Here is a 53,167-nt window from a genome sequence, read left to right as displayed (position 1 = left end):
CCCGTGCCGTCCTGTTGCCGCTCGGCCTCTACGCCGTGTCGATCCTCGTGGTCGGCTACTTCCTGCACGAGGCCGAGAGCGGAAGCCGCGGCCTCGAGGCCAAGCGGGCCCTGAAGATCCAGGCCTACGGCCTGCAGCAGGAGCTCGACGCCACCAAGGCCGACCGGGCCGAGTGGGAGCGTCGCGTGGCCCTGCTGCGCAGCGACCAGATCGACCGCGACCTCCTGGAGGAGCGGGCCCGGGTCGTGCTCGGCCGCGTCCACCCGAACGACGTCGTCATCATCAACCCCTGAGAACCGCGAACAGCCCGAAAGCCAGCGGCTTTCCGTCCCGAACCGCTCGATTTGCGCGCGCACCTGCCCTAGAAACGCTCCCATAAGGGTAGGAGCCGGGAGGGTGCCGATGGATGCCGCGAAAGAGGCCCGCCGCGGGAGCGACAAGACCCGCGAGAAGGCGGCCCCGCCGCCCTCGGCCTCGAACGTGCCGGCCTTCAGCCGGGACGAGGACCTTCACGCCTATCGCGAGATGCTGCTGATCCGCCGCTTCGAGGAGAAGGCCGGCCAGCTCTACGGCATGGGCCTGATCGGCGGCTTCTGCCATCTCTATATCGGCCAGGAGGCCGTGGTGATCGGGGTCCAGATGGCCTCGAAGGACGGCGACCAGGTCATCACCGGCTACCGCGACCACGGCCACATGCTGGCCTGCGGCATGGAGCCGAAGGGCGTGATGGCCGAGCTGACCGGCCGCCGGGGGGGCTATTCCCGCGGCAAGGGCGGCTCGATGCACATGTTCTCCCGCGAGAAGAACTTCTATGGCGGCCACGGCATCGTCGGCGCGCAAGTGTCGCTCGGCACCGGCATCGGCTTCGCCAACAAGTATCGCGGCGACGGCGCGGTCAGCCTCACCTACATGGGCGACGGCGCGGCCAACCAGGGCCAGGTCTACGAGAGCTTCAACATGGCGCAGCTGTGGAAGCTGCCCGTGGTCTACGTGATCGAGAACAACCGCTACGCCATGGGCACCTCGGTCTCGCGGGCCTCGGCCCAGACCGACTTCTCGAAGCGCGGCGTCTCCTTCGGCATCCCGGGCGAGCAGGTCGACGGCATGGACGTGCGCGCCGTGCGCGAGGCGGCGACCCGCGCCATCGCGCATGCCCGCGACGGCGAGGGCCCCTACATCCTCGAGATGCAGACCTACCGCTACCGCGGCCACTCGATGTCCGACCCGGCCAAGTACCGGACCAAGGACGAGGTCGCCCGGATGCGCGAGGAATCCGACCCGATCGAGCAGGTCCGCAAGCGCCTGCTCGGGCCCCACAAGGTGGCGGAGGACGAGATCAAGGCGGTCGACGCCAAGGTGCGAGAGATCGTGAACGAATCGGCGGACTTCGCCACCAGCGATCCCGAGCCGGATCCGTCCGAGCTCTGGACCGACATCCTGCTCTAGCGCCCCCTGCTCTGACGCCCCCGGCCGTCCGCGCCGCTCGCGGACGGCCTCGCCCCTTTCGGCCGGCGCCCGACCCGGCGCGCCCCACTCCCGGATCGACAGAGTACCCCATGGCGACCGACATCCTGATGCCCGCCCTCTCGCCCACGATGGAGCAGGGCAAGCTCGCGAAGTGGCTCAAGAAGGAGGGCGATCCGGTCAAGGCCGGCGACATCCTGGCGGAGATCGAGACCGACAAGGCGACCATGGAGGTCGAGGCGGTCGACGAGGGCGTACTCGCCAAGATCCTGGTCGCCGACGGTACCGACAACGTCGCGGTCAACACGCCGATCGCGGTGCTCGCCGAGGAGGGCGAGGATCCGAAGGGCGTGCAGGCCGGGGGCGCGAAGCCGAACGGCAAGGAGACCGGCGAGGCCCAGAAGGCCCCCGCCCCCGACATGCAGGCGGAGGGGCATACCGAGCGCCCTGCCCCGGCGGCCAAGACCGACGGCGACAAGCCGGTGGCGGCGCCCGCCTCGCCCGCGGTGATCACCAGTCGCAGCGACGACCGGGCGATGGCGGAGATCCCGGAGGGCACCGAGATGGTGACCCAGACCGTCCGCGAGGCCCTGCGCGACGCGATGGCCGAGGAGATGCGCCGGGACGGCAACGTCTTCGTGATGGGCGAGGAGGTCGCCGAGTACCAGGGCGCCTACAAGATCACGCAAGGGCTCTTGCAGGAATTCGGCGCGAAGCGCGTCGTCGACACCCCGATCACCGAGCATGGATTTGCCGGCGTCGGCGTCGGCGCGGCGTTCACGGGCCTGCGGCCGATCGTCGAGTTCATGACCTTCAACTTCGCCATGCAGGCGATCGACCAGATCATCAACTCGGCGGCCAAGACGCTCTACATGTCCGGCGGCCAGCTCGGCTGCCCGATCGTGTTCCGCGGCCCCAACGGCGCGGCGGCCCGGGTCGGCGCCCAGCACAGCCACGACTACGCCGCCTGGTACTCCAACGTGCCGGGCCTCAAGGTCGTGATGCCCTACACCGCCTCGGACGCGAAGGGCCTCTTGAAGAGCGCGATCCGCGACCCGAACCCGGTCGTCTTCCTCGAGAACGAGATCCTGTACGGCCAGTCCTTCCCGGTGCCGAAGCTCGACGACTTCACGGTGCCGATCGGCAAGGCCAAGGTCCATCGGGAAGGCAGGGACGTGACGATCGTCTCGTTCGGCATCGGCATGACCTACGCGCTCAAGGCCGCCCACGAACTCGCCGAGGCCGGGATCGAGGCCGAGGTGATCGACCTGCGCACCATCCGGCCGATGGATTCGGAGACGGTGGTCGCCTCGGTGAAGAAGACCGGCCGCTGTATCACCGTCGAGGAGGGTTTCCCGCAATCCGGCATCGGCGCCGAGATCGCCGCGCGCCTGATGGTCGATGCCTTCGACTATCTCGACGCCCCGGTCCTGCGCATCACCGGCAAGGACGTGCCGATGCCCTACGCGGCGAACCTGGAGAAGCTCGCCCTGCCGAACGTCGCCGAGGTGATCGAGGCGGCGAAGGCGGTCTGCTACCGGTGAGCCCCATGACCGACGACGAGCCCCGCTTCGAGGCCCTCGACGTTCCGCCCGACGCCCAGGAGCAGGGCGGCATCGAGGTGCTGCGCGCCGCCGTGGTCGACGGCGCGGTGAGCATCGCGCTGCGCCGCTCCTTCGACGACCCGGCGACCTGGGGGCGCTTGTTCATCGACCTCGCCCGCCAGGCTGCCGTGGTCTATGCCCGAGAGACCGAGATGTCCGAGGAAGAAGCCTTCGCGCGCATCCGCGCCGGGATGGAGGCCGAGAGCCTCGATCCCGAGAGCTTCAACTGAGGCTCCCCATGGCCGAGGCCGTGCCGCGTTGGGCCACCTATGCCGACCTCGAAGCGGTGCCGGACCACCTCGTGGCCGAGATCATCAATGGGGTGCTGGAGACGCATCCGCGTCCCCGGCCGCGGCACGGTGCGGCCGCTGTCGAGCTTGCCTCGGAACTCACCCCGCCGTTCCGGCGCGGTCGCGGCGGCCCAGGTGGCTGGATCTTCGTCATCGAGCCCGAACTGCATCTCGGGCCGCACGTGGTCGTGCCCGATCTCGCCGGCTGGCGCCGCGAGCGGCTGCCGGCCGAGCCGGAGACCGCCTACATCGAGACCCCGCCGGACTGGGTCTGCGAGATCCTGTCCCCCTCCACCGCCCGGCTCGATCGCGGGCCGAAGCGGCGGATCTACGCCGAGGCCGGCGTGAGTCATCTCTGGCTGCTGGACCCTACGGACGGCGTGCTCGAAGGCTTCGCCCTCACCGGCGGACGATGGCTGCTGCTCGTCACCGTGGAGCGCGGCGAGGCTGTCGCCCTGCCGCCCTTCGATGCCGTCTCCTTCCCCCTCGACGACCTGTTCCCCTTCGACGATCCGGCCGCCCCTCCTCCCGCCGAGACCTGAATCCATGCCGATCAACGTCCTGATGCCCGCCCTCTCGCCGACCATGGAGAAGGGCAACCTCGCCAAGTGGCTCAAGAAGGAGGGCGATACCGTCAAGTCGGGCGACGTGCTCGCCGAGATCGAGACCGACAAGGCCACCATGGAGGTCGAGGCGGTCGACGAGGGCGTGCTCGCCAAGATCGTGGTGCCGGAGGGCACCGCCGACGTGCCGGTGAACGACCTGATCGCCCTCATCGCCGAGGAGGGCGAGGATCCCAAGAGCGTCCAGGCCGGCGGCAACGGACAGGACAAGACGGCGAAGGCCGAGACGCCCCCGGCCGGCATGGCGGAGGGTGAAAAGCCCCGGGCGCCCGCCGGCAACGAGACGCCCGGCGGCGGCACGATGTCGTACGAGCGGGTCGACACCGCGCCGGAAGGCGCGCGACCGGCGGGCGGCACGGCGGCCGGACGGCAGGAGGGCGGGCGCCTGTTCGCCTCGCCGCTCGCCCGCCGCATCGCCAAGCAGGAGGGCCTCGACCTCGCCGCGGTACAGGGTTCGGGCCCGCACGGCCGGATCATCGAGCGCGACGTGCGCGCCGCCCTCGAAGGCGGGGCGGCCAGGCCCGCCCAGCCCGCCGCCAAGGAGGCCCCCGCCGCGAAGCCCGACCAGCCGCAAGCCCCCCAGCCGCCAGCCCCGAAGCCCGCCGCGGCCGCCGCTCCGCCCTCCGGCCTCACCGCCAAGCAGGTGATGGGGATGTTCGAGCCGGGCTCCTACGAGGAGGTCCCCCTCGACGGCATGCGCAAGACCATCGCCAAGCGGCTGGTCGAGTCGAAGCAGACCGTCCCGCACTTCTACCTCTCCCTCGACGTCGAGCTCGACGCGCTCTTGAGCTTGCGCGAGCAGGTCAATGCGGGAGCGACGAAGGACAAGGACGGCAAGCCGGCCTTCAAGCTCTCGGTCAACGACTTCGTCATCAAGGCTTTGGCGCTGGCGCTCCAGCGGGTGCCGGCGGCGAATTCCGTCTGGGCCGAGGACCGGATCCTGCGGTTCCGCCACTCCGATGTCGGCGTCGCGGTGGCGATCGACGGCGGGCTGTTCACCCCGGTGATCCGCAAGGCCGAGCAAAAAACCCTCTCGACCATCTCGGCCGAGATGAAGGACCTCGCCGCCCGCGCCCGGACGAAGAAGCTCAAGCCCGACGAGTACCAGGGCGGCACCACCGCGGTGTCGAATCTCGGCATGTTCGGCATCAAGTCGTTCGGCGCGGTCATCAACCCGCCCCACGGCACCATCCTGGCGGTCGGCGCCGGGGAGGCCCGGGTGGTGGCGAAGAACGGCGCCCCTGCGGTGGTCCAGGCCATGACCGTCACCCTCTCCTGCGACCACCGGGTGGTCGACGGGGCGCTCGGCGCCGAATTGCTCGCGGCCTTCAAGGGGTTGATCGAGAGCCCGATGGGCATGCTGGTCTGAGCATCGCCGCCCCGCCTTCCCCGGAGACCTGAATGTCCGACACCTACGACGTCCTCATCATCGGCGCCGGTCCCGGCGGCTACGTGGCGGCGATCCGGGCAGCCCAGCTCGGCTTCAAGACGGCGGTGGTGGACCGCGAGCATCTGGGCGGCATCTGCCTCAACTGGGGCTGCATCCCCACGAAGGCGCTGCTGCGCTCGGCCGAGATCTACCATTACATGCAGCACGCCAAGGATTACGGGCTGACGGCGGACAACGTCGGGTTCGACGTCTCCGCCATCGTCAAGCGCTCCCGCGGCGTCTCGGGCCGGCTCAACGGCGGCGTCGGCATGCTGCTGAAGAAGAACAAGGTCGACGTGATCTGGGGCGAGGCCGCGATCGAGGCGGCGCCCAAGGGCAACGAGGCCGGCCGGGTGGTGGTGCGGGAGACCAAGCGCGCCGAGGCCCCGAAGGGGGCCAAGGCCGCGGGCACCTACCAGGCCAAGCACATCGTCGTGGCGACCGGCGCCCGGCCGCGGGCGATTCCCGGCATCGAGCCGGACAGACGCCAGATCTGGACCTATTACGAGGCCATGGTCCCGGACAAGATGCCGAAGAGCCTGCTGGTGATGGGGTCAGGCGCGATCGGGATCGAGTTCGCCTCGTTCTACCGCACCATGGGGGCCGAGGTGACGGTGGTGGAGTTGCTGCCGCAGATCCTGCCGGTGGAGGACCACGAGATCGCCGCTCATGCCCGCAAGCGCTTCGAGAAGCAGGGCATCAAGATCCTCACCGGCGCCAAGGTGACCAAGGTCACGAAGGGCGACTCGGTGACGGCGACGGTCGAGACCGAAGGCGGAAAGACGCAGGAGATCACGGCCGAAATCCTGATCTCGGCGGTCGGCGTCGTCGGCAACATCGAGAATCTCGGGCTCGAGAAACTTGGCGTCACGATCGAGCGCGGCATCGTCGCCACCGACGGGCTCGGGCGCACCAGCGTGCCGGGAATCTACGCCATCGGCGACGTCGCCGGCCCGCCGATGCTCGCCCACAAGGCCGAGCACGAGGGCGTGATCTGCGTCGAGACCATCAAGGGCCTGCACGCCCACCCGATGGACAAGGGCAAGATCCCGGGCTGCACCTACTGCCAGCCGCAGATCGCCTCGGTCGGCCTGACCGAGGCCAAGGCCAGGGAGCAGGGCTTCGACGTGCGGGTCGGCCGCTTCCCCTTCGCGGGCAACGGCAAGGCGATCGCGCTCGGCGAGCCGGACGGCCTGGTGAAGACGATCTTCGACCGCAAGACCGGCCAGTTGCTCGGCGCCCACATGGTCGGAGCCGAGGTCACGGAGCTGATCCAGGGCTACGTCGTGGCGATGACTCTCGAGACCACCGAGGAAGAGCTGATGCACACGGTCTTCCCGCACCCAACCCTCAGCGAGATGATGCACGAGAGCGTGCTCGACGCGTATGGGCGGGTGATCCACGCCTGAAGGGCTGCCCTTCCGGTCACGCAACCCAGCTTTGCCGCGAACCGGAAGGCCCGGCTTGGTGTTGACGCTTCGGAAAGAGCCGGAGAGGTCGAATGTCGATGCCGTTGATCCGCGCCGTCACCCTGGCGGCAGCGGCGGGAGCCATTGTGAGTCTGGTGCCCGTCGAAGCGGGCGCCCAGGGAACCGAGCGGCAGCGTCTGGCCTGCATGACCGACGCCATGACACTGTGCTCGCGCGACGTGCCCGACACACGGCGCATCGAGCGCTGCCTGCGCCGCAACTACGATCGCATCAGCGCCCCATGCCAGGGGGAGCTGGACGCGGCGAGCGCCACAGCGAACCCTGATGCCGGAGGGCCCCGCTACGGCCGCTGAGCGCCGCGGGTCCCGCTCTCCCGCCCGTGCCGCCGTGATGGTCAGCGCGCAGGGCCCGCGCTAGGCTGGGCCCGCGCGAGACGCGCGGCGCCGGCGGCAACGACCGCCCGGCGACCCTGAACGGGAGGGACCACCATGGCGCAGACGGAGACCTGCTCGCGGCGCGTGCTGCTCGCCGGCATGACGGCTGGCATGACGGCTGGCTTGGCGAGACCGGCGCTCGCCGCCGGATCGGGCACGGCGCCGGCCGCGGATGACAGCGCGGCGGTCGCGAAACACCTTGAAGCCTTGCGGGTCGCGATCGTGGACGGCGATGCCAAGACGCTCGATGCCCTCACCCATCCGCAGCTCAGCTACGGCCATTCGAGCGGGCGCAAGATCGAGACCAAGGCACAGTTCATCGCCAGCCTCGCCGGCAAGACCAATTACAAGTCGCTGGCTTTCTCGGAGCAGTGGATCCAGGTCGTCGGCGACAACGCCATGGTGCGCCACGTCTGGGATGGTGCCGACATCCTGCCGAACGGCGAGACAGGGCGCTCCTATATCGCGGTGTTGCAGGTCTGGCTGAAGGATGGCGGCAACTGGCGGCTGCTCGCCCGGCAGAGCTGCCCGCTCAAGCCGGCCTGATCGCGAAGAGGATTTCAGGTCGGGGAACCGGGAACGACGGTCAAGCTCGGGCGTTCCCGCACGCCGCCGCGGATCCGCCGCCGTGGCGCAGCGGGAGCGTGAGCGGTGCGGTCCGACCGACAGGTGAGCACGATCAGGTTGGTCGCCGAGGCGGTGCGCCTCGCGAGCGGCCTCGCCGTCAAGGAGATCACGCTGTTCTCCGGCGAGGTCGACCGGATCGCCCGGGTCGTCTCCGCCTGGACGCTGTGGGGCGGCACGATCGTGCTTCTCGCCTGCGTCAGCGGCTTCCTGCTGCTGATGGCCCTCGTGAAGGGCCTCGGCTGGCTGATCGGCTCGGAAGCGGTCGCGGCGGTGATCGGCGCGGCGCCCTTCGCGGCCGCAGCGATCCTGCTCACGGTCTGGGGCCTGCGGAAGATGGATGTGAGGCGCTAAGCAGACTCGCGTAGGCAGGCCAACGCTTCATCCGCTTGGACTCTCGTTTTGACGCAGATTTTCGTCGCAAGACCGGCAACCACTTTTGCGGAATCTGCTTGGAGCGCTGCCCGATCGCGCCGCAATCGGCCGGCGCTCCAGGTCTTCGATCGTACCGCGTTTTCTCGTGGCGAACCGGTATCCACGTCATCCGAGAATGCCCGGAAGCGCCCGCTCGGGACGCCCCGTCCGGCCCTGTCGGCAGGACCCCACACCGCCATGCGAAGCGAGCATAGCCGTTGTGCGAAGCGGGACGGTTGCGTTGTGCGCCGCAACATGAGAAAACGTTTTCGCACCGCAGCGATGGCGTCGCGGCGGTGCAGCCCTCTTTGGGCGTTTCCTCCCTAGACTTCGGGCCGCCTCGCAAGGGCGGCCTTTTTTCTTGATGTGCACGCTCATAGCCGAGCGACGCCGCTATCCGCAAGCACAATCGTGCACTGCTTCGGCCCGCGCGACGCCGTCAGGCATTATCCTGCCGTCGGCTGTGATTGCGACAGGGGCGACCGTCCCTCCGAACCGACATGCCGGCATCGGACGGGAGCAGGACGGTCCCGGAGACCTCGGTCGATCCCGGGCGGCGACGAGCGATGATCGCGCCCTACCGCCCCAGATAGGCCGCCACGTTGCGCCGGATGCGCGCCAGCGGGGCTTCGCTCGTGTCCGGCAGGGCGAAGGGCTGGCCGGTGATCGTCTCGAAGGCGCTGACATAGGTGGCGGCGGTATGCAGCACCACGTCGGGCGGGATCTCCGGCACCGGATCGCGGTAGGGGTCGCAGCGCGCCGCGACCCAGTTGCGGACCACGTCCTTGTCGAAGCTCTCCGGCAAGGTGCCGGCCTCGAGATGCGCAGGGTAGCTCCCGGCGAACCAGTAGCGGCTGCTGTCGGGAGTGTGGATCTCGTCGGCGAGCACGATCCGCCCCTCGGGGTCGAGGCCGAACTCGTACTTGGTGTCGGCGAGGATCAGGCCGCGCTCCGCCGCCATCGCCTGGCCGCGGGCGAACAGCGCCAAAGCCGCCTCCGACAGGATGTGCCACTGCGCCTTCGTCAGCAGCCCCCGCTCCAGGATCTCGGCGGCCGAGAGCGGCGCGTCGTGGTCGCCGTGGCCGGCCTTGGTCGTGGGCGTGATGATCGGCTGCGGCAACGGCTCGTGCGGGCGCATCCCGTCCGGCAGGCGATGGCCGTACATCTCGCGCTGCCCGGCCCTGTAGAGGGTCAGGATCGAGGTGCCGGTACTGCCCGCGAGGTAGCCGCGCACCACGATCTCGACCGGCAGGATCGTGAGGCGCCGGCCCACCACCACGTTCGGGTCGGGATAGGCCAGCACGTGGTTGTCGCAGATGTCCCGCGTCGCCTCGAACCAGTAGCGGGCGGTCTGGGTCAGGACCTGGCCCTTGAGCGGGATCGCCGCCAGCTCCCGGTCGAAGGCGCTCAGGCGGTCGCTGGTGATCAGGATCCGCCGGCCGTCCGGAAGGTCGTAATTGTCCCGCACCTTGCCGCGGTAATGCCCCGGCAGTTCCGGCAGGGTCGCCTCCGGCAGGACGTAATCGGAAAAGGGCGCGAGCTCGGCCGCCTTCATGGTCGTGCTCCTCATCAGACGTCGAGATTGGCCACGTTCAGGGCGTTCTCCTGGATGAACTCCCGGCGCGGCTCGACCACGTCGCCCATCAGCTTGACGAACAGGTCGTCGGCGTCGGTCGTGTCCTTGACCTTCACCTGGAGCAGCGAGCGCACGTCGCGGTCGAGGGTCGTTTCCCAGAGCTGCTGGGCGGTCATCTCGCCGAGACCCTTGTAGCGCTGCAATTGCAACCCCTTGCGGCCGAGCGCCATCATGCCCTCGAACAACGCCACCGGGCCGTACAGCATGGTCTGGTCGCCCCGGCGCACCAGGGTGACGGGGGCGCCGTAGATCTCGCTCAAGGTTTCCGCCCGCTCGTCGAGGCGGCGCGCCTCCTGCGAGTGGATCAGCGCCTCGTCGAGCACCGCGACCTGGCGCACGCCGCGCAGCGTCCGCGACAGGACGTAGCCGCCGTCCTTCGCCTCGCCCTCCCAGCCCTGCTCGATCTCGTCGGCGATGGCGTTGAGGCGCCGGGCGATCTCGTCGGCCACCACCTCGGCCTCGGCCGGGTTGCCGGCGACCGAGGGGCGCAAGGCCCCGGCGATTGCCGCCTGCTCGACCACGACGCGGTCGTAGCGCGAATGCATCCCGTGCAGCACCTGGCGCACGCCGCGCGCCTCGTCGACCAGGGTCTTGAGCTGGGCGCCGCCGAACTCGGTGCCGGTGGCGAGCTTGAGCACCGCCCCGTCGACGCCGCCGTCGATCAGGTAATCCTCGAGCGCCCGGTCGTCCTTGAGGTAGATCGCGGTCTTGCCCTTCTGGGCTTTGTAGAGCGGCGGCTGGGCGATGTAGAGGTGGCCGCGGTCGATCAGTTCCGGCATCTGGCGGAAGAAGAACGTCAGCAGCAGGGTGCGGATATGCGAGCCGTCGACGTCCGCATCGGTCATGATGATGATGCGGTGGTAGCGCAGCTTGTCGGGGTTGAAGGCGTGGGCGCCGTCCCGGCCGATCCCGGTGCCGAGTGCGGTGATCAGCGTGCCGATCTCCTGGCTCGACAGCATCTTGTCGAGCCGCGCCCGCTCGACGTTGAGGATCTTTCCGCGCAGCGGCAGCACCGCCTGGAAGGTGCGGTCACGGCCCTGCTTGGCCGAGCCGCCGGCCGAATCGCCCTCGACCAGCAGGATCTCGCATTTCGACGGGTCGCGCTCCTGGCAATCGGCGAGCTTGCCGGGCAGCGAGGCGATGTCGAGGGCGCCCTTGCGGGTGGTGAGGTCGCGCGCCTTGCGCGCCGCCTCGCGCGCCGCGGCGGCGAGCGCCACCTTGGCGGCGATGATGCGCGCCTCGTTCGGATGCTCCTCGAGCCAGGTGCCGAGCGTCGCGTTCATCACGCCCTCGACCGCCGGGCGCACCTCCGAGGAGACGAGCTTGTCCTTGGTCTGCGAGGAGAATTTCGGGTCCGGCACCTTGACCGAGACCACCGCGGTCAGCCCCTCGCGGCAATCCTCGCCGGTCAGCGCGACCTTCTCCTTCTTGGTCACCCCGCTCGCCTCGGCGTAGCCGGTGATCTGGCGGGTGAGCGCCGCCCGGAAACCCGCCAGATGGGTGCCGCCGTCGCGCTGCGGGATGTTGTTGGTGAAGCACAGCACGTTCTCGTGGAACGTGTCGTTCCACCACAAGGCCACCTCGACGCCGATGCCGTCGCGCTCCTGGCGCAGGACGATCGGCGCCTCGATCTGCGCCTCCTTCGCCCGGTCGAGGTAGCGCACGAAGGCCTCGACGCCGCCCTCGTAGACGAGCTCGTCGCGCTTGTGCTCGGCGTGGCGGGCATCGGTCAGCACGATGCGCACGCCGGAATTGAGGAAGGCGAGCTCCCGCAGCCGCTTCTCCAGCGTCGCGTAGTCGAACTCGATCATCGTGAAGGTTTCGGGCGAGGGCAGGAACGTCACCTCGGTGCCGCGCCGGTCGCCGGCCGGGCCGACCACCGCGAGGGGCGCCACCGCATCGCCGTGGCGGAACTCCATCGCGTGCTCCTTGCCCGCGCGCCAGATGCGCAGGCGCAGCCAGGTCGAGAGCGCGTTCACCACCGAGACGCCGACGCCGTGCAGGCCGCCCGAGACCTTGTAGGAGTTCTGGTCGAACTTACCGCCGGCATGCAGCTGGGTCATGATGACCTCGGCCGCCGAAACGCCCTCCTCGGTGTGGATATCCGTCGGGATGCCGCGGCCGTTGTCGGAGACCGTGCAGGAGCCGTCCGCGTTGAGGGTGACGGTGACGAGGGTCGCGTGGCCGGCCAGAGCCTCGTCGATGGCGTTGTCGACGACCTCGTACACCATGTGGTGCAGGCCCGAGCCGTCGTCGGTGTCGCCGATATACATGCCCGGACGCTTGCGCACCGCATCCAGGCCCTTGAGGACCTTGATCGAGTCGGCGCCGTAGGTGTCGGGGGTCAGATCGCGGGCGGGTTCGGCCATGTCGGTTCCTGGTGCGGGCGGGCGCGCGTCGCGGGGTGGCGCGGCCGGCGCCGGCGCCGGTTCTCGATCCGGCGCCGTCTGGGTCTCGTGTCTCAAGGGGCCGGGGCCATGGAGCCGGCCCCGTCGATCCCTGATGTAAGCATTCCGCCTTGAAATTGCATCGGTTTTCGGCGCCGCAAGCAGCGCATTTCCGGTGTCCGGCGGGGGCGGCCGGGAGCCCCGTCCCGCCCCGCCGGATCATAACCGAGGTTACGTTTCGCCGCACCCCGTTAAGGATCCGCCAACGGGCGCTTGTCAGCCCTTGAGCGAGCCCCGGCTCGCCGCCTCCAGCCGCGCGACCGCGTCGGGATCGAGGGTGAGCCGCACCGCCCCCAGGATCTCGTCGAGCTGCGCCACCGACGTCGCGCTGGCGATCGGCGCCGTGAGCCCGGGCCGGGCGATCAGCCAGGCGAGGGAGACCTGGGCCGGGGTGGCGCCGTGGTCGCGGGCAACCGCGTCGAGGAGGTCGAGGAAGGCGAGCCCGCGCGGGTTGAGGTAGGGCGCGACCCGGGCCTCGCGGGCGCGGCCCGCGGCGGCGCCGGCCTGCCGGTACTTGCCCGTCAGGAAGCCCGCCGCGAGGGAGAAGTAGGAGATCACCCCGATCCCCTCCTTCCGGCACAGCGGCTCCAGCTCGGCCTCGTACTCCTCCCGGTCGGCCAGGCTGTAGCCGGGCTGCAGGCATTCGTAGCGCGGCAGGCCGTCCCGGGCCGCGACGGCCAGAGCCTCGCGCAGGCGGGCGGCGGAATAGTTCGAGGCGCCGACCGCCCGCACCTTGCCGGCGCGGATCAGCCGGTCATAGGCCGACAGCGTCTCCTCCAGCGGGGTCTCGGCGTCGTCGGCATGGGACTGGTAGAGGTCGATCCGGTCGGTCTGGAGCCGGCGCAGGGAATCCTCCACCGCCCGCTCGATGTAGGGCGCCTTCAGGCCCTTCCGGCCCTCGCCCATATCCATGCCGACCTTGGTGGCGATGGTCATCCGGTCGCGGGCGCCCCGCGCCTTGAGCCAGCGCCCGATCACCTCCTCCGATTCGCCGCCCCGGTGGCCCGGCGCCCAGCGCGAATAGACGTCGGCGGTGTCGACGAAGGTGAAGCCGGTCTCGAGCAGGCGGTCGAGGAGCGCGAAGGAGGTCGCCTCGTCGGCGGTCCAGCCGAAGACGTTGCCGCCGAAGCAGAAGGGCGGGACCGAGAGGCCGGAGCGGCCGAGGGGGCGCAGATCCATGGGGGCGGCTCCTACTGAAGGAAGGGGTTCGACAGCCGCTCCTGGCCGATCGTGCCGGTCGGGCCGTGGCCGGGGATGAAGGCGACGTCGTCGCCGAGCGGCAGGAGCTTGGTCTTGATGGACGAGATCAGCGCGGCGTGGTCGCCCCCCGGCAGGTCGGTGCGGCCGACCGAGCCGCGGAACAGCACGTCGCCGACCTGGGCGAAGCGGGCGTCCCGGCTCACCAGCACCACGCTGCCCGGGGAATGGCCGGGGCAGTGCAGCACGTCGAAGGTCAGCTCGCCGACCGTGACGGTGTCGCCCTCGGAGAGCCAGCGGTCGGGCGTGACCGCCTTGGCGCCGTCGATGCCGTAGGCGGCCCCGGTTTCGGCCAGGGTGTCGAGGAGCGGCTTGTCGGCGGGGTGCGGTCCCTCGACCGGCACGCCCAGCGCGTCGCGCAGGTCGGCCGCGCCGCCGGCATGGTCGATATGGCCGTGGGTGAGCAGGATCTTCTCGACCGTGACCCCGGCCTTGGCGATCGCCGCCCGGATCCGGTCGAGGTCGCCGCCCGGATCGATCACCGCGGCCCGCTTCGTCGCCTCGCACCACAGGAGGGTGCAGTTCTGCTGGAACGGCGTCACCGGGATGATCGCGGCGCGGGGCGTGCTCGGCATGGTCGGCCTTGGATTGTGGGACGGTTGCCTCCTTGTAGCCCGGAAGCGGGCGGTGCGGCACCCCGGGTGCCGTCGCCCTCACGCCAGCCACCAGCCCTCCCCGGCCACGAAGGCCCCCGCCCCCGGCCTCCCGTCCCGGTGGAGCCGGCTGACCCCGTGCCAGTCCCGGTCGCGAAACGCCTCCGTCAGGCGGGCCGCCTCGTCCGGCCGGCGGGCGCCCGCGCAGGGCACGAAGCTCACCGGGGCCAGGACCCTTGCCGGCCAGGCCGCCGCACCGTCCCGGGGCCGGGTCGCCAGCAGCATCCCGCCGCCGCGCCGGCCGGTGAGCGGCACCAGCAGGCGGCCGCCGGGGCGCAGCGCGTCGAGCCAGAGCGGCAGCGGCGCCGTCGCGCCGGCCGCCACCGTGACGAGGTCGGCCCGCGGCAGCGGGCCTTCCGCCCCGGAGCGCCCGTGGACGGTCACGCCAGGATAGGCCGACAAGGCCGCGCGGGCGGTCGCCGCGAGGTCCGGCTCGATCTCGAAGGCATCGACCCGGCCCGCGGGCCCGACCAGCTCGGCCAGGATCGCCGTGTAGTAGCCGCCCCCCGCGCCCACCTGCACCACCCGCTCGCCGGGCCGCACCCGCGCCGCCGCCAGGCCGAGGGCGTGCAGGCTCGGCTCGCCGTTGTTGAGGCCGGATTCGGGGCGCAGGGACACCAGCACGTCGCGGTAGAGCCCGGCGGGCTCCGTCACCGGCCCGGATCCGTCCTCGCCGAAGACCGTCCAGGGGCCCGGGCCGCAATAGGCCTCCCGCGGCACCGTCGCGAAGGCGCGCAGGAGCGCCGGGTCGTCGCTGCCGGCCCGGGCCATGATGCGGGCCGCGTAGGCGGCGCGGGTCTGCGTCAGGTCGGTCATCGATCCGCCTCGCCTCCCCCGATACCGGGCGAACGGGCCCGGCCCGGTCCGGTTCCGGCCTCGCGCGCCGTCGCGCGATCGTGCGCGCTCGCCCCTTGGCGGGCGGGCCGGCTCCGCGTTACCTTCGCGGCGTGCGGCGGGAATCCCCCGCCCGGTGCGAGTATCCAGGTTTGATGCGACCGATCTGTCCGGCGCCCGTGCGGGCCGGACCGGGCGCCTGAGGACCGCCGACAGACGGCCCGAACGCGGCCCGGCCTTCCCGTCGCGGGTGCCTCCCCCCGGAGGAGACGCCATGACGAGTTCGCCCACCTTTGCCCACGGCTTTACCGCCGCCCACCCCGCCGTGCGGCGGATCGGCATCCAGGATCTCAAGGCCGCCCTGTCGCGCGGCGTCGACGACTTCCTGGCAATGCCGACCCACGTGCTGTTCGTGGTGCTGATCTACCCGATCGCCGGCGTGATCATCGCGGCGGCGACCTTCGAGCAGAACCTGATCCCGATCCTGTTCCCGCTGGCCGCCGGCTTCGCGCTGATCGGCCCCTTCGCCGCGCTCGGCCTCTACGAGATGAGCCGGCGCCGGGAATGGGGCCTGCCCGCGACCCTGGCGGATGCCTACTCCCCCTTGCACGGCCGCCCGGCCAAGGCGGTGCTGGCGGTCGGCATGGTGCTGGCGCTGATCTTCCTCGCCTGGCTCTGCGCCGCCATGGGGCTGTACTGGGCGCTCTACGGCGGGGTAACCGAGCCCTCGCTGCTGGCCTTCGTCGACGACGTGCTGACCACGCCTCGCGGCTGGATGCTGATCGTCGCCGGCAACCTCGTCGGCGCGGCCTTCTCGCTCCTGGCGCTCGCGGTCAGCGCCGTCTCGATCCCGCTCATCATCGACAAGGACGCGGATGCCGGGACGGCGATCGAGACCTCGCTGGCGCTCATGCGCGAGAATCCCGGCCCGATGCTCGCCTGGGGCGCCATCGTGGCCGGAATGCTCGTCCTCGGCATGGTGTCGCTGTTCGTCGGCCTCGCGGTGGTGCTGCCGGTGCTCGGCCATGCCACCTGGCACCTCTACCGCCGGGCGGTGGCGGCGTAAGGCCTCCTCAATCAAGGGCGGCGATCACGCCGTCATCGCCGCGTAGGTCAGCACCCGCAGCTCGCGCCGGATCGGCCAGGTCGAGGACGGCATGAGCTGCGTCAGCATGATAACGAACAGGTCCTCGGCGGGGTCGATCCAGAACGCCGTCGAGGCCGCCCCGCCCCAGGCGACCTCGCCCGGGGTGCCGAGGATCTGGGCCTTGGCCGGATCGAGCATCACCGAGAAGCCGAGGCCGAAGCCGATGCCGCTGTAGCTCGATTCCGAGAAGCGCGGCTGGCCCATGTCGGCGAGGTCGCCGCGCAGGTGGTTGGCGGTCATCAGTGCGACGGTCTTGCGGCCGAGCAGCCGCACGCCGTCGAGCGCCCCGTCGCCCAGGACGAAGCGGCAGAACCGGGCATAGTCGGCGGCCGTCGAGACGAGGCCGCCGCCGCCGGAGGGCGCGGTGCGGGGCCGGGCGTAGCGGCCCTCGCGGGCATCGTCGATCAGGGTCAGCCGGCCGCCCTCGCCGAGCGCGTAGTTCGAGGCGAAGCGGGCGATCTTGTCAGCCGGGACGTGGAAATCGGTATCGACCATGCCCAGCGGCCGGATGATCCGCTCGCGCAGGAAGTCGTCGAAGGGTTGTCCCGAGATCACCGCCACGAGATGGCCGAGCACGTCGGTGGCGATGCTGTAGTTCCACTCCGCCCCCGGCTGGGCCAGCAGCGGCTGGCGCGCGGCCCGTGCGACGATCTCGGCGAGCGTGGTCTCGGCGGTCTGGAAGTCGACGCCCTCCTCCCGATACATCCGGTCGACCAGCGTCGCGTCCATGAAGCCGTAGGTCAGCCCCGAGGTGTGGGTGAGGAGATCGCGAAACGTGATGTCGCGCTCCGCCGGCACCGTCTCGGGCTTGCCGCGGCTGCCGCCGACCAGCACCCGCATGTTCCGGAAGTCCGGCAGGAAGCGGGTGATGGGATCGTCGAGCTGGAACCGGCCCTCCTCGTACAGCATCAGGATCGCCACCGAGGTCAGCGGCTTCGTCATCGAGTAGATGCGCACGATGGTGTCGGCCTCCATCGGCAGGCCCCGGGCGATGTCGCGCAGGCCCTCCTGGCGGGAGAACACCACCTGGCCGCGCCGGGCCACGGTCACCGACAGGCCCGGCAGCTTGCCGGCCTCGACGTAGCCCCGCATCCACGGGACGATCCGCTCCAGCCGCTCCGACGAGAGGCCGACCGCCTCCGGGGTTCCGATCTCAAGCAGCACGCCGCGTCTCCTAGTGGTGGGAGTGGGTGGATTCTAACGCGTGATGCGGACGGGTGGAATCGTCGGCGAGGACGAGCTCCATCAGCACCTCGTCGTGGTAACGCCCCCCGATCTTCAGCGCCCGGCGCTCGCGGCCGTAGGCGCGGAAGCCGAGCCTCTCGTAGAGCCGCAACGCGGCGCCGTTCCCGGCCTCGACCGTCAGCCGCAGGGCCTCGACCCGCGGGCGGGCCTCGTCCACGAGCCGGTTCAGGAGGGCGGCCCCCAGGCCGAGGCCCCGCGCCGCGGGGCGGAGATAGACCGCGACCACGTCGCCCTTGTGCCGCAGCTTCGCACCCTCGTTCAGCACCAGGGTGACGGCGCCGGCGAGCGCCCCGTCCCGGAACGCGCCGAGGGTGATCCCCTGCTCCAGCCGCTGCCCGAACCAGTCCGGCCCGTGCCCGGCCACGTCCTCGAACGCCGTGCCGAAGGATTCGGGGTGCCGCTCCAGCGCCTCCAGGCGCAAGGCGCGGTAGGCCGGGCCGTCGGCGGCGCCCAGGCGGCGGATCTCGAAGGCGTGCATGGGCGGCACCGGGCCCCAGGGCGCGGCTCCCGTCAAGGCCCCTCGCGAAGGCCGCTTGTGAAGGCCCCTCGCGCGGGCGTGCTTGCAACGCCCGTTGACCTCACCCGGCGCCCGGTGCGATGCGGGAGCCCAACGATACCGCTCAAATGCGATCCCGGGAGCCACGCCGCCGATGTCCCTGCCCGACAGCCTCCGCCACGCCCTCGCCCTGCCGGTGATCGCCTCGCCGATGTTCATCGTCTCGGGGCCGGAACTGGTCATCGCCCAGTGCGTCAACGGCATCGTCGGCTCGTTCCCGGCGCTCAACGCCCGGCCCAAGGAAGCCCTCGACGAGTGGCTGACCCGGATCGACGCGGCGCTTAGCCAGGCGAAGGCCGCGGATCCCGGCCGGATCGTCGCCCCCTACGCCGTCAACCAGATCGTCCACGCCTCGAACGACCGGCTCGAGCACGACCTCATGGTCTGCGGCAAGCACCGGGTCCCGATCATCATCACGTCGCTGCGGGCGCCCGACGCCGTGGTCTCGGCGGTGCACGGCTGGGGCGGCCTCGTCTTCCACGACGTGACCACGGTGCGCCACGCCGAGAAGGCGCTGGAGGCCGGCGTCGACGGCCTGATCCTGGTCTGCGCCGGGGCCGGGGGGCATGCCGGCACGCTCTCGCCCTTCGCGCTGGTGAGCGAGGTGCGCCGATTCTATGACGGGCCGCTGATCCTGTCGGGCGCGATCACCACCGGCGATGCGATCCTCGCCACCCAGGCGATGGGCGCCGACCTCGCCTATATGGGCACCCGCTTCATCGCCACGCAGGAGGCCAACGCCGCGCCGGCCTACAAGGAGATGATCATCGGGACGAAGGCGGCCGACGTGATGTACACCCCCTACTTCACCGGCGTGCCGGGCAACTACCTCAAGCCCAGCGTCACCGCCGCCGGCCTCGACCCCAACGCGCTGCCGGAGGTCGACAAGACCAAGATGAATTTCGGCTCGGGGACCACCAAGGCCTGGCGCGACATCTGGGGTGCCGGCCAGGGCGTCGGCACCATCGACGACGCGCCGGCCGCCGCCGTGGTGATCGACCGTCTGAAGGCGGAATACGCGGCGGCCCGGGCCAGGCTGGGGTAGGGATGCGAAATCCGACCGGTTGCGCCGGCGATCCCGTCGGACCGCTGTCGCGATGCGGATGTCGGCGTCTCTCCGGCGTGCGGCGCAAAGCTCCGCCGGCACGAGATGGTGAGACGCCGCTCCTGGCCGATCCTCCCGTTCCCGGGCGCAGCGGAGGGAAGCGAACGTGAGCAACGAACCCCGCATCCTGGTGATCGACGACGAGCCGCCGATCCGCAAGCTCCTGCGGGTGGGCCTCGGCAGCCAGGGCTACGACGTGGCCGAGGCCCAGAACGGCCGCACCGCCCTCGACCTCCTGGAGCGGGAGGCCTTCGCGCTGGCCATCCTCGATCTCGGCCTGCCCGACATCGCCGGCCACGCGCTGCTAGCGCAGATCCGCGCCCGCCGGCCCGACCTGCCGGTGATCGTACTGTCGAGCCGCGACGACGAGGTCGGCAAGGTCGAGGCCCTCGATCTCGGGGCGGACGACTACGTCACCAAGCCGTTCGGCATGAACGAGCTTCTGGCCCGGATGCGCACGGCGCTCCGCCACCAGCTCGCGGTGGGAGGCGAGCGGCCGGTCTTCCGGGCCGGCGAGCTCTCGGTGGATCTCGTGCGCCGCATCGTCCGGGTGGGCGAGCGCGAGGTGAAGCTCTCGCCGAAGGAATACGACGTGCTGCGCCTGCTGGTGCACCATGCCGGCAAGGTGCTCACCCACGCCCACCTGCTGCGCGAGGTCTGGGGCACGGCCGCCGACCCGCAATATCTCCGGGTCTACGTGCGCCAGCTGCGCCAGAAGCTCGAGCCGGAGCCCGAGCGCCCGCGCTACATCCTGACCGAGACCGGGGTCGGCTACCGGATGCGGGCGCCGGATTGAGGCGGCGCCTCGGCCGGCCCGGGCCGCGCCTCCGGCGCGCGCCGCACCCAGGCGTCGAGGGCCCAGCCGATGCCGCGGCCGGCGGCGGCGACGAAGACCAGCGATCCGGCGAGGTGGAGGAAGAGCGGCGCGTTCGACGCGGCAGGCAGCGGGACGGGCAAGGCGGCGGGCTCCTGGTCGGGCGAGGCGGTCTCTCGGGGGATTCGTCCGGCGGACAGAAGACCGCCAGGCCCCGCCGGGCCGCCAGTGCTCCCGTGCCACAGGGCCCCGGGCCCGTGCGGTCCGCCCGAGAGGGCGGGGGCGGCGGGACCGCCGGTGTGGCGGCGGCGCCTCATACCGCCGCGCCGTCGAACGGATGCGTTCGACGGCGCGGCTGAGCCCGCAAGGTCTCTTGCCTCCTTGCGGCGGCGCCGATGCGCCGCGGGAGCGGGGAAGCCCGCGAATCAGCGCGCCGCGGCGACGGCGTGGGAGCGGGTCGCGTGCGACCACGGCGTGAGCGTTGCCGCCAGGATGGCGCAGCAGCGGATCGGCAGCGGGCAATCCGCTCCGGCGCCGCGGTGGCAGAGCCGGCGGGCGGGGGCGGGCCGGCCGGCCTCCCCGGCCAGGACGGCGAGCAGCCGCTCTTCCTGGTGGTATTCGAGGCCGAGGGATACCCGCATGCCGCGCAGGACGTTCCGCTCGGTCTCGGTCGGATGCCCGTCGCGCTCGCGGGTCTCGATCAATGATGCCTGCCGGACCGCCCGGTCGCAGGTCGCACCGATATTGGACTGGACTTGGGTCAGCAGCATCCGCACGTCCATCGGTCCCCCTCGCATTGTCGCATTCGCGGATCTGTGGCCGTCCGCGCTCGCTTCAACGTGATCCAGGTCGGTGCGGCTGGGGAGAGGGATGACGGTTAGGTGGCAGTGCGGGCGGCCTCCGGTGTGGCGGGGGTGCAACCCCCCGCCCCGGGCCGGGGGGGCCGATCCCGGGTCAGCGGCGGCCGTGCAGCCGGGCATGCGCGGTCGGCCGGCCCTCGACCGACGGGGCCGGGACCGAGGCGGTCCGTGCGGCGGCGGCCTCGGCCGCGGCAGCCGCCGCAGCCCTGGCCTCCTGCTGCTCGTGGTCGACCGCCATGAAGCGGAACATGTCCCACTTCGTGGTGCCCTCGCTGAACATGCCCGAGGGGGCCTTGTAGCTGTAGATCTCCTTTGCCGACTGGGCTTGCGCGGACCGGATCGGGGCCGCGGCGGCGAGCAGGGCCGCCCCGGCGAGGAGCAGGGTCGTCTTCGTCATCGTCGATCTCGTCGGTTGGTGCGGTCGCCCGTGAAGGTGGGGCGCCGATCGCCGTCGGACCTAAGTCGTACGGGATGCTATCCACGTGCGCTTGCGCACATGACAGACCGCCGATTGCCGAGATGACGGATTAAAGACTGTTTGCCGACTTCATTTTTACATCGTTCCGCAAAATTTTTATCTTTGTTAGATGATTGGAGCGCAAAAATATTCCAAATCCTCCCGTCCTTGCACGGGGCGGCGCGAAAACCGACCGCCGCGGGCCCGGCGCCCCACAAAAAGCCATGCTCGGCTGTCTCCATGGACCTGCACGATTCGCAAGGGTGCGAGAGACCGGTACGATGATGCAGATTGCCGCCTTCCTGGTGTTCCTCGCCATGGGCGTGACCAACCTCCTGGCGGTGCAGGCCGGGTTGACCGCAGCGCTCGGCGTGCCAGTCCTGGTCGCCCTGGCGGTCGCGGTGCCGGTCTTCTACTTCCGCTTCGTCGGCTCGGCGGCGGGCATCGTCGGGGCGATCGTCGGCTGGCAGATGTCGGTGCCGCTGGCGGTGCTGCTGTTCTGCTGGCCAGTCCTGATCTACGGCTTCCTGCGCGGCGGCGCCGAGGCCCGGACCTTCCTCGCCCGGCGCGCGGCCTGATCTTCGGCGCCGCCTCACGCTTTCAGCGCTGCCGCACCACGGCGACGAGGTAGCGGCACGGGCGGTCGCTGCGGTTGGCGAAGGCGCAATCGGCGGGGGCGCCGAGCGCCAGGCAGTCGCCGGCCTCCAGCACGTGGATCGCCTCGCCCTCCCGGAAGGTCAGGGTGCCGTCGAGCATCCAGACCATCTGTCGCAGGAAGGCGTAGGAGGCCGCCGGATAGGCGATCTCGGCGCCGGCCGGCAATTCCACCTCGGTCAGGTCGAGGGGGTGCTCGGTGAGGTGCGGCGAGAGTTGCGGAGACACCTGGCGCCGGCGGTAACCCGTCGCCGGATCGACCCAAACCGGCTGCGCGGCGGCGCGTCGGACCTGGCCGGTCTCGCCCTCGGCCCGCGCCAGCAGGGTCGAGAGGGTCAGCCCGAAGGCCCCCGAGAGCCGGCCGAGCAGGACCGCCGTCGGGCTCGCCTCGGCGCGTTCGACCTTGCTGATCATCGCCTTCGACACGCCGGAGCGGGCCGCGAGGTCGCCGAGCGACCAGCCCCGCGCCTCGCGCTCGAGCCTGAGCCGGCGCGCGAGGCCGTCGGTGGGGTCGGGCGCGGGCATCGTCATGAGGCCCACCATAGGGCATCCGGACAGCCTGGGCACCCGTCCCGAGGTCCTTGCCGGGGCCTCGGCCGTGTCGTAGCGGCATGACGCAAGGGTCTGGCGCAAGGTCATACACCGGCCGTCCCCAGGTATTTTCATCTAAGTCTTTGCCGCGGATGCACTTTCCGCAAAAATGGCGGCATACTGGCCGAATCGCGCGGGGATGCGCGCAACGGGGCGGTGGCGCGTGCGGAACGGCAGCGGACGATGGGGGCTCGGCCTGGCGGCGCTCGCGGCCGTGGCGATCCCGTTCGCCGTGATCGCGGCCCTCGATCCGCGCATCGGCCTGCTGCGCCCGCGGCCGGCGGGCGAAGCAGGCCGGGAATCGGCTCAAGGCGCCGACCGGGCACCGGCCGAGATGCCGGCCCGCCTGCCCGACCGCGCGGCCGAGGCGCCGGCCCCCGGGCGCCCCTGTCCGGTCTGCGCCGCCCCCGCCGTCATCGGCGTCGTGCCGCCGCTCGTCTCGGCCCCGATCCGGGGCACGCTCCCGGATTCGGAGATCCAGATTCCCGACGTCTCGGCAGAGCGCGCCGCCCGGCGCGAGCGGCTGATCGGCTGGACCGCCCATCCCGACCGGGTCTCGGGCTCGGCCGCGCATCTCGACCTGGTCGGCCTCGTCTACACCGCGCCGCGGGAGGCCGGCGCCGGCTACCGGGCGCTGGCGATCGATCTCGCCGGCGCGCCCGACCGCGCCGTGGTGGTGGTGACCGAGCAGCCCGTGACCCTCGCCCTGACCAGCATCCCGCCCGACCGGGCCGGGGCCCTGGGCGTCGAATCGAGCGCCGCCTTCGACCTCGCGCAAGGGCGGCCCGGGCTGCTCGCCGGCTTCCGCGCCCTGCCCTACGGCGCCGCCGAGGTCGCGCCGGTGCTCGACCCCGTGCGGTCCGGGCCCGAGACCCTGCGCGACTTCTGCGCCGCCTTGCGGCTCTGGGCGGTGCAGTACGGCCTGCCGCCCGGGCGCACCCGCTACACCCTGATCGAGAACCCGACCCGGATCGCCCTCGCCGGCGAGGCCGTGCAGACCGACGGCACCGCCCGCGGCCGGGTTTCCGGTCGGCGGCTCGCGCGGCTGTGCCGGGTGTGAGGGCGTCGAACCAAGGCACGCGACCGTATATGCGATGAGCGCCCCTGTCCCGGACGACCGGAGCGTCAGCGGAAGGAGATCCGGGATCACCGACCCTGTCGTCGGACACCAGAACGCCGGCCCCTCGCGGGGCCGGCGCATCATGTCATGCTCGAAGGATCAGCCGTTCTTCGTCTGCAGGCCGATCGCCACGAAGCGGGTGCCCTTGTCGTTCTTGATCCGCATCAGCACCGCCTTGCGGCCCTCGGTCTCCGCGGCGCGGATGCGACCGGCGACGTCGGACAAGTTCGAGACCGGCTGGCCGCCGACGTCGAGGATGACGTCGCCCTCCTGGATGCCCTTGGCCGCCGCCGGACCGTCCGGATCGACGGCCACCACCGCGACGCCCTCCTGGCCGGCGCCGACCTGCCCCGCCGGGGCGAGGCTCAGGCCCAGACGCGGCTGGCTGTCGCCGCGGCTGCCATTGTCGTTGGCGCTCGCCACCTTGGTGTCGTTCGGCAGCGTGCCGAGGGTCACCTGGGCGTTCTCGGTCTTCCCGCTCCGGACATAGGTGAGGTCCACCTTGGTGCCGGGCTTCAGCGAGGCGATCTTGCGGGACAGCTCGCGGGCATCGGTCACCGGCTCGCCGTTCACCGCCTGGACGATGTCGCCGGCCTTCAGCCCCGCCTTGGCGGCGGGCGTGCCGTCCTGGGCGCTGTTCACCAGGGCGCCCTTGGCCTTGTCGAGGCCGAGGCTGTCGGCGATGTCCTTCGTCACCGGCTGGATCTGGAGGCCGAGATAGCCGCGGGCGACCTTGCCGTCGGCGCGCAGCTGGTCGACCACCGCCTGCACCGTCTCGGACGGGATCGCGAAGGCGAGGCCCACGTTGCCGCCGGACGGCGAGGCGATCGCGGTGTTCACGCCCACCACCTCGCCCTTGACGTCGAAGGTCGGCCCGCCGGAATTGCCCTTGTTGATCGGCGCGTCGATCTGCAGGAAGTCGTCGTAGGGGCCGGCGCCGATGTCGCGGCCGCGGGCCGAGACGATGCCGGCGGTGACCGTGCCGCCGAGGCCGAACGGATTACCGATCGCCACCACCCAGTCGCCGACCTGCGGCGCGCCGTGGGAGAGCTTCACGTAGGGGAACGGCGCGCCGTCGGTGACCTTGAGCAGGGCGAGGTCGGTCTTCGGGTCGGTGCCGATGATCTTGGCCGGCAGGGTGCGGCCGTCATCGAGGGTGACCTCGACCGACTTGGCGTTGTTCACCACGTGGTTGTTGGTCACCACGTAGCCGTCGGGCGAGATGAAGAAGCCCGATCCTTGCGCCGCGCCGCCGCCGTGGCGCTGCGGGCGCGCCATGCCGCCACCCATACCCCCCCCCGGGCCGCCCTCGCCGAAGCGGCGGAAGAAGTCGCGCAGCTGCGGCGGCACGTTCTGGAGATTCTGGCCGCCGCCGTCCTCGTCGGCCGAGGCGTCGTCCTTCAGCTTCACCTTCACCGAGACCACGCCCGGCTTCACCCGGTTGACGATCGGCGCGAAGCTGCCCGGCGGGTGCTCGGTCGTGGTGATCGGGGTCTGCGGCAGGGCCTGGGCGTAGGCCGGGGTGCTGGGGGGCAGGAAGGCGGTGCCCAGCGCCCCGGTGGCCACAAGGGTGACGGCCGCCACGGAAGCGAGGGCCTTGCGGTGGAAGCGTGAGGTCTCGGTGGTCTGGGACATCGGGTTTCTCTTAGGCTCCGTCTCACGAGGGCCGCGCCGGCGGCCGTTCGATGGAGCCATTATGGCCGGCGGCCCTGACCGGCCCGTGGCGCGAAGGTTACGGTTTGGTCAGGCGCCCGGCCCCGGGGGCCGTCGGAACCCTTTCGCCGGAACGTCAGCCGCGGATCCGGGCTTGCAGGTCCGGGCTTGACGAAGAGCCCTCCTCTGCCGCCACGCTCGCAGCCACCCGGAAGGAGCCCCCATGGACGTCGCCGTCTCCGTCATCTCCCTGCTGCTGGTGCTGGTGCTGATCGCCCGGGGCGTGCCGGGCCGCAACCTGCTGGTCGTGCTCGCGGTGGCGCTCGCCGTGGTGATCCTGGTCGTCGGGATCGAGCGGGCCGGCCTGTGGCCCGCCGCCTTCCACACCCGCTGAAGGCACCGGATGCCCGCCCGCTCCCTGGTGCTCTACCCCGACCCGCGCCTGCGCCAGCCCGCACCCGCGGTCGCCGCCTTCGACGCCGCCCTGCGGACCTTCGCCGGCGACCTCGCGGAGACGCTCGTGTCGGTCTCGGCGCTGGGCCTCACCGGCCCGCATGTCGGCGCGCCGGTGAGGCTGACGATCATCCGGACGACGCTCGACCTCGCGCCGCGCACCTACGTCAACCCGGAACTGGTCTGGGCCTCGCCCGAGACCGCCCGCCACCGCGAGGGCAGCGTCTCGATGCCGGGCGTCGACGAGGAGGTCGAGCGCCCGGCCCGGGTGCGGGTGCGCTTCCACGACCTCGACGGCACGGCGCACGAGGTGGAAGAGGACGGCTTTGCCGCCGCCTGCCTGCAGCACGAGATCGACCAGCTCGACGGGGTGTTCTGGATCGAGCGGCTGTCGCGCCTCAAGCGCGAACGGGTACTCAAGCGCTACGCCAAGCTGCGGCGCGGCTGAGCGTGCGACGGCACCACGGCCGCCAGGAACACGGCTGCCAGGAACACGGCCGCCAGGAAGCCTTAACCGGCCCGGCCGCAGGGTGGTCCGCCCTGCCGCACCGGAACGGCGGGCCCAGCCTGGCCGTTGTCTCGGCAATCAGGCCGCCCCCGGCGGTCCTCCACCCCTCTCGGAAAGGATGCCGATGCGCGCCCTCCGGACCCTCCTGATCCCGGCCGCCCTGCTGGCCACCACCGTCGCCGCCTCCGCCCAGCCGGGCCCGGCCTACCGCTACGGCCCGCGCGACATCGACGCCACCGGCACCGTCGGCGGCCGTGCCCCGTGGTCCGCGCCCTGGGTGTACGATACCGGCGGCGACAACGACCGCCGCCCCGAACTGCCCGCCTACCAGCAGGGCGGCGGGCAGCAGACCGGCGGTCCGGCCCGCAACCTGCTGCCGGATGACGGGCTCCACATCTTCCCGCGCTGAGCCGGAGGCGGACCGGTCCGGATCGGCGGCGAGCCTGGCTGCCCCGGGCCGGCGACGCGATGTGCGTGCCGCGCCAGCGATCGAGGGCGTTGCGGCGAAGCCCGTCGGCACGTCACGACCCGGAGCGGTCGGAGCCTTGGCTGGGAGAGGTCTCGCCTGGAGGAAGTCTCGCCTGGGAGGAGCAGGTCCTGGCGTGCCGACGCGCATCGACCCGGACCCGGACGGCTCCGGCCCGGTGCGGCGGCATGAGGAGGACGGCTCCGACGCCGAGGGTCGACAGGCCGAGACCGAGGACCGAGAGCGGCGCCGGGACCTCGCCGAGCAGGACGAAACCCTCCACCATGGCCACCGCCGGTACCAGGGCGGCGAAGCAGGCGCCCATCGGCGCCCCCAGCAGGAGGACGGCCTTGCTGTAGCAGAACAACGCGACCACCGACACGAGCGCGCCCTGGTACAGCGCCTGGCCCACGAGACCGGGCCAGGGATGATGCAGGAAGGCGAAGCCCCGGACGACCAGGTACGGCACCCCGTAGGCGATCATCGAGGTGGCCGACACGACCGCCGTCGCCACCCAAGCATCGAGCCCCGACCTCTTCGCCGTCACGGTGTAGGTCGCCCAGAGCGCCCCTCCTGCCACGAACAGCCCCAAAGCCGGCACGTCGCCGGGATGGCCGCCGGTCAGGGCCCAGGCGGCGACCGCGCTGCCGGTGCAGGTCGCCGCGATGCCGGCGAGCTGCCAGCGGCCCGGGCGGTCTCCCAGGATCCAGATCCCGAGGCCGGTGGAGAACAGCACCATGCTCGCCGGGGTGAGCACCGCGAACAGCGCCACCGGTGCCCGGGTCAGGCCGCCCGACACGACGAGGATGTAGGGCGCGCCGATCCCCAGGGTGAGCAGGCCGGCCAGCCGCCAGCCGGGCCACCGGGCACGGAACAGGACCGGGACGGTCAGGAAGGCGGCGACGGCGAACCGGACGAAGGTCACGTCGTAGAGATCGAGTCCGGACGCGGTCACGCCGAACCGGGTGACCACCGGAAAGCCACCCCAGATCAAGGCGGCGCCCAGGCCGTAGAGCAAGCCGGCGATGCGGTCCGACGTCATGCCACCACCCCTTCCCTGATCGAGTCGGACCGACGGGCATCCCCTTGCGCAAGGCCGCCGACAGCGCCGCGGCCGGGACGCCGGTGCGTTCCCGGCACCGGCATCGCCCTCGCGCCCGACGGTGCGCATGCTATGTTCGACAGTGATGTCAAGTTTGACATCGATGTCAAGAATGAAGTGCGCAGGTCGTGAAAGATGGTCGGCATCCGGCAGTTCGACGAGCAGGCGGTCCTCGAACGGGCGCTCGAGCTGTTCTGGCGGCTGGGGCCGGCCGCGACCTCCATGCCCGCCCTCGCCCAGGCGACGGGCGTGCAGCGCGGCTCGCTCTACAACGCCTACCGTGACAAGGAGACCCTGTTCCTCAAGGTGTTCGATCTCTACGCGGCCCGCTTCCTGGACGCGGTCCGGGACGGCATGAACGGCGACAGCGCGCAGGGCGTGCTCGACCGCTTCTTCGATGCCGCGATCGCCACCATGACGGCGGGATCGCCCTCGCGCGGATGCCTGACGACCAAGACGGTCAATGACGGCAGCCTGTCCGAGCCGAGCATCCGCGCGCGCGTGCAGCGGCTGATCCGGGATCTCGAGACCCTGATCGGCGATGCGCTGACACCGTTCGCAGGCGACCTGACGCTGTCCGTGGCGGAAACGGCGAACCTCGCGGTGGCCTTCACCCGTGGTCTGGCGGTGATGGAGCGCATCCACGGCGATCCGCCGCAGCTGCGTGCGACGGCCTCGGCCTTCGTGCGCTCGGTCACGCGTCCCGAGTTCCGGTCGTCATAGAGCCGGTCGTGCCGCATGCTCTACGCCGAACCGGTATCCGCTTCGTCGGACGATGATCCAGGCCCAAGCGTCGCTGGCCCAAGCGTCGCTGGCCCGAGCGTCGCTGGCCCGAGCGTCGCTGGCCCGAGCGTCGGCGGGTCGGTGCGTCCGGACCGTCGCGCGCTCGCCCGCTCGCCGGCTTCCGCCGCGCATTTGTCGGCGTGGATCGCCCGGTTGACCACCTGGAGGTTCGGCAGGCCCCAGTAGCGGAGGAGCTCGGGCCAGGGCCGCGCCCGCTCCTCGCGCCAGATCCGGTAGAGCGGCACCCGGTGGTCGACCTCGGCGGTCTTCAGCAGGCGCTTGCCGGACTGGGCGCAGCGGTGGCCCTGGCGGCGCTTGAGCGCCTTCACATGGTCGGCCGGCGCGATCCAGAACTTCCAGGCCGCGACGCAGGCGGCATGCCACGCGGCGTTGCGGTTCGGCGCACCCGCCCCCCACAGGTCGCGGTGCCAGCCGAAGCGATAGACCGGCTGGCCGCAGATGCAGCAATGCCCTTTCCCCAAGGCGTGCGGCGCCTCGCGGAACGGCGCCGGCGGCACCCGGAAGCTGAACGGCAGGCCCTTCTCCGACAGATCCTCCCCCGCGGGGTCGGGACGCCGTGTGCCGGGCGTCCAGGTGCCCAAGCGCCAGGCCCAGCCCTCGGGCTGGCCGGATTTCACGGCGAGCGCCCGCGCCAGCCGGTCGGCCCGCAGGATGTGGTGGCGCCAGTAGCCCTCGACGGCGAGCCGCGGCGTCGGCGGCACCAGGGGCCGCGACAGGGCGTAGCGGAGCACCGAGGTCGGGAAGAGTGCCGGCAGGGACTTTTCCAGCCGCGCCCGGGCGGCGGCGTTGCGCGTCTCCCGCCATTGCGAGGCCGCCGAGGGCGGTCTACCCGCCGGCGCGGTCCCGGGCGACGCCAGGGCCGGAAGCCGCTCCGCCAGGGTCATCTTGACCGTCTTCGCCTTGGCCGTCTTCGGCTTGGGTGACGTCGTCCCGGCTGCCGCCGTCCCTGCCTTGGCCGCTCGCTTCGCCATGCCGGTCCCGAATCGGCCCGGAGCGGCCGCGGCCAGGGCATAACGCCGGAGCGCCGCCGCACCAACCGGCGGCGGGCCCCGCGGACGCGCCCAGGCCCGGCCGCATCGCCCGCCCCGCTGGTCCGCGGCGGAATGCCGCCTATGTGACGACGGCACCGCTCGCGGCGCCGGACGGCGCCGCCCCGACCCCAGGAGCCTCGCCGCCGCCATGACCGCTTCCCTGATCGGCCGCCTGCGGCTCGCCGTGCTGGCCCTCACCCTCGCCACCACCCTCTCGGCCTGCGACGCCGTCAACCGGGTGCCGACCCTGGAGGAGGCCGCCAAGTCGCGCTGGGGCGAGGTGCAGAACCAGTACCAGCGCCGCGCCGACCTGATCCCCAACCTCGTCGAGACCGTGAAGGGCTACGCCCAGCAGGAGAAGGACGTGCTGGTGCAGGTGACGGAGGCCCGCGCCAAGGCGACGTCCGTCAAGGTCGATGCCTCGACGGTGAGCGACCCGCAGAAGTTCCGCGAGTTCCAGGACGCCCAGAACCAGCTCTCCGGCGCGCTCGGCCGGCTCCTCGTCACCGTCGAGCGCTATCCCGACCTGAAGTCGAATGCCAACTTCCTCGCCCTGCAATCGCAGCTCGAGGGCACCGAGAACCGCATCGCGGTGGCCCGGCGCGACTACATCCAGGCGGTGCAGGCCTACAACACCGAGATCCGCACCATCCCGGGCCGCTGGATCGCCTCCACCCTCTACCCGGAGGCGAAGCCCATGGAGGCCTTCACCGCCACCCCCGATGCCAGCCGCCCGCCGAACGTGAAGTTCTAGCACCCGGTGCTCGGCACGATGCGCAAGGCCCCGGGCGCCGCCCTCCTCGTCCTGGTCCTGTGGGCCGGACTCCTCTGGACGGGGGCGGCGGCCGCCCTCGACCTGCCGCCGCTCACCGGCCGGGTGGTCGACGGGGCCGGCCTGCTGCGGCCCGAGGAGCGGGCGGCGCTGTCCGCGACGCTGAAGGCCCACGAGGACAAGACCACCGACCAGGTCGTGGTCGCCACCGTGCCCTCGCTCCAGGGCACCTCGGTCGAGGATTTTTCGAACCGCCTGTTCCGCGCCTGGGGCCTCGGCACCAGGGCGAAGAACAACGGCGTGCTGCTCCTCGTCGCCCCCACCGAGCGCAAGGTGCGGATCGAGGTCGGGTACGGCCTCGAAGGCGCGCTGACCGACGCCCTGACCAAGGTGATCATCGCGAGCGCGGTGGGGCCGAAGTTCAAGGCCGGGGACTTTCCCGGCGGTATCCGGGCAGGGGTCGACGGCATCCTCGGGATCCTGTCCGGGGATGCCGCCGAGTGGCAGCGCCGGGCGGAGGTGCGCGAGGATTCCGCGGGCGGCCTCGACCCGATCCTGGTGGTGATCCTGCTCGTGGTGATCGGCTTCGTGCTGATGCGGCTCCTCGCCGGAGGCCGCGGCGGTCCCGGCCGGCCGCATCGCCGCCCGGGCGGCGGCTGGATCGTCGTGCCGGGCCCCTCGGGCGGGGGCTTCGGCGGGGGCATGGGCGGAGGCATGGGAGGCGGGGGAATGGGCGGCGGCTTCGGCGATGGCGGCTTCTCGGGCGGGGGCGGCTCGTCGGGTGGCGGCGGCGCCTCGGGAGAGTGGTGATGCCGAAAGCGGTGAACCCCGGCCTCCTGAGCGAGGCGGAGCGCGCCCGCATCGCGGCGGCGGTGGCGGCGGCCGAGCGCGGCACGGCGGGCGAGATCGTCGTGATGGTGGCGGCCCGCTCGGGCGCCTATCGCAGCCTGCCCCCGGCCCTGGCGCTGGCGGGCGCGCTTCTGGTGCCCTGGCCGCTGATCCTGCTCACCGGGCTCTCCGCCACCCGGATCTTCCTGGCCCAGCTGGTCGTCGCCCTGGCGCTGCTGCTGGGCCTCGCGGCGAGCCCGTGCCTGGCCCGCCTGCCGCGCGCCCTGCCCCGCTTCCTCCGCCGCGCCCGCGCCCGCGCCGCCGCCCAGCACGAGTTCCGGACCCGCGGCCTGTCCCGCACCCGCGGGCGAACCGGCATCCTGATCTACGTCGCCCTGGCCGAGCGCTACGCCGACGTGGTCGCCGATACCGGTATCGGCACCGCCCCCGAGGCCTGGCAGGCGGTGCTCGCCGATCTCGTGGCGGCCTTGCGCCGCGACGCCCTGGCGGACGGGCTGGTCCGGGCGGTGGAGGCCACGGGCACGATCCTGGCCGAGGCCGCCCCGCCCCGCCCCGGCGACACCGACGAGTTACCGAACCGGGTGATCGTGACCGAGTAGGCGGGCCGCCCGTCGACGACCTCGGAAGTCGTCGACGGGCGGCCGCACCTCCGTCCATTCTCCTCCCGCTCCCTGGAGGCCGGACGATCCGATGACCGCCCCGCCGGCCGACGCCGCCCTCGCCGGCCGACGCCGCCGGCACGAAGGGGCTTGCGCAGGAGCGAGCGCGGCGCTAATACCCCGCTCGCCCTCTCGGGGCGTCGGAGCGTAGCGCAGCCCGGTTAGCGCACTAGTCTGGGGGACTAGGGGTCGGAGGTTCGAATCCTCTCGCTCCGACCATTAAATATCAAGCACTTAGGCTTGGCTCTCGAGGGTACCGGACCCTCGGTTTGCAAAACGGTTTGCAAGTTTCAGCGCCCCAATCGGGGCGCTTTTTGCTTTTGGCCTTGCTGTCGCCCCTTGCGTTCGCCCTCCCCGCACGTCAACGCCAGTGCCTGAACTCGATCAGTGTCGCCGTACGGAGAGCTGCCGAGGGTGGCGAGCGGAGTCCCGCATGCTCAGCGGGTCGGGTTCCAACCGTGGTGGCCACCCCGTGCAATCGCAACTAGGACGACCCGCCGGTGCGCGTGCCACTGGTCCAGAACCTCATGCATTGATCTACCCTCGTTTTCGCGGACACGGGGATTAGCCTGCGTTCTGCGCAAGCGCGATGTAGCCGTGAGCCGAGTGGAGGCGCCGTCGATTGTCGCAGCTCTCGAGGGAGGCGAACAGGTCGCGTCGCGCGTCATCGCGGGTCGCCCAGCTTCATTAAGTGGACGAGAGTTCGACCTTGAGGGTGTGGAAGGCGCTCTTATCGGAGCGCTGTCGTAGCAGCCGGCGCGGTTCATGGAGGATGTCGCCTGGATGTCGGAGTTGTCTGCGGTAAGCTTCCGTCGCGTACTGGCTGCCACGATCCGAGTGGCAGATGAGTTCCGGCGGCCGGTCGCTGCCGTTGATTAGCCATCATCAGGGCGGCCGACGTCAGCTCAGTCCGCATGCGATCGCGCATCGACCAGCCGACGATCTTGTGGGTGGCGGGATCGAGGATGGCGGCCAGGTCGAGCCCCCCCTCCTGCCGTGGGCAGGCAGGTGATGTCTGCCGGCCAGACCTAGTCGGGCAAGGCAGCCGAGAACGAAGGCGAGCTTGAGAGCGTCGCGATCCTCTGACAGTTCGGGGGGGAGACCGGAGGACATCGCACAGCAGGTCAGCGCGGGGTGAGAAGCGCTATGAGTCGGAACGTGCCGCAGGAGGCACGAAATAGCGCGTGACGGCCAAGACACACTTTTTGACAATCTGATCACATACCAGGCGCTGAGACGACGGGACAACTCTATGAGACGCCCAGGCAGGTGAGTAGACCCTGCCGTGTGATAATCGTCGCTAGTCCACGCTCAATCCGCAGGCTCGCTTGACCGACAAGATCGATAAACCTGCAGGCACGTTCAAGTGTATTTAAAGTAATCTTTCAAAACTGGGGTCCGACAATGGCCAATGTCTCTGCAACTACCCGTGAACAAGAAGTCACGTTCATCTCCGGCGTGAATGCCGATGGCACGCTCGCGGGCCCCTCCTACGAAACCTACAACGGCGACACGCCAGACACCTACGGCACAACATCGCGACAGTTCCACTGGGGCGAAATCAATACCGCAGGAACGGGCGGGGGAACGCTCAACTATTACTTCGATCCGAGCGCGAACTGGAACGCGGGCGAGCAAGAATCCCTGGCCTCAGGCCTCAGCATGTGGTCGGCCGTCGCCAACATCTCGTTTCAGCAGACGGCCTCGTCCGCGAACGCCAATATCACGTTCACTCGCAACTCCAACCAGCAAGCTTACGCGTCGTCGGGCTCCTATGACCATCCGGTGGGCACCAGCACGATCACGCCACCCATAGACAACACGGTCACCATCTCGATGGATATCGGCGATACATCGAGGCCAGAGAACGGCTTCGGCGGGCTCGGCGACTTCCAGAGGGGCGGATACGGCGTCATGACCACGCTGCATGAGATAGGTCACGCCCTCGGGCTGGGTCACGGCGGTCCCTACAATGGAACCAACACAGCCAGCCAGCAGCTCGGTCCTTACGACAATCGCGTCTCGTCGCTCATGTCGTACTTCAATCCCGACGCTACGCTGGCCTATGCCAGCCCTGTCGTCGGGACCAACTGGACCACAGGTGGCGCTGCCTACTATCCAACCACCTGGATGCCGCTGGATATCGACGCGATCCAGCGCCTCTACGGCGCCCAGACGAGCGGCCCACTGAACACCGCGCAGACCTTCGGCTACAACACCACCATCACCGGCAGCCTCAAGCCGTATTTCGACTTCACCGTCAACACCAGACCCGTTCTGACCCTCTACGACACCGCCGCGAGCGGCAATACGCTGGACTTGTCCCAGAGCGGCGACGCGGCCACCCTTAACCTCAATCCCGGCACCTACAGCAGTGCCTTCGGAATGATCAACAATATTGCCATCTACGACAAAACATACATACAAAATGTTCTCTGCGGGTCTGGCAATGACGTATGCACGATCAACAGCACCTTAGGAAATAAGATCGACGGCGGCGGCGGCAACAACAAAGCCATTTTTTCGGGCAATTGGTCAGATTATACGATTTCCGATCAAGATGGTGCAACGGTCGTATCGCAGTCCGCGAGCCAGAACGGCCCCGTGACGACGCTCACCAAATTTCAGACGCTGCAATTCAACGATCGCAGCGTCGTCGTCTGCTTTTGCACGGGCAGCCTCATCGCGACGGCCCAGGGTGATGTTCCGGTCGAGCATCTGCAGGTCGGCGACATTGCCGTGACCTCCTCCGGCGAGCACCGCGCGATTCGCTGGATCGGCCGCCGCACCATCGATTGCCGCAACCATCCCGACCCGCAGGCCATCCTGCCCATCCGCATCGGCAAGGACGCCTTCGGCGACGGGAAGCCCTACCGGGATCTGTGGGTGTCCCCGGGGCACGCCGTCTGCCTCGACATCGTCGGCGAGGTCTTCATCCCCGCCTCCGCCCTCGTCAACGACGCCACCATCGCCCAGGTCCCGGTCGACGAGATCACCTACTGGCACGTCGAACTCGACAGCCACGACGTGCTGATCGCCAACGGCCAGCCCGCCGAGAGCTACCTCGAATGGGACAACCGCCGCTTCTTCGCCCAGGCCGACGGCGCGCCCGCCGACGCGCGCCCGGACGCGCAGGCCCCCTCCCAGGCCGATTTCTGCCGCCCCTTCTTCGAGACCGGGCCGCTGGTCGAGACCGTGCGCATCCGGCTGCAGGCGCGCGCCCTCGGCCTCGGCTGGTCGCTCCAGGCAGATCCCCTGGCGGGCCTGCACGTCGTCGCCGGCGGGCAGGTCATCCTGCCGGTCGTGGACGGGCTCGCCGCCCGCTTCCTGCTGCCCGCAGGCTGCGGGGACGTGTCCCTGATGTCCGGGACCAGCATCCCCGCGGCGGTGAGCGGCAGCGAGGATCGGCGCCGGCTCGGCCTCGACCTGAGGCGGCTCACGGTGGATGACGGGCTCAGCCTGCGGCGCGAGATCGATCTGGCGGATCCGCATCTGGCCGAGGGCTTCTATTGGGTGGAAGGCAGCGGCGAGGATCGGCACCGCTGGACGAACGGGCGGGCCCTGCTGCCGTCGAGCCTGTGGGCCGGCGCGCGAGGCGAGGTCTTCCTGCGTCTGGAGATGGCGTATAGCGGCCTGCCGCGCTGGCAGGCTCCGCGCGTCGAGGCCGACGAGGCGAACGACGGCAAGCCAGGGGCGGCGATCCCGCACCTCCGGCTCGTGCGCGCGGCGGCGTAAGCCATGCCAACGGCCCGGGATGCGGACGCATCGACGTCGATCCCGGGCCGTTGATCCATCGCGACCTTTCGATGGCGGATCGAAGATGTCATACCACCGGTCGTGGGAGCCGACCTGTGGTTTCATCCGCCTTCCGGTCGATCGCCCGGCGATGGCGGCGCACTCGCTCCGGCGGTGTGGAAACGCGGCTTCGCTCGGACGCCGCACGCCTCAGGGCATCTGCCAGCACTGCACCGCCGTGATGCAGGCGAACGTGCCCTGGCCACCTGGCGGGATCGAAACCGCGGCCTCGGTCGCGCCGCGCTCGATCCGGGCGCCGCTCGGCGGATAGACCAGGAGCGCATGCGCGCCGCGGTTCACGACCCGCTGGCGCTGGTAGGTCGTGCCGTAGCCGGGCCGGAAGGCCGCGAGGGCGACGCCGGTCCCTGCATCCACGGTCGTGACGAAATTGTCGTCGAGGGTGAGCGCCAGGGCGGTATCGCGGTTGCTGCCCGCCGACGCCAGATCGACGCCGCCGCTGAAGTACGTGCGGCCGCCGAAGCGGAACGGACCGAACGAGACGATGGTGCCGTCCGTCACATGGTCGCCGATCGCAAAGCCGGCGCGAAGGCTTGTCGCGTCCGTCCAGGTCACCGGGACCACGCGAGGGCGGAGCCGTGCAGGATCGTGGCGCCGCCGGGGTTGCGCCCGCGGCCCCCGCGGTCCGGCGGAGAGACCGGTGGGCGGGCGTCGCAGGGCTTCGACGGGATGAAGGCCCGCCCGCGCCGTTGCCCATGGTCGCAGCCAGGGCGCCGTTCAAGGCCGCCACCATGTCGGCATCGCTCATCCCGCGATACTCCCTCGCGAGGTCGAGGGTCACCGGCTGCAGATAGTCCGAGGACATCGCCAGCGTGAATACGGTGCCGGTCCGATCGCCGGGCCGTGCCGCGAGCGTCACACCGGGATCGATCTCGCCGGCCGGCCCATCCATCGCATGGGATCTGGTGGGCGCGGTCGCGGGGTCGGCCGAACGGATCCAGATCCCGGGCCGCCGATCGGCGACGTCGCCTCCCTCACGCACGCAGGAGGGTGGGATCATTGTCCGGCCTGGGTGCCGGACGACCTGATCGAGGATGACTGGGATGTCGCGCAACTAGAGGGCGAGGAGCGTGCCGCCCCGCATGCGCGCAGGATGAAGCGGAAGGCCGCTCGGCGAGGCCGCGGCGCTCACCCGCGGATCGAGACGGTTTCCGGGGCGCGACGAATGGCGTTGCGCCGGACGGTCCCGTCACGGAGAACGGTCGCCGCCGAATCGGCATCGCCCCGCCCCATCGGCTGTCCCGCCTCGACCTCGCCGTTGGAGAGGTAGGTGTCGAGCGGCTTCATGACATCGCGAAAGAGGCCGCCCACGCCAAGGGCGTCCGTCACTTCATAGAGCAACATGACAGTTCAGCTTTCGGGAGCGAGTGATTGGGCGCTGCTCACGCGCGCCACGTCTGCCCGAATTACGATTTGACGCTCGATACGTTCCCACCGATCCCCGAACTTTGCTCGCCACTGCAGGTGAGCCTTGACGGCGGACCGGCACCTTGCGACCGCCAAGGCCAACCCCGAACCTGCAGCGTACCACATCCGACGAGGACGCAATCCGCGATCCCGGGCACGAGCCGGCGCCTCCCGATGCCGACCGTGGCGGCGGAGTCTGGCCGCGGCACCGTCCCGGTGTTCGAGCGGTCCCGTGCCGTCACGCCGATCCCGCCGGGCGACGACGTCCTCGCCCTGGAGGCGTGGATCGACATGGCCGGGGGGGCATCGCCAAGGCCGACGCCCAGGATCGGCTCGTTCAGGCGCCAAGCCGTGACCGCGCGGCTGGCCATGACCGCTCTCATGCCGCGGCGCGGCGTCCAGCCCCTTCGGAGAAGCGACGCGGGCCGGTACGGGCGACCGCAGCGCCTCGGCGACGCACAGGGAGGCAGCAGCGCGGTCGGGCAGGAGACAGATGCTTCCAGCGGCACTATATTAGAACTACCTAAATAATCTGGGTCCGACATTCCGGGACAGGGGCCGATGGACGCCGCGACGCCGACCGACTTGATGCGCCTCCAGGACAAGGCCGCCGACGCGGCCCGCCTGCTCCGCCTGCTCGCCAACGAGAAGCGCCTGCTGATCCTGTGCCTGCTGGTCGCCCACGGCGAGATGGACGTGACCAGCCTTGCCGGAGCGGTCGAGCTCAGCCAGTCGGCCCTGTCGCAGCACCTCGCCAAGCTCCGGGAGGACGGTCTGGTCGCGTTCCGCCGCGAGAGCCAGACGCTCCATTATCGGCTGGAGGATCCCCGGGCCGCCCGGGTGCTGGCGACCCTCAAGGACATCTTCTGCCCGGAGCTCGGTTGACCGGGCTCAGCGCCGGACGATCCGCCTCGAGCCCGGGAACGGTCCGGCGGGACGCCGTCTCGACGATGGCGCGGCCGCTTCCCGTCGCACTCTTGTGGCGCGCCCGGAAGAAGCGCGTCGTCACGTGAGGCAGTTCATCCTCCGGGAGGCCCGGTCCCCTCGTCACGGACGGCGAGGCCCCTGCCGACCGGCGCCGCAGGCCGCGCGGCACGGCGAGACCCGAGTCGTCGGGCAGCATCACGTCGAGCACCACGGCCGAGAACGCGCGCGTGGCGAGCGCCGCTTCGGCATCGGCGCCAAGGTCGCGACGCCATCGACCCTCGCCCCGCCGAGGCTCACGCCCGCCCGGAATCGGATGAGCGCGGGACGCCGCGGCGTCCCGCCGGCAAGGTCGAGACCTCGTCGGCCGGCATCGCGACGGCGGATGGGCCTCGCCCGTGCGTCGCCGCACGCGTTCCACGCCGGACCGTCGCGTCGGCCCTTGCCATAATATTATAAGATGCTAATTTAGAACAATCTAATCAAATGGCTTGGCAGGGGCCGCGTCCCCGCAGCCCTCCGGCCCCGCCCGGACCGACGCTCGGGAGCGACCACGATGGATGGGTTCACGCCTGCAAGCGCCCTCATCGGCGGCGCCATGATCGGCACCGCCGCTTCCCTGCTCCTCATCCTCAACGGACGCGTCGCCGGGATCAGCGGCATCCTCGGCGGGTGGCTCGACGCGCCCTCGCGCGGGTCCGGCTGGCGGGCCGCCTTCCTGGCCGGGCTGGTCCTGGCCCCGCTCGTCCATGGCCTCGTCGCGAGCCTGCCGCCGGTCGCGGTCGAGGCCTCGTTCCCGCTGCTGGCGGTCGCCGGCCTGCTGGTCGGGTTCGGCGCGCGCCTCGGCTCCGGCTGCACCAGCGGCCACGGCGTCTGTGGCCTCGCCCGCCTGTCGCCCCGCTCGCTGGTCGCGACCGGCACCTTCATGGCCGTCGCCATCCTGACCGTCCTCGTCACCCGTCACATTCTCGGAGCCTGAGCCGTGGCCAAGACCGTTTCCGCCTTCGCCGCCGGCCTCCTGTTCGGCCTCGGCCTCCTCGTCTCAGGCATGGGCAACCCGGCCAAGGTCCTTGCCTTCCTCGACATGGCCGGCAACTGGGATCCGAGCCTCGCCTTCGTCATGGCGGGTGCCGTCGCGGTCTCGGCCCTGGGCACCCTGGTCGCGAGGCGGCGCGGCCGGCCGCTCCTGGCGCCCCGGCTGGAGATCCCGACCCGGCGCGACCTCGACCTGCCGCTGGTCGCCGGCGCCGCGCTCTTCGGCCTGGGCTGGGGCCTGGCCGGCCTGTGCCCCGGGCCGGCGCTCGCTCTCCTGACGGTGGCGCCGGCGCAGGCCGCGACCTTCGTGGCCGCCATGATCGCCGGCATGCTGCTGCTCCGCCTCGTGCCCCAGGCGGCTGCGACGCCGGCGGCGGGTCGGGGAGCCGACGCATGATATCAAAGGCCGTTATATCAAGGGCCGTTGGAAACGACCTTTGGCTCCGTTCTCGAATGTTTGCCCAGCCTCCGGCTTGGCATCGACATCGGCTTCACGGTCGCCTGCCCGGAGCCCGAGGCGCGCCGGCGGATCGCCTCGTATCTCGGGGATCCGTCCTCGGCGCTCGACGGGCACCGGAATGGCGCGACCCTGCGTCCAGGCCGCAGGCTCTCCCTATTTCCGTGATGGGTTTTCGCGCCTGTCGGGCCGGGATCACGGGGCGCGGCAGTCCATCGCCCCCGCGGCCTCGATCACGGTGAGCGCCCTGCGCCGGACCTCCAGGGATGTGCTCGGACTGTCGGACACCACCGCCGCCTCCCGCTCGAGCGTCGCGTCGCAAGCGCACGAACTGTAGCCGGCCGCGTCGTAGCAGGCGTCGTGGCGCATGCAGGCGGCATCGAGGTCGTCGGTCGGGGGCAAGCCCTCTCCGCGCTGCCCCTTCCCGCAGTAATTACCGTGGAAGAGCTCCTTGCCGGCGACGACCCGGCCGAGATCGCCCTTCGGTGGGGCATACTCCTCGGCGCGACCGCCGGGGTTGAGGTCGTTCGCCGGTCCGCCGGCCCTGGACCCGGAGGCGCGAAGGGTCTTCGGGATGCCGGAACGCTCGCTGGACTGGGTCAGGGCCCTGCCGGCCCGCTCGCTCGGATCGGCGACGTCCGGCCGCGGCGGCGATCCGGGTCGGGGCTCGGTGTCCTCGACGGAGGTCGAGCGCACGCCCTCGATCCCCTGCGCCGGGACCACGTGCGGGCCGGCCACGAGCATCAATCCGAGAAGGGCGAGACGAGGCAGTCTCGGACGATGCGGTCTCATGGAGGCTCCCGGTTCGGCAGCCTCCTCAACTCGAAGCTTGAGCGTCCCGTTCCGCGAACGGCTCGCTCGCGCTCATGGCAGCGTTCCGTCGATGGGGAACGCGGCGGGCCGCCCGAACGGGCGGGGCCCGAGTCACGATACCCGGCTGACGCCGTCAGGACCCGCGGTGGTGATGGTGGCGGCCACGCTCGACGTGGACGGGGCGGTCGTCGCCGTGGCGGCGATGGTCCCGGTGGTGACGACGATGATGCCGTGCCCCGCGCTCGTACCACCCCTTCGAGCGGTTCACGATCCAGACGACCGAGAGCATGACCGGCACCTCGATGAGGACTCCCACCACCGTGGCGAGCGCCGCACCCGAGTTGAAGCCGAACACGCTGATGGCGGCAGCCACCGCGAGCTCGAAGAAGTTCGAGGCGCCGATCAGCGTCGACGGCCCGGCGACGCAGTGCTGCTCGCCGGCTGCGCGGTTCAGGAGATAGGCCAGCCCCGAGTTCAGGTACACCTGGACGAGGATGGGGACCGCGAGCAGCCCGATGACCGCAGGCTGGGACAAGATCTGTTCGCCCTGAAAGCCGAACAGCAGCACGAGGGTCGCCAGAAGCGCGGCGAGCGAGGCGGGCCCGAGCCTGGCGAGCATCCGGTCGAGGGCGGCCTGCCCGCCCGAGGCGAGGAGGCTCCGGCGCAAGACCTGCGCGATGCCCACCGGGATGACGATGTAGAGCGCCACCGACGACACCAGCGTCCCCCAGGGCACGGTGATGGCCGAGAGCCCGAGCAGCAGGCCGACGATGGGCGCGAAGGCCACCACCATGATGGTGTCGTTGAGTGCCACCTGGCTCAGGGTGAAGTGCGGCTCGCCCCGGGTCAGGCTCGACCAGACGAACACCATGGCGGTGCAGGGCGCCGCCGCCAGGATGATGAGCCCGGCGATGTAGCTGTCGACCTGATCGGCCGGCAGGTAGGGCCGGAACAGGGACCCGATGAACAGCCAGCCGAGCGCGGCCATCGAGAAGGGCTTCACCGCCCAGTTGATGAACAGGGTCACGCCGATGCCGCGCCAGTGCCGGCCGACGTGGCGCAGAGAGGCGAAGTCGATCTTGAGCAGCATGGGGACGACCATGAGCCAGATCAGCACCGCCACCGGCAGGTTGACCTCGGCGACCTCGGCTCCGCCGACGGCGTGGAAGAATCCCGGCATGACGTGGCCGAGCGCGATGCCGGCCACGATGCACAGCGCGACCCAGAGGGTCAGGTAGCGTTCGACGATGCTCATGGCATCCTCAGGCGGTGGCGACCCGGCGGCCGCGTTCGTCGACGATGCGCTCGCCGTCCTCCTTCACGAACTCGCCCTGCTGGGCGGGCAGCAGGTCCAGCACCGCCTCGGACGGCCGGCACAGGCGCACGCCCTTCGGGCTCACCACCAGCGGGCGGTTGAGCAGGACCGGATGCGCCTCGATGGCGTCGAGGAGCTGATCCTCGGTCAGCGCAGGGTCGTCCAGGCCGAGCTCGGCGTAGGGCGTGCCCGTCTCGCGCAGGACGTCCCGGACCGCGAGGCCGGCGCGGGCGAGCAACTGCTTGATGAGCGACCGGCTCGGCGGGGTCTTGAGGTACTCGACGACGTGCGGCTCGACGCCGGCCTTGCGGATCATCGCCAGGGCGTTGCGGGACGTGCCGCAGGCGGGGTTGTGGTAGACGACGACGTCGAACGCCTCAGGCATGGGCGGTGTCTCCGGGGGGGCAATCGCAGGCGGACAGGGCGGCGGCGACGGGGGCGCAGACCTCGGGCCGTCCCCCGCAACAGTCGCGCATCAGGAACTGGACGAGGTCGGACAGCCCGGCATAGGCGGCGCTGTAGATGACCGACCTGCCCTCGCGCCGGGAGGCGATCAGCCCGGCATGCGAGAGCTCCTTCAAATGGAAGGACAGGTTGGTGCTCGCGACCCCGACCTCGGCCGCCAGCGCCCCTGCGGCGAGACCGTCCGGTCCGGCGGTGACGAGGGCGCGCACGACCTTGAGCCGGTGCTCCTGCCCGAGTGCGGCGAAGGCGGCGAGGGCTTGCCGTTCGTCCATGATTGATCCATCAATTCAACTATCGTTGAAATGTAAGGGAGCCCACAGCCTTGGACAAGCCCCAGCCGCCCTTCTCCGACGGGATGCCGAACCTCTCGCAGACTCATTTCGAGGTGCCGACGGCGGAGCGGCTGCAGACCTTGCCGCCGCGCGCCCACGCGCCGCGCTTCCTCATCCTCTACGGGTCGCTCCGGGAGCGGTCCTTCAGCCGCTTCCTGGCCTACGAGGCGGCACGGTTGCTCGAGGCGATGGGCGGCGAGGTCCGCATCTTCCACGCCCACGGGCTGCCGCTGCCCGACGACGCGACCGCCGACCATCCGAAGGTGCAGGAGCTCCGGCAGCTCTCGATCTGGTCGGAGGGGCAGGTCTGGGTCAGCCCCGAGCGGCACGGCAACCTGACCGGGGTGATGAAGGCCCAGGTCGACTGGCTGCCGCTCAGCGAGGGCTCGGTCCGCCCGACCCAGGGGCGCACCCTGGCGGTGATGCAGGTCTCGGGCGGATCGCAGAGCTTCAATGCGGTCAACAGCCTGCGGATGCTCGGACGCTGGATGAGGATGGTGACCATCCCGAACCAGTCCTCGGTGCCCATGGCCTACAAGGAGTTCGACGAGGCCGGCCGCATGAAGCCGGGCCCCCTCTACGACCGCGTGGTGGATGTCTGCGAGGAACTGATGAAGTTTACCCTGCTGACGCGGGGCCGGGCCGAGTACCTCGTCGATCGCTACAGCGAGCGCAAGGAGCGCGAGCCGGAACGCCTCAAGGCCGTCGCTGCCGATATCGGGTTCGCCACGCTGGAAAGCAGGCGTGCGAAAGCTGGCGTTTCCGAATAGCCTTCGGCGTGCAGCTCCCTTTCGGCCGAGAGCAGCGCCCGATCGCGTTGCCATCGAACGCTGCTCCAGATCTTCGATTGTGACGCATGATCTGCGACGACCCGATATTGATTTCATCAAAAAAATTTTCTAAGCAGCTTATGCAAAAAACGGTCGCCGTTTTTGCGACAAAATAATAGTCCAAGCAGAATAGTGTCGGCAAGCCAACGCTTGTTCTGCCAAGTGTCCCGGCACTGGATTTCGACGATGAACGTTGTAGGGGTGAACTCTGCCACGGAGCCCGCCGGTGCCACGTCCGTTGCCTGCGGTGAAGCTGAGTTCGGTCGCGCGTGACGCCCTGGAGACAGGGGCTGGGCGTCGCAAGACCGCGCAGGGTCTGGCGACGCACCCGCATTCTGCCGTCCGTAGCTGCGACGCTGTCCCCGGCAAGGGACCGTCACGGCAGTTTCGAGGCTCCACAGAAATCAACGACACGGACACCCCGCGCCCGGCGAGGCGGGGGGAGCGGCGCGCGTGCGCGGGGGCCGTCTCACCCGTCCAGCAGGCCGGGGAATTCCGCCTGGACAGGCTCGGCCACATCCCACCACGCGTGCAGCCCGAGCGGGCCGGCGGCATTGCCCAGCGCGGCTTCGAGAGCCCGAAGCCTCCCCGCCACCTCGCGTCGATCGGCCGGGGCATCTCTCAGCAGCAGGGCGTAGAGCTCGACGCATTCTTCGGTCAGCACTCTGGCAGTGCCGCGCATCGCAGCGGCCCACTCGGCCGCATGCGTCGGCTGGTCAGGATCGGGCAAAAGCAGCCCCGCCAAGTGCCCTGATGTCGATTTGACAAGGCTCTGGGCCCGTCCACCATCGACCGCCGTCGATGATTTGCATCATACGACCGATTCGCCTGTCGTCATGTATCGACGCCTCCATGATTTCATATTCGCAGGTTATCGTCATCTCCTCGAACTGAGCGACGCAGAAATATTGCGCCAAAGAAGGAGGGTGCGAAAATAAGATTCTTTTCCGACGGCGTATGAACGTTCGTAATCGCGGGCATTTTCCCTTATTCTGGCCCGCTTCATTCGGCTGGCGACTCTGTCCAGACGTTGCTCTTCGCGTACGATTTTTGATATGTTCTTGCGAGCGCGATCGCAGAACATATCTCTCATTGCATCGATATTTGACGAGACCTCTCCATGCAATCGCGCCGATGTGCGCCGATGCAAGTCGGCCCAGGTATTCAGCAATTGGAGCAGTTTGACATGATCGTGCTCTTCAAGGGCTTGTTCGATGCGCCAGCCAAGCAGGCGTAGCCGGATGCCGATGATCGCGACCCTCAGGGTCGAGATGCCGTGGACTTCGGAGGGCGGTCGCGGTGGACGAAGGTCGGTGGGCATTGCACCCTCCGGATCGATCCCAGCCCATTGCCGAGATGCATACGCGTATATGGCGTCCCGTCCGATCGAGGCAATATGATCCTACAAATAGAGGTAATTTATTTTCAGATGCACCTCTACAGAAAAAAGGGCCATGATGTTTTATCTCTGCCGGCAGCCAAAAATATGGTGCGGATCGAGGATGCGATCGCCAGCCATTATCGATAAATATTTGCATTTTTTATTGACCGTTGGCGCTGAAAGGCGCAGCGCAGTCTCTCACCAGTGGGACAAGCCCATGCACCGCGAGTGGAAGACGTGGTCGCAGATCGCGATCATTATCATGAGGAGGATCCGGCAGCGGCCTGGCGGCGATAGCCTGCTCTGGCTTGAATTCAATGAAACCGACGACGAAGTGAGCCATGGGACGTTTACGATCGAAACGACCGGGATTTCCGACAAAGAGAATGAGATACTTGCAGATTATATTTTCAGATTGTTTTTGGAGATGAGATTAAAATACAAGATTTCCTCGACAACGATACATTAAAAATAAACATATACCAAATTTTCCTGTCATCTCATTCCCGATGAGACCGGATGACGGCCGCGTGCGCCGCCTAGTCGCCGACGAGGGCGACGATGACGAGCGGGCGCTTCGCCAGGCTCGCCGCGTGCGGCGGTTCGTGCGACAAGCCCGGCCATGAGACCCGGCTCCCTCTCCCTCGACGCCTTCCTGGGCCGCCGCGCCGCCGACCGGCGGCTGGCCCGCCTGACCCACGACGTGCCCCTGCCCGAGGCGTGCGGCCTCGAATTCGGGCCCGGCAACAACCCGATCCCCCTGCCCGAGGGCGTGCGCGTCGCGACCGTCGACCGCGCCCTCGATGCGGGGGCCGGCCTGCCCGACGCGGCGCCGATCGACCACGCCTGGGCCGGCTCGGGGTCGCTCGCCGCCGCGCTCGGCCGGGACGGCCGGGCGTCCGGTTACGACTTCGCCATCGCCGCGCAGGTGGCGCAATACGTGCCCAACCTGCTCGGATGGCTGCGCGGCATCCACGGGGTGCTGCGCGCCGGCGGCGTGCTCAACCTGTCGCTGCCCGACAAGCGCTTCATGTTCGACGCCGCGCGCCCGGTGAGCACCCTGGCCGAGCTCGTGGAGGCGGACCTGCTCGGATTCGAGCGGCCGAGCCCGCGCCAGCTCTTCGCCCATGCCGGCGAGGCGCGGGCGATCGCCCCGGAGCAGATCTGGGCCGGCGAGGATCCGGCGGCGGCGCCGCGCCTGGCCGGCGCGGAGGCCCTGGCGCACGCCCATGCCGAGGCCGCAGCAGCGCTCGCTTCCGGGACCTACGTGGCGTGCCATTGCTGGGTGTTCACGCCGGAGAGCTTCCTCGGTCTCGTCGCCGGGGCGGCGCGGCTCGGCCTGTTCCCGTTCGTGCTGAACCGGATCGGCGCGACGGAGGTCGGCGGGTTCGAGTTCTACGTCTCGATGCGGCGCGACGCGGAGGAGGATCCGGAGGCCCTGCGCCGGCTCCAGGACGGGGCGGTCGACCATCTCGGCCGCGTGCTCGCACAGCAGCGCCGGACCGCGACGCTGCTGGCCGGGCTCTAGGCCGGGCTCCAAGCGGACGAAACGGCGGCCCGCCGCGCAAGCCCGCTTCACGCAAGTCCACGTCACGCAAGTCCGCCTGGAGACACGCCACGCCCCGCCCGGGCGCCGAAAGGCCGCGCCCCGCGCTTCGGAACTGTGGCCGCCGCGCGCCCGTTCCGACATCGGACCGATACCACTCCTCTCGGGAGGTCTTCCATGCGGGTTCTCACGCTCCGGACCGCCGTCGCGGCGGCCCTTGTCCTCGGGACGGCGGGCGCGGCCCTGGCCCGCAACAGCGATTCCGGCAGCGGCCTGTCGCCCTACGCGGCACTGAACGGCAACGACCGCTCGGCCGGCGTCAACAACGGCAATTACCGCAAGCCGCGCTACGACCCCTACCTGCGGACCTACGGCCGGCCGCCGGTCGAGTACGATTACGGCTACCGGCCGGCACCGCCCGCCTATTACGGCTACCCCTACTGAGGCACCCTCGGCGCGGCCCCTTGATCCGGCCGCGTTTCCCGGCGACCACGGCCCGGCGGCGCGGGCGCCGCCGGGAGACGACGATGCCGACACGGATGCCGACGCGCTCGCGCCCCCCGGGGGCGCGATGACGGGCTGTGTGCCGGGCCTGCCGCCCGCGACCGGCGCGGCCCTCGCGGCCCTGCGCCGGGGCGACCTCGCCGGGGCCCGGAAGTTGCGACTCCTCGGCGGGCCGGAGGGGCGCCTCTCCGAGGTGCCGCCGGAGATCCTCGGCCTCGCCGACACGCTCGAAGTCCTCGATCTCGGCCAGAACGACCTCACCGCCCTGCCCGGCTGGTTCGGCCGCCTGCGCGCCCTGCGGGTGCTGTTCTGCTCCGGCAACCGCTTCGACCGGCTGCCGCCGGTCCTCGGCGACTGCGCGGCCTTGAGCCAGGTGGGTTTCCGCGGCTCCGGCCTCGTCGCGGTGCCGGGCGAATCGCTCCCGCCGGCCCTGCGCTGGCTCACCCTCACCGACAACCGCATCGCGACCCTGCCGGCGTCGCTCGGCGAGCGGCCGCGGCTCCAGAAGCTGATGCTGGCTGGCAACCGCCTGCGGGCGCTGCCGGAGAGCCTGCGCGACGCGGCCCGCCTCGAACTCCTGCGCATCGCCGCCAACGGGTTCGAGGCGCTGCCGGATTGCCTCGCCGCCCTGCCCCGCCTCGCCTGGCTGTCCTGGGCCGGCAACCCGTTCGAGGACCGCGCCGCGCCGCCCTCCGCCGCCGCCGCCCCGGCGGTCGCCTGGGGCGACCTCACGGTCGGCCCGCTCCTCGGCGAGGGCGCGTCCGGGCGGGTGATGCGGGCGGCGTGGCGGCGGGCTCGCGTCGAGACGCCCGTCGCGCTCAAGCTGTTCAAGGGAGCGATGACCAGCGACGGCCTGCCCGAGCGCGAGATGGCGGCCTGCCTCGCCGCCGGGGCGCATCCGCACCTCACCGGCGGCCTCGGCCGGCTCGCCGACCATCCGGACGGCGCGCAGGGGCTGCTGATGCCGCTGCTGCCGGGGGACTGGCGGGTGCTGGCCGGGCCGCCGAGCCTGGAAAGCTGCAGCCGCGACGTCTACGCCCCGTCCCTGCGCCTGACGCGGAATGCCGCCCTGCGCCTCCTGCGCGGGGTCGCCGCGGGCGCCGCTCACCTGCATGCAAGCGGCTTCGGCCACGGCGACCTCTACGGTCACAACGTCCTGTGGGACGGGGTCCAGGGTGAGGCGGTGCTGAGCGATCTCGGCGCCGCCTCCGCCTTGCCGCCGGGGCGCGAGGGCGCGTTCCTGCGCCGGCTCGACGTGCGGGCCTTCGGGCTCCTCGCCGAGGAGGTCCGGGCCCTCGCCCCCCTCGACGATTTTGCCCTCGATGCCCTGGTCGCGGCCTGCACCGGGCCCGACCCGGCGGCGCGGCCGGCGATGGCCGGGGTGCTGGGCGCCCTCGACGAGATCATCGCGGAGACGGGGCCGGCCTGACCGGCCCCGGATCCCGCTTTCAGCGGCTCTTCTTGTAGAGCTTGCCGGCGATCTCGAAGATCTCCTCCGGCTTGTAGTTCGGCGCGAAGGCGCCGTAATTGCCGTCGAGCTCCGGGATCTTGCCGCCCTCGGGCGCGCCATCGACCACTTCGAGGTTGCCCGGCGGATCGCCCGGCAGCGCGACCTCGTCGTTCGACCAGACGCCGGCCGCCTCCCGGTAGTCCGGCGAGTTGAACATGTAGAGCCGGCGGTGGCTGCCCTCCTGCAGGTACTTCTGGCACTCGGGGATGCGGTCGAGGTTGATGTTGGGGGTCGGCAGCATCTGCTCGATGGCGACACCCGTGAGCTTCTTCAGCGCCAGCGCGTAGGCGTGGGCGTGCACCGAGCCGCGCACCAGCAGGTAGCCGCAGACCTCGCGCCCGGTCGGATCCTTCAGGGTCTCGTAGACCCGGAGCTTGTGGAGCCGCGCACCGCATTCGAGGTGGAAGTTGTGCAGGAGGTCGATGATGATGTTCCCGGTCGTGGTGACCATGTCCATGTTCCACGACGCGGCGTTCGAGTTCATCGGCATCGCGCCGCCGCCGTTGCTGAGGAAGCTGCCGGCCAGCCGGATGTCCTGCATCTCGTGGAAGGGGGCCTTCGACACGTCGACGTCCGGCGTCGGGTCGCCCGGGCCGTTGTTGAGCATCGATACGCCGGTCGAGACCAGCTCGACATGGCCGAGCTCCTCCATGAAGATGCTCGAAACCAGGCTGTAGAACGGCCGCAGCTTGGACTTGTCGCGAAAATTGAAGCTCTGGAACATGTAGTTGCCGAGCGTCGACATCTCGCCGTATTTGCCCCCGAGCAGCTCCTGCAGGGCGGCGGCGGCGTTCGGGTCGGGCCTCTTGGGCTGCGGCAGCTCGGCCTGCAGGCGGTCGATCCTCATGAACATGGGCGCGGCACCTTTCCGTCAGGGATACTCCCCGAACCTATCGGGATAGTCCCGGGGAGCATCGGTTTGATCCAGGATGGGTTCCCGCCCCGGGGGCCGTTCGTGCGCATCGGTCGCAGGGGCGAGGGAGGCCGGCGCCGCCCGGGGTGGGGCCTGCGGGCCGCAGCGGCCCGGCGAGTGTGGGAAGCCGTGCGATGGTGCTTGACCGCGGCCCGCCGGCGGCCCCCCCATGGGGAATCACTGCCCGATCCCCGGATCCCAGACACCGGACCCCATGGCCACCCCGATCGACACCGGCACCATCCTGACCCTGCTGCGGCGCGCGACCGAGAAGGTGCGCGCCTCCACCGCCCGCGCCGTGGCGGCCGAGGCCCGGGCCGACCGCCTCGGCCGCGAGGTCGGCGCCCTGCTCGGACGGGTCGAGGACGCATTGCGGGCCGCCTCCGACGAGGCGGCCGAGGCCCGCCAGGCCGCCGCCCAGGCCGACCGGGCCGCCGCCGAGGCTCACATGATCGCCGCCGAGGCGCAGGCCCAGGCCGGCGCGGCGGAAGCCCGGCTGTCGTCGGAGCGGTCCCGGGTGCGCCGGCTGGAGGAGCGCCTGGCCGAGGTGATGGCCGACACCGCCGCCGCCCGCGAGGCCGCCGCCGCCGCGGAGGCCGGCCGCGAGGCGGCGGAACTCCGCTTGTTGCGCATCCGCGCCGCCCTGCTCGACGAGGGGGTTCCGCCGGCCGAGGCGGAGCGGCCCGCGGCCCTGCACTGAGGCCGCCGGCCGCTCCCCGTCAGCCCGCCTTCGACAGCGGATCGGCGATGCTCTCCAGCGACTTGCCCTCCGCGTCGATGCCGAGGCGCCACTCCGTCACCGCCGCCAGCACCAGGAGTACGGCCGCCCCGGCATAGCCCCCGGCGAGCGCCCAGTGCTGGCCGGATTCGATCAGGTGGGTGAACAGCCACGGCGCCATCACGCCGCCGGCGCCGGTGCCGAGCGCGTAGAACACCGCGATGGCGAGCGCCCGCGTCTCGAGCGGGAAGATCTCGCTCGCCGTGAGGTAGGCCGACGAGGCCGCCGCGGAGGCGACGAAGAAGATCGCGATCCATGCGAAGGTCTGGGTCCAGGCGGTGAACAGGTCGAGGCCGAACACCAAGGCGGTCGCCATCAGCAGCACGCCGCTCAGAGCGAAGGTGCCGGCGATCATCCGGCGCCGGCCGATCGTGTCGAAGAAGTGGCCGAGCAGCAGGGGACCCAGGAAATTGCCGATGGCGAGCGGCACCAGGAACACGCCGGCCCTGTTCTCCGGCACGCCGTAGAACTTCGCCAGAACGAGCCCGTAGGTGAAGAACACCGCGTTGAACAGGAAGGCCTGCGCCACCATCAGCACCAGAGCCAGGATGCTGCGGCCGCGGTGCTTGTGCACCATCGAGGCAAAGATCTCGCCGAATCCGAAGCTCTTCTTCGGGTGCACCTCGAGGATGCCGTCGGCCTTCGGGAGCTTTGTCCCGGTCTCGGCCTCGATCGTGCGCTCGATCTCCGCCACCGTGCGCTCCGCCTCCGCCTCGCGGCCGTGGGTGACGAGCCAGCGCGGGCTCTCGGGCACGTGGCGGCGCAGGAACAGGATGCCGAGGCCGAGCACGCCGCCGATGCCGAAGCCGAGGCGCCAGCCGAAATCCGGATCGAGGAGGTTGGGATCGAGGAGGAGCAGCGAGGCGCCCGCGCCGGCCGCGGCGCCGAGCCAGAAGCTGCCGTTGACGATGAGGTCGACCCGGCCGCGATACTTCGCCGGGATCAGCTCGTCGATGGCCGAGTTGATCGCCGCGTACTCGCCGCCGATGCCGAGCCCGGTGACGAGCCGGAACAGCGCGAAGCTCCAGAAATCCCAGGCGAGCGCGCTGGCGATGACGCCCCCGACATAGATCATCAGCGTGGCGTAGAAGACCAGGCGGCGCCCGAACCGGTCGGTGAGCCAGCCGAAGACCAGGGCGCCGATCACCGCGCCCACGACGTAGAACGAGGCGGCGCCGCCGATCTGCTGGATCGTCAGGCCGAGCGCCCGCTGGTCCTGCAGGACCGGGCCGATCGCCCCGACGATGGTGACCTCGAGCCCGTCCAGCACCCAGGTGATGCCGAGCGCGACGACGAGGAGCAGGTGGAAGCGGCTCCACGGCAGCCGGTCCATCCGGGCCGGCACGTCGGTGCGGACCACACCCGTCCCGGCGCCCCGCGCCGCCCCCGCTGCTGCAGCCACATCGTCCTCCCGTCTCATCCGTGGCAAACAGAACCGCAGCGGGCCCGCTGCGTTCCGCCCGCCCCCGGGATCCGCCGCCCATGCTCCGCATCGAGTCCCTCCGCCGCGGCCGCTTCGGCCCCTTCGACCTCGCGCTGGCGCCGGGCGAGGCCTGCGCGGTCACCGGACCGTCGGGGGCGGGCAAGAGCGTGTTCCTGCGCATGGTCGCCGACCTCGATCCGTCCGAGGGCCGGGTCGGCCTCGACGGCATCGACCGGGAGGCGATGCCGGCGCCGCACTGGCGCCGGCAGGTCACCTATCTCGCCGCCGAAGCAGGCTGGTGGGCCGAGAGCGTGGCCGAGCATTTCTCGGCCGATGCGCCCTCCCGCCTCGGCCCGGAGCGGGAGCGCTTGCGCCTGCCGCCGGAGGTGTTCGGCTGGCCGGTGGCGCGGCTCTCCACCGGCGAGCGCCAGCGCCTCGCCCTGCTGCGGGCGCTGGCCCATGGGCCGCGCGTGCTGCTCCTCGACGAGCCGACCGCCTCCCTCGATCCCGATTCCGTACGGGGCGCCGAGGCGGTGATCGCGGAGCGCCGCGCCGCCGGCCTGATCGTGCTCCTGGTCTCCCACGACCCCGCCCAGGTGGCACGCCTCGCCTCGCGCCGGCTCGCGGTGGCGGGCGGGCGTCCCGCATGATCCCGTCGCCCGGCCCGCTCGACCTCGCCCTCGGGGCGGGCTTCGTGCTCCTCAATGCCGGCCTGTCGGCGCTGCTGGGCCTGGGGCTCGCCCGCACGATGCTGGTGGCGGCGATCCGGCTGGTGGTGCAGCTCACCCTGGTCGGGCTGGCCTTGCGCACGGTGTTCGGCCTCGGGGCGCCGGGGCCGGTGGCCGGGGTGGTCGCCGTGATGGCGCTCGCCGCGGCCTACGAGATCGGCGCCCGGCAGGAGCGCCCCCTGCGGGGGGCGTGGCGCTACGCGCTCGGCGGGTTCGTCACTGCCGGGGCGACGGCGGTGGCCGTCGCGGTCGGCCTCGCGGCCTTGCACCCGCATCCGTGGTGGGACCCGCACGCCCTGATCCCGCTTTCCGGCATCGTGCTCGGCTCGGTGATGAGCGGGGTGGCGATCGGACTCAACGGCTTCACCGGGGCGGTGCGGCGGGAGCGGGGGGGAATCGAGGCGCGGCTGGCGCTCGGCGCCACCCGGGACGAGGCCCTGGCGCCGCTGACCCGCAGCGCGATCCGGGCCGGGCTGATCCCGGTGCTCAACCAGATGGCGGCGGCGGGGCTGATCACCCTGCCGGGGATGATGACCGGCCAGATCCTCGCCGGGCAGGACCCGCAAGGCGCGGCCTCGTCGCAGATCCTGATCCTGTTCCTGCTGGCGGGGGCGAGCGGCCTCGGGGTGACGGGAGCGGTCCTCGCCGCGTCGCGCCGTCTCACCGATGCCCGGCACCGCCTGCGGCTCGACCGGCTGGCGTGACGGCGGGCCCGTTTTCACGGGTCATACGATTTCCGACTCATCGCGTCCGGCGATCCCGTCGGATCGCTTCGCGATGCGGAAATCGGCTCCGCTCACGCGTGTGGACCCTCCGGCGGCGCCGCGCGGGCTTCGCCGATACGGGTTCCGCGCGGCCACACATCAGGTGCAGGCGACCGTATCAGCCCGGGCTGCGGCCGGTCTCGGCGGCGGCGACACGGCAGACGTTGCGGGCCGGGCCGAGCTCGGCGAGCGGGGTCTGCTGGGGATTGCGCGCGACCCGGACCGGGTGCGAGGTCCAGCGGGC

General features: G+C 70.8%; 59 protein-coding genes, 1 tRNA gene and 1 pseudogene (2 of these 61 cut by a window edge). 35 read left to right on the top strand and 26 right to left on the bottom strand.

The genetic code is table 11. The annotated features are described in order from the left end of the window. The 10 genes from G4G93_RS12335 to G4G93_RS12290 all read left to right on the top strand — a co-directional run. Positions 1-293: the 3' portion of a septum formation initiator family protein gene (locus G4G93_RS12335; protein ID WP_165084604.1), read on the top strand. The gene continues 19 nt to the left of window position 1, outside the view; only the last 293 of its 312 coding nucleotides appear in the window; its start codon lies beyond the left edge, outside the window; the stop codon is at positions 291-293. 109 nt (positions 294-402) lie between these two features. After that, positions 403-1,446 (top strand): pyruvate dehydrogenase (acetyl-transferring) E1 component subunit alpha, encoded by a 1,044-nt coding sequence (gene pdhA / locus G4G93_RS12330; protein WP_165084602.1) that lies wholly within the window; start codon positions 403-405, stop codon positions 1,444-1,446. Between the two features lie 110 nt (positions 1,447-1,556). Next, positions 1,557-3,008 (top strand): pyruvate dehydrogenase complex E1 component subunit beta, encoded by a 1,452-nt coding sequence (locus G4G93_RS12325; RefSeq protein WP_165084600.1) that lies wholly within the window; start codon positions 1,557-1,559, stop codon positions 3,006-3,008. Positions 3,009-3,013: 5 nt separating this feature from the next. Beyond that, complete coding sequence (locus G4G93_RS12320; protein WP_165084598.1) at positions 3,014-3,298, top strand: DUF5076 domain-containing protein; 285 nt, start codon at positions 3,014-3,016, stop codon at positions 3,296-3,298. An 8-nt stretch (positions 3,299-3,306) separates the two neighbouring features. Further along, on the top strand, positions 3,307-3,900 hold the full coding sequence (locus G4G93_RS12315; protein ID WP_165084596.1) for a Uma2 family endonuclease: 594 nt from the start codon (positions 3,307-3,309) through the stop codon (positions 3,898-3,900). A gap of 4 nt (positions 3,901-3,904) precedes the next feature. Continuing rightward, entirely contained in the window at positions 3,905-5,350 is a 1,446-nt protein-coding gene (locus G4G93_RS12310) for a pyruvate dehydrogenase complex dihydrolipoamide acetyltransferase (protein WP_165084594.1), read from the top strand. Positions 5,351-5,382: 32 nt separating this feature from the next. Next, complete coding sequence (gene lpdA / locus G4G93_RS12305) at positions 5,383-6,819, top strand: dihydrolipoyl dehydrogenase (RefSeq protein WP_165084592.1); 1,437 nt, start codon at positions 5,383-5,385, stop codon at positions 6,817-6,819. Positions 6,820-6,911: 92 nt separating this feature from the next. Continuing rightward, positions 6,912-7,193 (top strand): hypothetical protein, encoded by a 282-nt coding sequence (locus G4G93_RS12300; protein WP_246736716.1) that lies wholly within the window; start codon positions 6,912-6,914, stop codon positions 7,191-7,193. A gap of 135 nt (positions 7,194-7,328) precedes the next feature. Continuing rightward, on the top strand, positions 7,329-7,820 hold the full coding sequence (locus G4G93_RS12295) for a nuclear transport factor 2 family protein (RefSeq protein WP_206289716.1): 492 nt from the start codon (positions 7,329-7,331) through the stop codon (positions 7,818-7,820). Between the two features lie 123 nt (positions 7,821-7,943). Further along, positions 7,944-8,252: a phage holin family protein gene (locus tag G4G93_RS12290; RefSeq protein ID WP_312891919.1), complete on the top strand. Its 309-nt coding sequence runs from the start codon at positions 7,944-7,946 to the stop codon at positions 8,250-8,252. A gap of 637 nt (positions 8,253-8,889) precedes the next feature. Here the strand turns inward: G4G93_RS12290 and G4G93_RS12285 are convergent. The 5 genes from G4G93_RS12285 to G4G93_RS12265 all read right to left on the bottom strand — a co-directional run bounded on the left by G4G93_RS12285 (position 8,890) and on the right by G4G93_RS12265 (position 15,121). Next, complete coding sequence (locus tag G4G93_RS12285; RefSeq protein ID WP_165084588.1) at positions 8,890-9,867, bottom strand: phosphoribosylaminoimidazolesuccinocarboxamide synthase; 978 nt, start codon at positions 9,865-9,867, stop codon at positions 8,890-8,892. A gap of 14 nt (positions 9,868-9,881) precedes the next feature. Then, positions 9,882-12,317: a DNA topoisomerase (ATP-hydrolyzing) subunit B gene (gene gyrB, locus G4G93_RS12280; protein ID WP_165084586.1), complete on the bottom strand. Its 2,436-nt coding sequence runs from the start codon at positions 12,315-12,317 to the stop codon at positions 9,882-9,884. 294 nt (positions 12,318-12,611) lie between these two features. After that, positions 12,612-13,574 carry an aldo/keto reductase gene (locus tag G4G93_RS12275; protein ID WP_165084584.1) on the bottom strand — a complete coding sequence of 321 codons (963 nt, stop codon included), beginning with the start codon at positions 13,572-13,574 and terminating at the stop codon, positions 12,612-12,614. Between the two features lie 11 nt (positions 13,575-13,585). Continuing rightward, positions 13,586-14,227 (bottom strand): MBL fold metallo-hydrolase, encoded by a 642-nt coding sequence (locus G4G93_RS12270; RefSeq protein ID WP_165084582.1) that lies wholly within the window; start codon positions 14,225-14,227, stop codon positions 13,586-13,588. 78 nt (positions 14,228-14,305) lie between these two features. Continuing rightward, on the bottom strand, positions 14,306-15,121 hold the full coding sequence (locus G4G93_RS12265; protein ID WP_165084580.1) for a protein-L-isoaspartate O-methyltransferase: 816 nt from the start codon (positions 15,119-15,121) through the stop codon (positions 14,306-14,308). A gap of 292 nt (positions 15,122-15,413) precedes the next feature. Between G4G93_RS12265 and G4G93_RS12260 the strand changes: the two genes are divergently transcribed. Beyond that, entirely contained in the window at positions 15,414-16,205 is a 792-nt protein-coding gene (locus tag G4G93_RS12260) for a DUF2189 domain-containing protein (RefSeq protein WP_165084578.1), read from the top strand. 24 nt (positions 16,206-16,229) lie between these two features. Here G4G93_RS12260 and G4G93_RS12255 read toward each other — a convergent pair whose 3' ends face one another. Further along, entirely contained in the window at positions 16,230-17,447 is a 1,218-nt protein-coding gene (locus G4G93_RS12255; protein WP_206289734.1) for a serine hydrolase, read from the bottom strand. 13 nt (positions 17,448-17,460) lie between these two features. Beyond that, positions 17,461-18,009, bottom strand: a complete 549-nt coding sequence (locus G4G93_RS12250; RefSeq protein ID WP_165084576.1) for a GNAT family N-acetyltransferase — start codon at positions 18,007-18,009, stop codon at positions 17,461-17,463. Positions 18,010-18,181: 172 nt separating this feature from the next. On the opposite strand from G4G93_RS12250, the gene G4G93_RS12245 reads away from it, so the two are divergent. Both G4G93_RS12245 and G4G93_RS12240 read left to right on the top strand, forming a co-directional pair. Beyond that, complete coding sequence (locus tag G4G93_RS12245) at positions 18,182-19,132, top strand: nitronate monooxygenase family protein (protein ID WP_165084574.1); 951 nt, start codon at positions 18,182-18,184, stop codon at positions 19,130-19,132. A 166-nt stretch (positions 19,133-19,298) separates the two neighbouring features. Further along, complete coding sequence (locus G4G93_RS12240; RefSeq protein ID WP_165084572.1) at positions 19,299-19,988, top strand: response regulator transcription factor; 690 nt, start codon at positions 19,299-19,301, stop codon at positions 19,986-19,988. Here the strand turns inward: G4G93_RS12240 and G4G93_RS12235 are convergent. The 3 genes from G4G93_RS12235 to G4G93_RS12225 form a co-directional block, all read right to left on the bottom strand. Continuing rightward, positions 19,964-20,149, bottom strand: coding sequence for a hypothetical protein (locus tag G4G93_RS12235; RefSeq protein WP_165084307.1), 186 nt, complete (start codon positions 20,147-20,149; stop codon positions 19,964-19,966). The two genes, G4G93_RS12240 and G4G93_RS12235, sit on opposite strands and share 25 nt — an antisense overlap. A 282-nt stretch (positions 20,150-20,431) precedes the next feature. Next, positions 20,432-20,788 (bottom strand): hypothetical protein, encoded by a 357-nt coding sequence (locus tag G4G93_RS12230; RefSeq protein ID WP_165084570.1) that lies wholly within the window; start codon positions 20,786-20,788, stop codon positions 20,432-20,434. Between the two features lie 172 nt (positions 20,789-20,960). Then, the gene (locus tag G4G93_RS12225) at positions 20,961-21,263 is read right to left on the bottom strand and encodes a hypothetical protein (RefSeq protein ID WP_165084568.1); all 303 of its coding nucleotides are present in this window, start codon (positions 21,261-21,263) and stop codon (positions 20,961-20,963) included. Positions 21,264-21,604: 341 nt separating this feature from the next. Between G4G93_RS12225 and G4G93_RS12220 the strand changes: the two genes are divergently transcribed. Continuing rightward, entirely contained in the window at positions 21,605-21,901 is a 297-nt protein-coding gene (locus G4G93_RS12220; RefSeq protein ID WP_165084566.1) for a hypothetical protein, read from the top strand. Positions 21,902-21,923: 22 nt separating this feature from the next. Here the strand turns inward: G4G93_RS12220 and G4G93_RS12215 are convergent, their stop codons facing one another. Beyond that, positions 21,924-22,508: an XRE family transcriptional regulator gene (locus G4G93_RS12215; protein WP_165084564.1), complete on the bottom strand. Its 585-nt coding sequence runs from the start codon at positions 22,506-22,508 to the stop codon at positions 21,924-21,926. A 223-nt stretch (positions 22,509-22,731) separates the two neighbouring features. Here G4G93_RS12215 and G4G93_RS12210 point away from each other — a divergent pair, with 223 nt between their 5' ends. Continuing rightward, entirely contained in the window at positions 22,732-23,628 is an 897-nt protein-coding gene (locus tag G4G93_RS12210; RefSeq protein WP_312891918.1) for a hypothetical protein, read from the top strand. 159 nt (positions 23,629-23,787) lie between these two features. Here G4G93_RS12210 and G4G93_RS12205 read toward each other — a convergent pair whose 3' ends face one another. Then, positions 23,788-25,323 carry a Do family serine endopeptidase gene (locus G4G93_RS12205; RefSeq protein ID WP_165084560.1) on the bottom strand — a complete coding sequence of 512 codons (1,536 nt, stop codon included), beginning with the start codon at positions 25,321-25,323 and terminating at the stop codon, positions 23,788-23,790. 241 nt (positions 25,324-25,564) lie between these two features. On the opposite strand from G4G93_RS12205, the gene G4G93_RS12200 reads away from it, so the two are divergent. The 3 genes from G4G93_RS12200 to G4G93_RS12190 all read left to right on the top strand — a co-directional run bounded on the left by G4G93_RS12200 (position 25,565) and on the right by G4G93_RS12190 (position 26,711). After that, positions 25,565-25,735, top strand: a complete 171-nt coding sequence (locus G4G93_RS12200) for a hypothetical protein (protein WP_165084558.1) — start codon at positions 25,565-25,567, stop codon at positions 25,733-25,735. 9 nt (positions 25,736-25,744) lie between these two features. Next, entirely contained in the window at positions 25,745-26,242 is a 498-nt protein-coding gene (locus G4G93_RS12195) for a peptide deformylase (RefSeq protein WP_165084556.1), read from the top strand. Between the two features lie 184 nt (positions 26,243-26,426). Further along, positions 26,427-26,711, top strand: a complete 285-nt coding sequence (locus G4G93_RS12190) for a hypothetical protein (protein WP_165084554.1) — start codon at positions 26,427-26,429, stop codon at positions 26,709-26,711. 112 nt (positions 26,712-26,823) lie between these two features. Here the strand turns inward: G4G93_RS12190 and G4G93_RS12185 are convergent, their stop codons facing one another. Next, entirely contained in the window at positions 26,824-27,810 is a 987-nt protein-coding gene (locus G4G93_RS12185; protein WP_165084552.1) for a DMT family transporter, read from the bottom strand. A 195-nt stretch (positions 27,811-28,005) separates the two neighbouring features. Here G4G93_RS12185 and G4G93_RS12180 point away from each other — a divergent pair, with 195 nt between their 5' ends. After that, complete coding sequence (locus G4G93_RS12180; RefSeq protein ID WP_165084550.1) at positions 28,006-28,593, top strand: TetR/AcrR family transcriptional regulator; 588 nt, start codon at positions 28,006-28,008, stop codon at positions 28,591-28,593. A gap of 20 nt (positions 28,594-28,613) precedes the next feature. Here G4G93_RS12180 and G4G93_RS12175 read toward each other — a convergent pair whose 3' ends face one another. Beyond that, positions 28,614-29,558, bottom strand: a complete 945-nt coding sequence (locus G4G93_RS12175) for a hypothetical protein (protein ID WP_395413828.1) — start codon at positions 29,556-29,558, stop codon at positions 28,614-28,616. A gap of 295 nt (positions 29,559-29,853) precedes the next feature. Here G4G93_RS12175 and G4G93_RS12170 point away from each other — a divergent pair, with 295 nt between their 5' ends. The 4 genes from G4G93_RS12170 to G4G93_RS12155 all read left to right on the top strand — a co-directional run bounded on the left by G4G93_RS12170 (position 29,854) and on the right by G4G93_RS12155 (position 32,204). Then, entirely contained in the window at positions 29,854-30,459 is a 606-nt protein-coding gene (locus G4G93_RS12170; protein ID WP_165084548.1) for a LemA family protein, read from the top strand. An 18-nt stretch (positions 30,460-30,477) separates the two neighbouring features. After that, positions 30,478-31,287, top strand: a complete 810-nt coding sequence (locus G4G93_RS12165) for a YgcG family protein (RefSeq protein ID WP_165084546.1) — start codon at positions 30,478-30,480, stop codon at positions 31,285-31,287. Next, positions 31,287-31,925: a TPM domain-containing protein gene (locus tag G4G93_RS12160; protein WP_165084544.1), complete on the top strand. Its 639-nt coding sequence runs from the start codon at positions 31,287-31,289 to the stop codon at positions 31,923-31,925. The genes G4G93_RS12165 and G4G93_RS12160 overlap by 1 nt, the downstream gene beginning before the upstream one ends. 201 nt (positions 31,926-32,126) lie before the next feature. Then, positions 32,127-32,204, top strand: a tRNA-Pro gene (locus G4G93_RS12155). Positions 32,205-32,549: 345 nt separating this feature from the next. Here G4G93_RS12155 and G4G93_RS12150 read toward each other — a convergent pair. Then, positions 32,550-33,037: pseudogene (locus tag G4G93_RS12150) on the bottom strand (DDE-type integrase/transposase/recombinase); the annotation flags it as partial. A gap of 352 nt (positions 33,038-33,389) precedes the next feature. On the opposite strand from G4G93_RS12150, the gene G4G93_RS12145 reads away from it, so the two are divergent. Then, positions 33,390-35,720 (top strand): Hint domain-containing protein, encoded by a 2,331-nt coding sequence (locus G4G93_RS12145; protein WP_165084542.1) that lies wholly within the window; start codon positions 33,390-33,392, stop codon positions 35,718-35,720. A 210-nt stretch (positions 35,721-35,930) separates the two neighbouring features. Here G4G93_RS12145 and G4G93_RS12140 read toward each other — a convergent pair whose 3' ends face one another. Next, positions 35,931-36,353, bottom strand: a complete 423-nt coding sequence (locus G4G93_RS12140; RefSeq protein WP_165084540.1) for a hypothetical protein — start codon at positions 36,351-36,353, stop codon at positions 35,931-35,933. A 573-nt stretch (positions 36,354-36,926) separates the two neighbouring features. Next, positions 36,927-37,139, bottom strand: coding sequence for a hypothetical protein (locus G4G93_RS12135; protein WP_165084538.1), 213 nt, complete (start codon positions 37,137-37,139; stop codon positions 36,927-36,929). 627 nt (positions 37,140-37,766) lie between these two features. Here G4G93_RS12135 and G4G93_RS12130 point away from each other — a divergent pair. The 3 genes from G4G93_RS12130 to G4G93_RS12110 all read left to right on the top strand — a co-directional run bounded on the left by G4G93_RS12130 (position 37,767) and on the right by G4G93_RS12110 (position 39,561). Continuing rightward, entirely contained in the window at positions 37,767-38,090 is a 324-nt protein-coding gene (locus G4G93_RS12130) for a helix-turn-helix transcriptional regulator (RefSeq protein WP_165084536.1), read from the top strand. Positions 38,091-38,685: 595 nt separating this feature from the next. Then, positions 38,686-39,108 carry a YeeE/YedE family protein gene (locus G4G93_RS12115; RefSeq protein WP_165084534.1) on the top strand — a complete coding sequence of 141 codons (423 nt, stop codon included), beginning with the start codon at positions 38,686-38,688 and terminating at the stop codon, positions 39,106-39,108. A gap of 3 nt (positions 39,109-39,111) precedes the next feature. After that, positions 39,112-39,561: a DUF6691 family protein gene (locus tag G4G93_RS12110; RefSeq protein WP_165084532.1), complete on the top strand. Its 450-nt coding sequence runs from the start codon at positions 39,112-39,114 to the stop codon at positions 39,559-39,561. A gap of 255 nt (positions 39,562-39,816) precedes the next feature. Here the strand turns inward: G4G93_RS12110 and G4G93_RS12105 are convergent, their stop codons facing one another. The 4 genes from G4G93_RS12105 to G4G93_RS12090 all read right to left on the bottom strand — a co-directional run bounded on the left by G4G93_RS12105 (position 39,817) and on the right by G4G93_RS12090 (position 42,486). Further along, positions 39,817-40,365 (bottom strand): phospholipase A2 family protein, encoded by a 549-nt coding sequence (locus G4G93_RS12105; RefSeq protein ID WP_206289730.1) that lies wholly within the window; start codon positions 40,363-40,365, stop codon positions 39,817-39,819. 202 nt (positions 40,366-40,567) lie between these two features. After that, a complete protein-coding gene (arsB, locus tag G4G93_RS12100) occupies positions 40,568-41,689 on the bottom strand; it encodes an ACR3 family arsenite efflux transporter (RefSeq protein ID WP_246736715.1) in 1,122 nt (373 codons plus the stop codon). A gap of 7 nt (positions 41,690-41,696) precedes the next feature. Then, positions 41,697-42,134, bottom strand: a complete 438-nt coding sequence (gene arsC / locus G4G93_RS12095) for an arsenate reductase (glutaredoxin) (RefSeq protein ID WP_165084528.1) — start codon at positions 42,132-42,134, stop codon at positions 41,697-41,699. Then, positions 42,127-42,486, bottom strand: coding sequence for a helix-turn-helix transcriptional regulator (locus G4G93_RS12090; RefSeq protein ID WP_165084526.1), 360 nt, complete (start codon positions 42,484-42,486; stop codon positions 42,127-42,129). The genes arsC and G4G93_RS12090 overlap by 8 nt, the downstream gene beginning before the upstream one ends. Positions 42,487-42,536: 50 nt before the next feature. Between G4G93_RS12090 and arsH the strand changes: the two genes are divergently transcribed. Further along, a complete protein-coding gene (gene arsH / locus G4G93_RS12085; RefSeq protein WP_165084524.1) occupies positions 42,537-43,316 on the top strand; it encodes an arsenical resistance protein ArsH in 780 nt (259 codons plus the stop codon). A 529-nt stretch (positions 43,317-43,845) separates the two neighbouring features. Here arsH and G4G93_RS12080 read toward each other — a convergent pair. Further along, positions 43,846-44,121 carry a hypothetical protein gene (locus G4G93_RS12080; protein WP_165084521.1) on the bottom strand — a complete coding sequence of 92 codons (276 nt, stop codon included), beginning with the start codon at positions 44,119-44,121 and terminating at the stop codon, positions 43,846-43,848. Positions 44,122-44,253: 132 nt separating this feature from the next. Beyond that, a complete protein-coding gene (locus G4G93_RS12075; RefSeq protein ID WP_165084519.1) occupies positions 44,254-44,697 on the bottom strand; it encodes a hypothetical protein in 444 nt (147 codons plus the stop codon). 133 nt (positions 44,698-44,830) lie between these two features. On the opposite strand from G4G93_RS12075, the gene G4G93_RS12070 reads away from it, so the two are divergent. From G4G93_RS12070 to G4G93_RS12055, 4 genes are all read left to right on the top strand, one after another. Further along, a complete protein-coding gene (locus G4G93_RS12070) occupies positions 44,831-45,226 on the top strand; it encodes a hypothetical protein (protein ID WP_165084517.1) in 396 nt (131 codons plus the stop codon). Positions 45,227-45,379: 153 nt separating this feature from the next. Then, positions 45,380-46,285 (top strand): class I SAM-dependent methyltransferase, encoded by a 906-nt coding sequence (locus G4G93_RS12065; RefSeq protein ID WP_165084515.1) that lies wholly within the window; start codon positions 45,380-45,382, stop codon positions 46,283-46,285. A gap of 195 nt (positions 46,286-46,480) precedes the next feature. Continuing rightward, positions 46,481-46,747 (top strand): hypothetical protein, encoded by a 267-nt coding sequence (locus tag G4G93_RS12060; RefSeq protein ID WP_165084513.1) that lies wholly within the window; start codon positions 46,481-46,483, stop codon positions 46,745-46,747. Between the two features lie 127 nt (positions 46,748-46,874). Beyond that, positions 46,875-48,236, top strand: coding sequence for a leucine-rich repeat-containing protein kinase family protein (locus G4G93_RS12055; RefSeq protein WP_165084511.1), 1,362 nt, complete (start codon positions 46,875-46,877; stop codon positions 48,234-48,236). A gap of 19 nt (positions 48,237-48,255) precedes the next feature. Here the strand turns inward: G4G93_RS12055 and G4G93_RS12050 are convergent, their stop codons facing one another. Continuing rightward, positions 48,256-49,170, bottom strand: a complete 915-nt coding sequence (locus G4G93_RS12050; RefSeq protein ID WP_165084509.1) for a manganese catalase family protein — start codon at positions 49,168-49,170, stop codon at positions 48,256-48,258. Positions 49,171-49,444: 274 nt separating this feature from the next. Between G4G93_RS12050 and G4G93_RS12045 the strand changes: the two genes are divergently transcribed. Further along, positions 49,445-49,930 carry a hypothetical protein gene (locus G4G93_RS12045; RefSeq protein WP_165084507.1) on the top strand — a complete coding sequence of 162 codons (486 nt, stop codon included), beginning with the start codon at positions 49,445-49,447 and terminating at the stop codon, positions 49,928-49,930. Between the two features lie 19 nt (positions 49,931-49,949). Here G4G93_RS12045 and G4G93_RS12040 read toward each other — a convergent pair whose 3' ends face one another. Next, complete coding sequence (locus G4G93_RS12040) at positions 49,950-51,428, bottom strand: MFS transporter (protein ID WP_395413269.1); 1,479 nt, start codon at positions 51,426-51,428, stop codon at positions 49,950-49,952. Between the two features lie 62 nt (positions 51,429-51,490). Here G4G93_RS12040 and G4G93_RS12035 point away from each other — a divergent pair, with 62 nt between their 5' ends. Both G4G93_RS12035 and G4G93_RS12030 read left to right on the top strand, forming a co-directional pair. Then, complete coding sequence (locus G4G93_RS12035) at positions 51,491-52,081, top strand: ATP-binding cassette domain-containing protein (protein ID WP_165084505.1); 591 nt, start codon at positions 51,491-51,493, stop codon at positions 52,079-52,081. Beyond that, positions 52,078-52,863: an ABC transporter permease gene (locus G4G93_RS12030; protein ID WP_165084502.1), complete on the top strand. Its 786-nt coding sequence runs from the start codon at positions 52,078-52,080 to the stop codon at positions 52,861-52,863. Before G4G93_RS12035 ends, G4G93_RS12030 begins: the two co-directional genes overlap by 4 nt. Positions 52,864-53,041: 178 nt before the next feature. Here the strand turns inward: G4G93_RS12030 and G4G93_RS12025 are convergent, their stop codons facing one another. Next, a protein-coding gene (locus G4G93_RS12025; protein ID WP_165084500.1) for a cell wall hydrolase crosses the window boundary here: on the bottom strand, positions 53,042-53,167 show its final stretch. The gene runs 591 nt beyond the window's last position; 126 of the gene's 717 nt are visible here — the last part of the coding sequence; the start codon falls outside the window, past its right edge — the gene reads right to left on this strand; its stop codon occupies positions 53,042-53,044.

The organism is Methylobacterium sp. DB0501 (assembly GCF_011043735.1).
GTDB classification, from domain to species: domain Bacteria; phylum Pseudomonadota; class Alphaproteobacteria; order Rhizobiales; family Beijerinckiaceae; genus Methylobacterium; species Methylobacterium alsaeris.
This window is presented reverse-complemented; position numbering and strand designations above follow the sequence as displayed.

What these genes read in the sequence shown, in the direction of transcription:
- pdhA (WP_165084602.1), top strand. Translation starts at nt 403, where the DNA reads ATGGATGCCGCGAAAGAGGCCCGCCGCGGGAGCGACAAGACCCGCGAG.
- G4G93_RS12325 (WP_165084600.1), top strand. Translation starts at nt 1,557, where the DNA reads ATGGCGACCGACATCCTGATGCCCGCCCTCTCGCCCACGATGGAGCAG.
- G4G93_RS12320 (WP_165084598.1), top strand. Translation starts at nt 3,014, where the DNA reads ATGACCGACGACGAGCCCCGCTTCGAGGCCCTCGACGTTCCGCCCGAC.
- G4G93_RS12315 (WP_165084596.1), top strand. Translation starts at nt 3,307, where the DNA reads ATGGCCGAGGCCGTGCCGCGTTGGGCCACCTATGCCGACCTCGAAGCG.
- G4G93_RS12310 (WP_165084594.1), top strand. Translation starts at nt 3,905, where the DNA reads ATGCCGATCAACGTCCTGATGCCCGCCCTCTCGCCGACCATGGAGAAG.
- lpdA (WP_165084592.1), top strand. Translation starts at nt 5,383, where the DNA reads ATGTCCGACACCTACGACGTCCTCATCATCGGCGCCGGTCCCGGCGGC.
- G4G93_RS12300 (WP_246736716.1), top strand. Translation starts at nt 6,912, where the DNA reads ATGTCGATGCCGTTGATCCGCGCCGTCACCCTGGCGGCAGCGGCGGGA.
- G4G93_RS12295 (WP_206289716.1), top strand. Translation starts at nt 7,329, where the DNA reads ATGGCGCAGACGGAGACCTGCTCGCGGCGCGTGCTGCTCGCCGGCATG.
- G4G93_RS12285 (WP_165084588.1), bottom strand. Translation starts at nt 9,867, where the DNA reads ATGAAGGCGGCCGAGCTCGCGCCCTTTTCCGATTACGTCCTGCCGGAG.
- gyrB (WP_165084586.1), bottom strand. Translation starts at nt 12,317, where the DNA reads ATGGCCGAACCCGCCCGCGATCTGACCCCCGACACCTACGGCGCCGAC.
- G4G93_RS12275 (WP_165084584.1), bottom strand. Translation starts at nt 13,574, where the DNA reads ATGGATCTGCGCCCCCTCGGCCGCTCCGGCCTCTCGGTCCCGCCCTTC.
- G4G93_RS12270 (WP_165084582.1), bottom strand. Translation starts at nt 14,227, where the DNA reads ATGCCGAGCACGCCCCGCGCCGCGATCATCCCGGTGACGCCGTTCCAG.
- G4G93_RS12265 (WP_165084580.1), bottom strand. Translation starts at nt 15,121, where the DNA reads ATGACCGACCTGACGCAGACCCGCGCCGCCTACGCGGCCCGCATCATG.
- G4G93_RS12260 (WP_165084578.1), top strand. Translation starts at nt 15,414, where the DNA reads ATGACGAGTTCGCCCACCTTTGCCCACGGCTTTACCGCCGCCCACCCC.
- G4G93_RS12250 (WP_165084576.1), bottom strand. Translation starts at nt 18,009, where the DNA reads ATGCACGCCTTCGAGATCCGCCGCCTGGGCGCCGCCGACGGCCCGGCC.
- G4G93_RS12245 (WP_165084574.1), top strand. Translation starts at nt 18,182, where the DNA reads ATGTCCCTGCCCGACAGCCTCCGCCACGCCCTCGCCCTGCCGGTGATC.
- G4G93_RS12230 (WP_165084570.1), bottom strand. Translation starts at nt 20,788, where the DNA reads ATGGACGTGCGGATGCTGCTGACCCAAGTCCAGTCCAATATCGGTGCG.
- G4G93_RS12225 (WP_165084568.1), bottom strand. Translation starts at nt 21,263, where the DNA reads ATGACGAAGACGACCCTGCTCCTCGCCGGGGCGGCCCTGCTCGCCGCC.
- G4G93_RS12220 (WP_165084566.1), top strand. Translation starts at nt 21,605, where the DNA reads ATGATGCAGATTGCCGCCTTCCTGGTGTTCCTCGCCATGGGCGTGACC.
- G4G93_RS12215 (WP_165084564.1), bottom strand. Translation starts at nt 22,508, where the DNA reads ATGACGATGCCCGCGCCCGACCCCACCGACGGCCTCGCGCGCCGGCTC.
- G4G93_RS12205 (WP_165084560.1), bottom strand. Translation starts at nt 25,323, where the DNA reads ATGTCCCAGACCACCGAGACCTCACGCTTCCACCGCAAGGCCCTCGCT.
- G4G93_RS12200 (WP_165084558.1), top strand. Translation starts at nt 25,565, where the DNA reads ATGGACGTCGCCGTCTCCGTCATCTCCCTGCTGCTGGTGCTGGTGCTG.
- G4G93_RS12195 (WP_165084556.1), top strand. Translation starts at nt 25,745, where the DNA reads ATGCCCGCCCGCTCCCTGGTGCTCTACCCCGACCCGCGCCTGCGCCAG.
- G4G93_RS12190 (WP_165084554.1), top strand. Translation starts at nt 26,427, where the DNA reads ATGCGCGCCCTCCGGACCCTCCTGATCCCGGCCGCCCTGCTGGCCACC.
- G4G93_RS12185 (WP_165084552.1), bottom strand. Translation starts at nt 27,810, where the DNA reads ATGACGTCGGACCGCATCGCCGGCTTGCTCTACGGCCTGGGCGCCGCC.
- G4G93_RS12180 (WP_165084550.1), top strand. Translation starts at nt 28,006, where the DNA reads ATGGTCGGCATCCGGCAGTTCGACGAGCAGGCGGTCCTCGAACGGGCG.
- G4G93_RS12175 (WP_395413828.1), bottom strand. Translation starts at nt 29,558, where the DNA reads ATGACCCTGGCGGAGCGGCTTCCGGCCCTGGCGTCGCCCGGGACCGCG.
- G4G93_RS12170 (WP_165084548.1), top strand. Translation starts at nt 29,854, where the DNA reads ATGACCGCTTCCCTGATCGGCCGCCTGCGGCTCGCCGTGCTGGCCCTC.
- G4G93_RS12165 (WP_165084546.1), top strand. Translation starts at nt 30,478, where the DNA reads ATGCGCAAGGCCCCGGGCGCCGCCCTCCTCGTCCTGGTCCTGTGGGCC.
- G4G93_RS12160 (WP_165084544.1), top strand. Translation starts at nt 31,287, where the DNA reads ATGCCGAAAGCGGTGAACCCCGGCCTCCTGAGCGAGGCGGAGCGCGCC.
- G4G93_RS12145 (WP_165084542.1), top strand. Translation starts at nt 33,390, where the DNA reads ATGGCCAATGTCTCTGCAACTACCCGTGAACAAGAAGTCACGTTCATC.
- G4G93_RS12130 (WP_165084536.1), top strand. Translation starts at nt 37,767, where the DNA reads ATGGACGCCGCGACGCCGACCGACTTGATGCGCCTCCAGGACAAGGCC.
- G4G93_RS12115 (WP_165084534.1), top strand. Translation starts at nt 38,686, where the DNA reads ATGGATGGGTTCACGCCTGCAAGCGCCCTCATCGGCGGCGCCATGATC.
- G4G93_RS12105 (WP_206289730.1), bottom strand. Translation starts at nt 40,365, where the DNA reads ATGCTCGTGGCCGGCCCGCACGTGGTCCCGGCGCAGGGGATCGAGGGC.
- arsB (WP_246736715.1), bottom strand. Translation starts at nt 41,689, where the DNA reads ATGAGCATCGTCGAACGCTACCTGACCCTCTGGGTCGCGCTGTGCATC.
- arsC (WP_165084528.1), bottom strand. Translation starts at nt 42,134, where the DNA reads ATGCCTGAGGCGTTCGACGTCGTCGTCTACCACAACCCCGCCTGCGGC.
- G4G93_RS12090 (WP_165084526.1), bottom strand. Translation starts at nt 42,486, where the DNA reads ATGGACGAACGGCAAGCCCTCGCCGCCTTCGCCGCACTCGGGCAGGAG.
- G4G93_RS12075 (WP_165084519.1), bottom strand. Translation starts at nt 44,697, where the DNA reads ATGCCCACCGACCTTCGTCCACCGCGACCGCCCTCCGAAGTCCACGGC.
- G4G93_RS12070 (WP_165084517.1), top strand. Translation starts at nt 44,831, where the DNA reads ATGATGTTTTATCTCTGCCGGCAGCCAAAAATATGGTGCGGATCGAGG.
- G4G93_RS12065 (WP_165084515.1), top strand. Translation starts at nt 45,380, where the DNA reads ATGAGACCCGGCTCCCTCTCCCTCGACGCCTTCCTGGGCCGCCGCGCC.
- G4G93_RS12060 (WP_165084513.1), top strand. Translation starts at nt 46,481, where the DNA reads ATGCGGGTTCTCACGCTCCGGACCGCCGTCGCGGCGGCCCTTGTCCTC.
- G4G93_RS12055 (WP_165084511.1), top strand. Translation starts at nt 46,875, where the DNA reads ATGACGGGCTGTGTGCCGGGCCTGCCGCCCGCGACCGGCGCGGCCCTC.
- G4G93_RS12050 (WP_165084509.1), bottom strand. Translation starts at nt 49,170, where the DNA reads ATGTTCATGAGGATCGACCGCCTGCAGGCCGAGCTGCCGCAGCCCAAG.
- G4G93_RS12045 (WP_165084507.1), top strand. Translation starts at nt 49,445, where the DNA reads ATGGCCACCCCGATCGACACCGGCACCATCCTGACCCTGCTGCGGCGC.
- G4G93_RS12040 (WP_395413269.1), bottom strand. Translation starts at nt 51,428, where the DNA reads ATGAGACGGGAGGACGATGTGGCTGCAGCAGCGGGGGCGGCGCGGGGC.
- G4G93_RS12035 (WP_165084505.1), top strand. Translation starts at nt 51,491, where the DNA reads ATGCTCCGCATCGAGTCCCTCCGCCGCGGCCGCTTCGGCCCCTTCGAC.
- G4G93_RS12030 (WP_165084502.1), top strand. Translation starts at nt 52,078, where the DNA reads ATGATCCCGTCGCCCGGCCCGCTCGACCTCGCCCTCGGGGCGGGCTTC.